The 57,671-nt window shown below is 58.7% G+C and carries 43 protein-coding genes (1 of these 43 only partly in view); 29 read left to right on the forward strand and 14 right to left on the reverse strand.

Annotated features, from left to right (window positions below):
- The 3 genes from ACFQZG_RS15065 to ACFQZG_RS15075 all read left to right on the forward strand — a co-directional run.
- Nucleotides 1-244 carry the end of a GNAT family N-acetyltransferase gene (locus ACFQZG_RS15065; RefSeq protein ID WP_378153872.1) on the forward strand. 353 nt of this gene lie to the left of the window's left edge, so the window shows 244 of its 597 coding nt (coding positions 354-597); the start codon falls outside the window, past its left edge; its stop codon occupies nt 242-244.
- Between the two features lie 10 nt (nt 245-254).
- Nucleotides 255-1,811 carry a tetratricopeptide repeat protein gene (locus ACFQZG_RS15070; protein ID WP_378153874.1) on the forward strand — a complete coding sequence of 519 codons (1,557 nt, stop codon included), beginning with the start codon at nt 255-257 and terminating at the stop codon, nt 1,809-1,811.
- A 68-nt stretch (nt 1,812-1,879) separates the two neighbouring features.
- Entirely contained in the window at nt 1,880-3,799 is a 1,920-nt protein-coding gene (locus ACFQZG_RS15075; RefSeq protein ID WP_378153875.1) for a hypothetical protein, read from the forward strand.
- A 52-nt stretch (nt 3,800-3,851) separates the two neighbouring features.
- On the opposite strand, the gene ACFQZG_RS15080 is transcribed toward ACFQZG_RS15075, so the two are convergent.
- Both ACFQZG_RS15080 and ACFQZG_RS15085 read right to left on the reverse strand, forming a co-directional pair.
- Nucleotides 3,852-4,583 (reverse strand): response regulator, encoded by a 732-nt coding sequence (locus ACFQZG_RS15080; RefSeq protein ID WP_378153877.1) that lies wholly within the window; start codon nt 4,581-4,583, stop codon nt 3,852-3,854.
- Between the two features lie 14 nt (nt 4,584-4,597).
- Complete coding sequence (locus ACFQZG_RS15085) at nt 4,598-5,683, reverse strand: sensor histidine kinase (protein ID WP_378153878.1); 1,086 nt, start codon at nt 5,681-5,683, stop codon at nt 4,598-4,600.
- A gap of 702 nt (nt 5,684-6,385) precedes the next feature.
- Here ACFQZG_RS15085 and ACFQZG_RS15090 point away from each other — a divergent pair.
- The 6 genes from ACFQZG_RS15090 to ACFQZG_RS15115 all read left to right on the forward strand — a co-directional run bounded on the left by ACFQZG_RS15090 (nt 6,386) and on the right by ACFQZG_RS15115 (nt 14,496).
- The gene (locus ACFQZG_RS15090; RefSeq protein ID WP_378153880.1) at nt 6,386-7,684 is read left to right on the forward strand and encodes an ABC transporter substrate-binding protein; all 1,299 of its coding nucleotides are present in this window, start codon (nt 6,386-6,388) and stop codon (nt 7,682-7,684) included.
- A gap of 82 nt (nt 7,685-7,766) precedes the next feature.
- Nucleotides 7,767-8,654, forward strand: a complete 888-nt coding sequence (locus tag ACFQZG_RS15095; RefSeq protein WP_378153882.1) for a carbohydrate ABC transporter permease — start codon at nt 7,767-7,769, stop codon at nt 8,652-8,654.
- Nucleotides 8,655-8,670: 16 nt separating this feature from the next.
- Entirely contained in the window at nt 8,671-9,516 is an 846-nt protein-coding gene (locus ACFQZG_RS15100; RefSeq protein WP_378153884.1) for a carbohydrate ABC transporter permease, read from the forward strand.
- A 31-nt stretch (nt 9,517-9,547) separates the two neighbouring features.
- Nucleotides 9,548-10,915: a glycoside hydrolase family 5 protein gene (locus ACFQZG_RS15105; RefSeq protein ID WP_378153886.1), complete on the forward strand. Its 1,368-nt coding sequence runs from the start codon at nt 9,548-9,550 to the stop codon at nt 10,913-10,915.
- A complete protein-coding gene (locus tag ACFQZG_RS15110) occupies nt 10,912-13,443 on the forward strand; it encodes a glycoside hydrolase family 2 protein (RefSeq protein WP_378153888.1) in 2,532 nt (843 codons plus the stop codon). The genes ACFQZG_RS15105 and ACFQZG_RS15110 overlap by 4 nt, the downstream gene beginning before the upstream one ends.
- A 126-nt stretch (nt 13,444-13,569) precedes the next feature.
- The gene (locus tag ACFQZG_RS15115; RefSeq protein ID WP_378153890.1) at nt 13,570-14,496 is read left to right on the forward strand and encodes a phosphotransferase family protein; all 927 of its coding nucleotides are present in this window, start codon (nt 13,570-13,572) and stop codon (nt 14,494-14,496) included.
- 14 nt (nt 14,497-14,510) lie between these two features.
- Here ACFQZG_RS15115 and ACFQZG_RS15120 read toward each other — a convergent pair whose 3' ends face one another.
- On the reverse strand, nt 14,511-15,875 hold the full coding sequence (locus ACFQZG_RS15120; RefSeq protein WP_378153892.1) for a TrkH family potassium uptake protein: 1,365 nt from the start codon (nt 15,873-15,875) through the stop codon (nt 14,511-14,513).
- 119 nt (nt 15,876-15,994) lie between these two features.
- Here ACFQZG_RS15120 and ACFQZG_RS15125 point away from each other — a divergent pair, with 119 nt between their 5' ends.
- From ACFQZG_RS15125 to ACFQZG_RS15140, 4 genes are all read left to right on the forward strand, one after another.
- Nucleotides 15,995-18,370, forward strand: a complete 2,376-nt coding sequence (locus ACFQZG_RS15125; protein ID WP_378153894.1) for a helicase C-terminal domain-containing protein — start codon at nt 15,995-15,997, stop codon at nt 18,368-18,370.
- A 134-nt stretch (nt 18,371-18,504) separates the two neighbouring features.
- Nucleotides 18,505-18,741 carry an H-type small acid-soluble spore protein gene (locus ACFQZG_RS15130; protein ID WP_378153896.1) on the forward strand — a complete coding sequence of 79 codons (237 nt, stop codon included), beginning with the start codon at nt 18,505-18,507 and terminating at the stop codon, nt 18,739-18,741.
- Between the two features lie 102 nt (nt 18,742-18,843).
- Nucleotides 18,844-19,851 carry a cell wall hydrolase gene (locus ACFQZG_RS15135; RefSeq protein WP_378153898.1) on the forward strand — a complete coding sequence of 336 codons (1,008 nt, stop codon included), beginning with the start codon at nt 18,844-18,846 and terminating at the stop codon, nt 19,849-19,851.
- Nucleotides 19,852-20,335: 484 nt separating this feature from the next.
- Nucleotides 20,336-21,727 carry a hypothetical protein gene (locus tag ACFQZG_RS15140; RefSeq protein WP_378153900.1) on the forward strand — a complete coding sequence of 464 codons (1,392 nt, stop codon included), beginning with the start codon at nt 20,336-20,338 and terminating at the stop codon, nt 21,725-21,727.
- Between the two features lie 3 nt (nt 21,728-21,730).
- On the opposite strand, the gene ACFQZG_RS15145 is transcribed toward ACFQZG_RS15140, so the two are convergent.
- The 3 genes from ACFQZG_RS15145 to ACFQZG_RS15155 form a co-directional block, all read right to left on the reverse strand.
- Complete coding sequence (locus ACFQZG_RS15145) at nt 21,731-21,943, reverse strand: hypothetical protein (RefSeq protein WP_378153902.1); 213 nt, start codon at nt 21,941-21,943, stop codon at nt 21,731-21,733.
- Between the two features lie 134 nt (nt 21,944-22,077).
- Nucleotides 22,078-22,920 (reverse strand): ABC transporter permease, encoded by an 843-nt coding sequence (locus ACFQZG_RS15150; protein WP_378153904.1) that lies wholly within the window; start codon nt 22,918-22,920, stop codon nt 22,078-22,080.
- A complete protein-coding gene (locus ACFQZG_RS15155) occupies nt 22,917-23,915 on the reverse strand; it encodes an ATP-binding cassette domain-containing protein (protein ID WP_378153906.1) in 999 nt (332 codons plus the stop codon). Before ACFQZG_RS15155 ends, ACFQZG_RS15150 begins: the two co-directional genes overlap by 4 nt.
- A gap of 179 nt (nt 23,916-24,094) precedes the next feature.
- On the opposite strand from ACFQZG_RS15155, the gene ACFQZG_RS15160 reads away from it, so the two are divergent.
- The 7 genes from ACFQZG_RS15160 to ACFQZG_RS15190 all read left to right on the forward strand — a co-directional run bounded on the left by ACFQZG_RS15160 (nt 24,095) and on the right by ACFQZG_RS15190 (nt 38,435).
- The gene (locus tag ACFQZG_RS15160) at nt 24,095-24,601 is read left to right on the forward strand and encodes a VOC family protein (RefSeq protein ID WP_378153908.1); all 507 of its coding nucleotides are present in this window, start codon (nt 24,095-24,097) and stop codon (nt 24,599-24,601) included.
- Between the two features lie 86 nt (nt 24,602-24,687).
- Entirely contained in the window at nt 24,688-25,590 is a 903-nt protein-coding gene (locus ACFQZG_RS15165; RefSeq protein ID WP_378153910.1) for an aldo/keto reductase, read from the forward strand.
- Between the two features lie 207 nt (nt 25,591-25,797).
- Complete coding sequence (locus ACFQZG_RS15170; protein WP_378153912.1) at nt 25,798-32,433, forward strand: hypothetical protein; 6,636 nt, start codon at nt 25,798-25,800, stop codon at nt 32,431-32,433.
- A gap of 125 nt (nt 32,434-32,558) precedes the next feature.
- Entirely contained in the window at nt 32,559-33,956 is a 1,398-nt protein-coding gene (locus ACFQZG_RS15175) for a glycosyltransferase (RefSeq protein ID WP_378153914.1), read from the forward strand.
- A 2-nt stretch (nt 33,957-33,958) separates the two neighbouring features.
- The gene (locus ACFQZG_RS15180) at nt 33,959-35,713 is read left to right on the forward strand and encodes a FecR domain-containing protein (RefSeq protein WP_378153916.1); all 1,755 of its coding nucleotides are present in this window, start codon (nt 33,959-33,961) and stop codon (nt 35,711-35,713) included.
- A gap of 159 nt (nt 35,714-35,872) precedes the next feature.
- A complete protein-coding gene (locus ACFQZG_RS15185) occupies nt 35,873-37,330 on the forward strand; it encodes a stalk domain-containing protein (protein WP_378153918.1) in 1,458 nt (485 codons plus the stop codon).
- 145 nt (nt 37,331-37,475) lie between these two features.
- Complete coding sequence (locus tag ACFQZG_RS15190) at nt 37,476-38,435, forward strand: D-2-hydroxyacid dehydrogenase (protein WP_378153920.1); 960 nt, start codon at nt 37,476-37,478, stop codon at nt 38,433-38,435.
- Nucleotides 38,436-38,499: 64 nt separating this feature from the next.
- Here the strand turns inward: ACFQZG_RS15190 and ACFQZG_RS15195 are convergent, their stop codons facing one another.
- Both ACFQZG_RS15195 and ACFQZG_RS15200 read right to left on the reverse strand, forming a co-directional pair.
- On the reverse strand, nt 38,500-38,790 hold the full coding sequence (locus ACFQZG_RS15195) for a transporter (protein WP_378153922.1): 291 nt from the start codon (nt 38,788-38,790) through the stop codon (nt 38,500-38,502).
- A gap of 23 nt (nt 38,791-38,813) precedes the next feature.
- Nucleotides 38,814-39,245 (reverse strand): hypothetical protein, encoded by a 432-nt coding sequence (locus tag ACFQZG_RS15200; RefSeq protein ID WP_378153924.1) that lies wholly within the window; start codon nt 39,243-39,245, stop codon nt 38,814-38,816.
- A 135-nt stretch (nt 39,246-39,380) separates the two neighbouring features.
- Here ACFQZG_RS15200 and ACFQZG_RS15205 point away from each other — a divergent pair, with 135 nt between their 5' ends.
- Complete coding sequence (locus tag ACFQZG_RS15205) at nt 39,381-40,859, forward strand: protein adenylyltransferase SelO (protein WP_378153926.1); 1,479 nt, start codon at nt 39,381-39,383, stop codon at nt 40,857-40,859.
- A 77-nt stretch (nt 40,860-40,936) separates the two neighbouring features.
- On the opposite strand, the gene ACFQZG_RS15210 is transcribed toward ACFQZG_RS15205, so the two are convergent.
- Nucleotides 40,937-41,521, reverse strand: coding sequence for a hypothetical protein (locus ACFQZG_RS15210; protein ID WP_378153928.1), 585 nt, complete (start codon nt 41,519-41,521; stop codon nt 40,937-40,939).
- Nucleotides 41,522-41,710: 189 nt separating this feature from the next.
- On the opposite strand from ACFQZG_RS15210, the gene ACFQZG_RS15215 reads away from it, so the two are divergent.
- From ACFQZG_RS15215 to ACFQZG_RS15230, 4 genes are all read left to right on the forward strand, one after another.
- Nucleotides 41,711-43,813, forward strand: coding sequence for a GAF domain-containing sensor histidine kinase (locus ACFQZG_RS15215; protein ID WP_378153930.1), 2,103 nt, complete (start codon nt 41,711-41,713; stop codon nt 43,811-43,813).
- A gap of 13 nt (nt 43,814-43,826) precedes the next feature.
- Complete coding sequence (locus ACFQZG_RS15220) at nt 43,827-44,498, forward strand: response regulator (protein WP_378153932.1); 672 nt, start codon at nt 43,827-43,829, stop codon at nt 44,496-44,498.
- A gap of 73 nt (nt 44,499-44,571) precedes the next feature.
- The gene (locus ACFQZG_RS15225) at nt 44,572-46,122 is read left to right on the forward strand and encodes a histidine kinase N-terminal 7TM domain-containing diguanylate cyclase (RefSeq protein WP_378153934.1); all 1,551 of its coding nucleotides are present in this window, start codon (nt 44,572-44,574) and stop codon (nt 46,120-46,122) included.
- 80 nt (nt 46,123-46,202) lie between these two features.
- Nucleotides 46,203-46,526 (forward strand): 2Fe-2S iron-sulfur cluster-binding protein, encoded by a 324-nt coding sequence (locus ACFQZG_RS15230; RefSeq protein ID WP_378153936.1) that lies wholly within the window; start codon nt 46,203-46,205, stop codon nt 46,524-46,526.
- A gap of 45 nt (nt 46,527-46,571) precedes the next feature.
- Here the strand turns inward: ACFQZG_RS15230 and ACFQZG_RS15235 are convergent, their stop codons facing one another.
- The gene (locus tag ACFQZG_RS15235) at nt 46,572-49,868 is read right to left on the reverse strand and encodes a fibronectin type III domain-containing protein (protein ID WP_378153938.1); all 3,297 of its coding nucleotides are present in this window, start codon (nt 49,866-49,868) and stop codon (nt 46,572-46,574) included.
- Nucleotides 49,869-50,044: 176 nt separating this feature from the next.
- Here ACFQZG_RS15235 and ACFQZG_RS15240 point away from each other — a divergent pair, with 176 nt between their 5' ends.
- From ACFQZG_RS15240 to ACFQZG_RS15250, 3 genes are read left to right on the forward strand one after another with little or no spacing between them, the layout of a single operon-like run.
- Nucleotides 50,045-50,866 (forward strand): SDR family oxidoreductase, encoded by an 822-nt coding sequence (locus ACFQZG_RS15240; RefSeq protein WP_378153940.1) that lies wholly within the window; start codon nt 50,045-50,047, stop codon nt 50,864-50,866.
- A gap of 13 nt (nt 50,867-50,879) precedes the next feature.
- Nucleotides 50,880-51,116, forward strand: coding sequence for a helix-turn-helix domain-containing protein (locus tag ACFQZG_RS15245; RefSeq protein ID WP_378153942.1), 237 nt, complete (start codon nt 50,880-50,882; stop codon nt 51,114-51,116).
- Nucleotides 51,117-51,122: 6 nt separating this feature from the next.
- Nucleotides 51,123-51,959, forward strand: a complete 837-nt coding sequence (locus tag ACFQZG_RS15250) for an RMD1 family protein (RefSeq protein ID WP_378154073.1) — start codon at nt 51,123-51,125, stop codon at nt 51,957-51,959.
- A gap of 324 nt (nt 51,960-52,283) precedes the next feature.
- On the opposite strand, the gene ACFQZG_RS15255 is transcribed toward ACFQZG_RS15250, so the two are convergent.
- From ACFQZG_RS15255 to ACFQZG_RS15270, 4 genes are read right to left on the reverse strand one after another with little or no spacing between them, the layout of a single operon-like run.
- Nucleotides 52,284-53,021, reverse strand: a complete 738-nt coding sequence (locus ACFQZG_RS15255) for a PHP-associated domain-containing protein (RefSeq protein ID WP_378153944.1) — start codon at nt 53,019-53,021, stop codon at nt 52,284-52,286.
- Nucleotides 53,022-53,058: 37 nt separating this feature from the next.
- Nucleotides 53,059-53,883, reverse strand: a complete 825-nt coding sequence (locus tag ACFQZG_RS15260; RefSeq protein ID WP_378153946.1) for an energy-coupling factor transporter transmembrane component T family protein — start codon at nt 53,881-53,883, stop codon at nt 53,059-53,061.
- Nucleotides 53,870-55,639, reverse strand: a complete 1,770-nt coding sequence (locus tag ACFQZG_RS15265) for an ABC transporter ATP-binding protein (protein ID WP_378153948.1) — start codon at nt 55,637-55,639, stop codon at nt 53,870-53,872. The genes ACFQZG_RS15260 and ACFQZG_RS15265 overlap by 14 nt, the downstream gene beginning before the upstream one ends.
- On the reverse strand, nt 55,632-56,480 hold the full coding sequence (locus ACFQZG_RS15270; RefSeq protein WP_378153950.1) for a DUF8171 family membrane protein: 849 nt from the start codon (nt 56,478-56,480) through the stop codon (nt 55,632-55,634). Before ACFQZG_RS15270 ends, ACFQZG_RS15265 begins: the two co-directional genes overlap by 8 nt.
- 214 nt (nt 56,481-56,694) lie before the next feature.
- Here ACFQZG_RS15270 and ACFQZG_RS15275 point away from each other — a divergent pair, with 214 nt between their 5' ends.
- Entirely contained in the window at nt 56,695-57,537 is an 843-nt protein-coding gene (locus ACFQZG_RS15275) for a MurR/RpiR family transcriptional regulator (protein ID WP_378153951.1), read from the forward strand.
- The last annotated feature ends 134 nt before the right edge of the window (nt 57,538-57,671 follow it).

Consider the following 57,671-nt stretch of genomic DNA (forward strand, 5'->3'; position numbering starts at 1 on the left):
TATGCTTCGGCACGGCTTCGAGACGAGGGGACTGCATCGGATTCACTTGGGCGTGTATGCGTTCAACCCGAGGGCGATTCGCGTGTACGAGAAAATCGGGTTCAAGAGAGAAGGAGTCGAGCGAGACGCCTTGTACATGGACGGTCGATATCACGACATGATCACGATGTCCATGCTCGAGGATGAATTCCGCGCGATCTATGGCAGGACGGAAAGAACGGACGATCGATTCAATAGGGAGTAGGATACCGACAATGACGGCAACGAACGAGCAACGATACCGCTTCACCGAGGCGCCGATCTGGGAGCTGCAGCGGCAATATTACGAAGAACAAGGAACGAAGGCGTGGAGAAACGACCAAGTTCCTCAATATATTACGAGCAATCCGATCATCGCGAACGCGTATGCGGACATGATCTTCGGGTTTCTGCAAGACCGGGCGAGCCGGGGGCACGGCGAGGATCCCGTAACGATCGTGGAAATAGGCGCGGGAGCGGGCCGCCTCGCGTTCCATGTGCTGCATGAGCTATGCCGGCTCAGAGACTTCGCGGGGATTCCTGTGCCCGCCTTCCGTTACGTCATGACGGACTTGCCGACGAGCAACATCGCCGCCTGGCAAGAGCATCCCGCGCTGCAGCGTTTCATCGCGGAAGGATTGCTGGATTTCGCGCGCTTCGATGCCGTTCGGGATACGGAGCTGAATCTCGTCGTCTCGGGGGAGACGATCGGCGAGGGGGCGTCAAGGCAGCCTCTTATCGTCGTCGCCAATTATTTCTTCTGCACCATCCCTCAGGAATTGCTCTACATCGGCGACGGACGGGTGCACGAAGCGGACGTGTTCGTCGACTATCCCGAGCATCGGGAGACGATGACGACGACGCAGCTACTGGGCGCGATCTCTCTTCGTTACGAGCACAGGCACGCGCCGGAATACGAACGGCGGACGTATCCGTACCGCGATCTTATCGCGATGTATCAGGAGCAATTAGAGGATTCCCACGTGCTGTTCCCCGTCGCGGGACTCGACTGTCTCGAACGGTTGAACCGACTGTCGCGGGAAGGCTTCCTCTTGCTTACGGCGGACAAGGGCGATCACCTGCTGGACTATTGGAAGTTCTCGGAGCCTCCGGAGCTGGTTATGCACGGCAGCTTCTCGCTGACGGCCAACTACCAAGCGTTCCAGTACCATTACGAGAGCCAAGGCGCGCTGGCGCTCTTCCCTAAGCAGCACTATAAGAACCTGAACGTCGGCTGCATCATCCATGCGCGGCGGCCGGCGGAGTACGCGCAGACGAGGCTAGCGTACCTCCGAAGCATCGAGCGCTTCGGACCGGACGAGTTCTTCAGCTTGAAGGAATGGGCGGACAAGCGGATCGAATCGATGGGAATTCAACAGCTGCTCAGCTTCTGGAGGCTCGGAGGCTACGATGCGGAGTTCTTCGCCCATGCCGCGAAGCGAATCTCCGTTCTGATCCCGGATGCGAACGACGAGGAGAAGGAGGATCTGCTCTTCGGCATCGAGCGGATGTGGTCCTCGTATTACGTCATGGAGCAGCAACGCTACGATCTGGCGCTCGACGCGGGGCTGGTGCTGTTCGAGATGGACTTGTACGGGCCGTCGAAGCGGATGCTCGAGATCTCGGTTCGGCGAGACCCCGACGACGTCGTATCGACAGTCTACTATTGTCTGGCCATCTGCTGCTTCGAGCTGGAGCTGGAAGACGAGGCTTGGGAATATCTGCGCCGGTTGGTCGAGCTGGAGCCGGACCATGAAGAGGCGAAGGAGCTGCTCGCGAGCCGGGATGCCTAAAGTCCGATTGCGCGAAAAGTCGAATCATCGTACGATGGAAACAAAGTAGAGTATTGGAGACGATTTCCATGCCGAGGCCGCGCAGCAACGCGATATCCGGAGGAAAGGCGCCGTTCGTCGGGGCTAAGCCCTCCAAGGCGCCGGCGATCGGTTCGCACCGCGCGCGGGCGCCGATCGGCGGCCATCGTACGCCGCCGATGTTAAGCTTGCAGCAGTCGATCGGCAATCAAGCGACGCAAGGCGTCATGTCGCAACCGTCTCCGTACGCGGATATTACGGACGTCGAGGAGTCGGTCGAGCAGGAAGCCGAGGAGCAATCGGTCGGCAGCCAAGCGACGCGGGGGAGCGTACCCGAGTCCGCGTACTCGGACATTACGGATGAAGAGGAATCGCCGGAATACGACGCGGAGCAAGCGCCGGAGACGCACGGCTACATGGAGACGGCGAGCACGCCGCCTTCGCTCCCGGAAGGCTACGGCGCGTATTCCAAGCCGGTGCCGCCGTCGTTGCCGCCGCGTAGCGAGCCTGGTGCCGACGAAGGGGTGTTCTATTCGACGGTCGAGGAAGAGGGAGGCGGGATGGAAACCGAGCTCGATTCCTCACCCGGCGGCGGAAGCGGGAGCGGGGGCAGCTACGGCGTGTACGGCGCGCATTCCGAGCATCGCCCGTTGCCGTCGCTTCCCCAGAAGCCGCAGCGGAACGGTCTCGAGATGGAGAGCAACAAGATGGGCGCCTTCGATACGGAGGTTCTCGGGGGAGGCATCGTTCCCGGCGTCGAGCTCGCTTCGACGACGTTCTACGCGAACGAGGAGCAGCGCGCGAAGTACGGACGGGGCTTCGACGAGAGCGGTCATATGACGAACAAGACGGACGGAAGCCAGCTGTCGACGATCGGCGCCGAGAAGGGCGCGGTCAGAGGCTCGAAGGCCGATCGGCATATCTTCGTCATGGACGGAGAGGGCGGCTTCCATACGAACGACGTCATCAAGGAGAACAAGGGCCGCTCGAAGCAGATCAAGGACCAGCGGAAGGACGAGATCCGCGGCTTGGCGGACGAGCCAGAGAAGCAGCAGATGCTCCGCGGGCAACAGCTGCCCAACATGGAACGCTTCCACCATACGAGCTTCCTGGCCGGGGAAGACGTCGCCGGAGCGGGAGAGCTGCAGGTGCGCGACGGGCAAGTCGAGCTCGTCTCCGACGCCAGCGGCCACTATCAGCCCGAGTCGAGGCAGATGATGCAGACCGTGCAGCAGTTGGAGAATAACCACGTGCCGGTCGAGCAGCTAGGGGTCGAATTCATCGGCAAGCCGCAATTCGAATCGGAGATCGGTCCGGACGGCCAGCCGCTGCGCGACGAGGCGACGGGGAAGAAGATTCTGAAGCGCGACGAGCACGGCAACAAGGTCAAGCAGCTCGGCGGAGACGGCTTGCAGGCGCATTCGAAGAACATGCAGGCTTCCGCGTTGGAGCTTCTCGGTTACGCGAATCACTCCCCCGATACCGCCGAGGAACAGATGCGCGAGAGCCACGGCAAGAAGGACGCCGTGTTGCAGGAGCTGCTGTCGAAGACGAAGCGGGTGGAGCCGATCTCGGGCGGCGTTCACGAGAAGCACGACAACGTCATGCAGGAATTGCTCGCCAAGACGCCGAGGACGGCTCCGATCGCCGGGGGCAGAGGCAACGCGCCGAAGCCGGACGACATCGGGCAGTATCACGGTACGAACGACATTTTCGACGTGCATAATGTGCCGGAGAGCCTGGGCTATCGGGAAATCGCCGACAAAGTCGGCGGAGACGACGATTCCGATTACTCGGATGACCAGGACGGCGGAGGCGGGACCATGGACTTCGTCGACGCCGGTTACGGCAGCTATGGAGCGAACGAGCATGACGGGGGCAACGGCGGCGTATCCGAGGAATTCATCGACAGAGGTTACGACAACTACGGCGCGTCTTCCAAGCCGGGTTATACGGACCTTACAGAATAACGCACGCGAAGCCGCATCTCCCGAAGACGGGGGGATGCGGCTTTTGCGCCTCCTACGCGTCCCGATTGCCTTTCCCCGGAAGACTTCCGTTCCGCCGGGACAGAATCTCGGGAATGTGAAGTTCGCGAAGGACGGCGACGACTTCCTGGACGCTCTCCTTTTCGAACTTTTTGAGTATGCTGTGAATTTGGGATTTGAGCGTAGAGGGCTCGACATGACGCAGCTTGCATATGTCCTGGCGGGAGTAATCCTTCAGCAGCAGGTCAAGCACCTCGAGCTCGGTCGGCGTCAGCAACGTAAGAATATGAAAATTACGGAGCAGACTATCCTCCGTCGTCTTAATCCGTTTGAACTCCCGCGTTATTTTGCCGGCGATGTTGGCATGCAGCGACGGCATGTCGTAAAAGGCATCCTTGATCGCAACGACGATCTCCTCGGCCGGCATGTTCTTGAGCAGATAGTTCGTGGCGCCAAGCTCGAAAGCTCGGAACACCGCTTCATCCGTCTCGCAGACGGTAAGCATGACAATCTTGATGTCCGGCATATACGCCAGAATCTCCGAAGTCGCTCTAAGCCCCGCTTGCTTGTCCTCCAGCTCGATGTCCATCAGGATGACGTCCGGCCGATACAGCGCCGACAGCATCGTCCCTTCGTAGCCGCTTGCGGCTCTCCCAACGAAATCGATCTGAGGATCCTTGTCGAAGATTAGTTGATAACGCTTGGCGATCAGGTTGTCGTCTTCGACGATCAGCACTTTGATCTTCGGTTCGCCCGATTGGCTCATCTTCTCTCGTCCTCCTAGCCCATGGATGTTCGAAGCAAGGGCATGACGAGTCGGAACGCCGTGCCTTCTCCTTGTTTGCTCGCCGCGCTGATTTTGCCTCCATGCGAGGTCATGATCGCGTGGCAGAGAGAAAGCCCCATTCCCCAATTCGTAGCGGTCGGCTTGGAGGAGAAGAAGGGTTGGAATATTCGATCCAGATTCTCTTCCGGAATGCCTGCCCCGTTGTCGCGGATGACCAGCTCCGCCCACTTGTTCTTGCGACTGACCGAGATGTCGATGCGCCTGGATTTCTCGGGGACGGAAGCCAGAGCATCCGTCGCGTTGGACAGAATATTCTCGATAACCTCGGTGAAATAATACGGATCGGCCATGATCGTTAAGGATTGCGCGCCGGGTTCGTAACGAACGTTAACGGATTCCAGCTCTTCGTGCAGCTTCCCCAGCGCTTGCTCCACAAGCTCGCTCAGATTGATCGGTTGCAGTTCCATCTTCGATTTCGCCGTCTTCCGGTGCACCACGTCCAGTCTATCGTAGATGTTGCGGCAGCGATGCTCGATCACCTTGATCTCCGTCACGACTTCCGGCGACTTCTCGCACAACATCTCGAGGTATTCGGTCTGCGCCATAATGCCTAGCAGCTCGTTCTTCATATAATGGCTGAATACCCGCGACGTCAATTCGGCGGAGTCGAGATTACGCGAGATGACGGATTCCTGATTGCGAATGCTGTTCTCGATGCGGGCGTACTTGTATATGCCGTACAGGCTGATGAATAGGCAGAACGCCGCGAGATAAGGGAGCAACGAATACATAGACGGATTGCCGACGAGATTGATCGGCTTGTAGCGGATGAAGCGGGCGGATTTGGATACGGTAATGAGAACGTCCGGCGCCCAGAAGTTGATATAGTAGTACATCGCCTGCAGCGATACGAAGCTGATGAGGATCATCGCGATGTTGCTGCGGATTTGTCGTACCTTGGGCGCATCCAATAGCGCATACAGCATCAGGAATACGCCGGCGGCGATATACAGAGAATTGAGCGCGAAGGTGAAGCCGTGGAACGTATCGTAAGCGGTTACGAACTCCTTCGCGGACACGATGTCCGGATACAATCGATAGATAGTATAGGCTCGTATATACGGCGGGGTCGTACGCGAACACCTGGATTAGGCAGGGTATGGCGAGAAGCGTTACGATGAGCCGCCCTTTGCTTCGGTTCATATGGAAAGCGAAGAAGACCGCGGAGCATAGTCCGGCATAGAGGAATCCCATCGAGAAGACGTTGAGCACCCGAATGATGAAGTAGCGGGAAACGGGGAGGAACAGGAGCTCGTTCTGAACGTTCCGGCTAATGCCGAAGTACTCGTACATGCTGCGGTAGTAGTAGGCATCCTTGGACATATAGGTGATGATCCCGCTGACGACCAGCAAGAAGCTGAGGCCCATGAACAGCATGAACAGGGTTGCCTTCGTATATTTCTGCTGGGTCAGACAGAAGACGGCGATCGCGACGAAAAGGATGAACATGAAGAAAATGACCATGAAGTTCCTTCCTCCCGCAATAATACTTCTTAAAACTTCCCATTCTGATCTATTGTAATTCTGTCTTCCGGAATGAACAGGTTGAAGTTTTATCCTCCCGGGCGTCCCCAGGTCAAGCTCGAAACCCCGTTATCCACCGTCTCGCTTAGCGATCTTCGCGCCCAGGGCAGTCAATCCAGTTGATAAAAGTTCAACCTTATTGCACTCCGGAATCCGCGTTAGGATAGAACCATGTACAAAAAGAGGAGGGCTCTACCTTGAACAAAAAGAAATTGTACGCCGGGGCGCTGGCGACGACCGTATTGTCGGTAATCGTAAGCGGATGCGGCGCCAACAGCAACAATGCAGAACAAAGCCCTGAAACCGGCATCGAAAAAGTAACGCTCGAATATTACACGTGGACGGACGAAGCCGATTACATGCAGAAGGTCGTCGACGCCTTCAATGCGCAGAACAGCGGCATTCAGGTCCATATGAATACGATCAGCAACGATGCCGACGAGTACAACACGAAGATGATGCTTAACTTGTCCGGCAACTCTGCGGTCGACGTCTTCAGCATGAGCGGGTCGGCCGGCCTCGGCCTCTACTCCTCTAAAAAACAGCTTTTGGATATCGGCGACCGCATCAAGAGCGCGAATCTTGACATCGGCGCCTACGGTCCAATGTTGCAAGACGTTACCAACACGCTCACGGGCGGGGAATATTATGCGCTGCCTTACCGGACCTCTTCGTACGCGTTGTTCTATAACAAAGCCGTCTTCGACAAGGAAGGAATCGAATATCCGGAGCAGATGACTTGGGAACAATACGCCGAGTTGGCCAAGCGGTTGACGAAGGGCGAAGGAACGAGCAAGCAGTGGGGCGGCTTCCTGGCAGACTGGATTATTTATCCGATCGAAGCGCTGCAGAAGGGAACCACGATCCTGGACGATGATCTGGATAACGTCAAAGAATGGCTCGACTTCACGAACGTCATCTTCAATCAAGACCAATCTCACATGAGCTATAAGCAGATGAAAGCGGAAAGCGTCGATTGGCTGAAACAGTTCGAGAGCGGCAACGTCGCCATGATGGTAAACGGCGAATGGACCGTCAATATGCTGCAAGCGGACGTCGCGGCAGGCAAGGCGGACATTGACTTCGATATGACGATTTTGCCGCAGCCCGAAGGAGCCGCGGACCCGACATCCGTCGGCGGTCTAAGCACGTTCATGGGGATTAGCGCGAACAGCGAGCACCAGGATGCGGCGTTCAAGTTCGTTCAATTCGCAACCGGCGAGCAAGGCGGAGCCATCCTGGCGAACGCTAGCGTACTGCCGGCGTATTCCAATGATTCGACGAAGGATGCGTTCCTCAAGGCGACCGGCCTGCAAGGAAGCGGAGCATTCTTCGAGGCGAAGACGATCATCGGCGATCAACCGGTGCCGCAGATCGATCAAGTGAACACGGCCTACAAGGAGCAATTGGATCTGTTCTCGTTCGGAGAAGTGGACGCTGGCCGAGCGATTGCGAATTTCATCGAACGGCGCGACAAAATCGTAGCATCCGAATAACGCGAGATTCAACGGTCGGCTGCCCCATGTCGTTCATGATGGCAGCCGATCTCTCCTAATGGGCAGAAAGGAGATGATTTCGATGATTAGGCTTCTGCGGCGAAGCAAAGCGCACGTACCCGGAACGCTGTTTATCCTTCCAGCTTTCCTCCTGTTTGCCGTATTTATTTTCGCTCCGCTGCTGTACGGCCTGTATCTAAGCTTCACCGATTACGGAGGGTTCGATCTCAAGCCCAATTACATCGGATTAAGCAATTACAAGGAATTGCTGCAGGACGATTATTTTCGAATCTCGCTTAAGAACAACTTTCTATACACCGTATTGTTCGTGCCTCTGACGCTGGTTCTCGCCCTGCTGTCGGCCGTAGCGCTCAATAGCGTCCTTCATCTCAGGAAATATTTGCGCATGGCGTTCTATCTTCCCCAGATTACGTCGATGGTATCCATTGCCATCGTATGGGGATTAATGCTTAATCCGCTGCGAGGGCCGGTCAATCAGATTCTGAAGGCGATCGGAATCGCCAATCCTCCGGAATGGCTGATGTCTTCCGAGTGGGCGCTAATCGCCGTCGTGATCGTCGCGGCCTGGAAGAGCTTCGGCTATTACATGATTATCTTGCTGGCAGGCATTCAAGGCATACCCGAATACTTATACGAGTCGGCCAAGCTGGACGGCGCCGGGCGAATCAAGCGGTTCCTCTATATTACGCTTCCCAGCTTGTCTCCAACCTTGTTCATGGTCATCGTCCTTACCATTATCAACTCGTTCCAGGTGTTCGATCTCGTGTCTGTCATGACCGACGGCGGGCCGGGACGCTCGACCAACGTACTCGTATTCCGTATCTACCAAGAAGCGTTCGTCAACTACAAGATGGGCTACGCCGCGTCGATGTCCATCGTGCTGTTCCTGATCATTATGGTCGTATCCTTCATCCAGTTCCGGTTGGAGAAAAAATGGGTCACCTACTAGAGAGAGGAGAATCGAGATGCTGAACGCCTTTGGGAACAGAGGAAGGGACAAGCTCCTCTACTCTCTATTGTTGGTTCTGCTCGTCGTCTGCTCGGCGGCGGCGTTGTTCCCGTTCCTATGGATGCTGTCTTCTTCGTTGCGTACGGACGTGGATCTGTTCAAGAATCCGATGAACTGGATTCCAAGCTCGCTCTATCTAGATAACTACGAACAAGTATGGACAACGATACCGTTCGCACGGTATTTCCTCAATACATCGAAGCTGGCGGTTGTTATTACCGTGCTGCAAGTTATCATCAGCTCCATGGCGGCTTATGCCTTCGCCAAGCTGAAGATTCCGTTCAAGAACTTCGTCTTCCTGCTGTTCATGACCAACCTGATGATGCCTTGGCATTCGATCATGGTACCGCAGTTCAACATCGTTAGAGACTTGGGCTTGTACGATACGCATACGGGTTACGTTCTCGTTCAAGTATTCAGCGGCTTCGGCATCTTCCTGCTGCGGCAGTTTTTCATGTCGCTGCCCGGGGAGCTAAGCGAGGCGGCGCGGATCGACGGCTTGGGCGAGTGGGGGATCTATTGGCGGATCATGTTGCCGCTCTCCCTGGCGGGCGTATCAACGCTGACGATCTTCACCTTCACGTTCATGTGGAACGATTATCTGGCTCCGCTAATCTATATTCAGACGGATGCCCTCAAGACGTTGCAGCTCGGCCTGAAGGCGTTCCAGACGGAGCATACGACGGATTACGGTTTACTGATGGCAGGCACCGTGCTCGCTACGATTCCGATGATGATCGTATTCCTCGTCGGCGAACGGTTCTTCATCCAAGGCGTAGCTACGACCGGCATGAAAAACTGACGAACAACGATATTCAGGGAGGGGCGATACAATGGCAGACACGACGAAATTCCTGCAAGTAAGCGGCGAGGACTTCACGGTTAACGGAAGTAAAATCCTCTTGCGCGGCTTCGGCTTAGGCACCTGGATGAACCTCGAGCACTTCATGATCGGCTTGCCGGGCACCGATACGATGATCAAGCAAGCTTTCGCGGACGTCTATGGCGAGGAGCGGCGGGACCGGTTTTTCCGCAAGTTCCTGCTGGAGTTCGTGGACGAGGGCGACTTCGCCTATCTGAAAAGCTTGGGCGTAAACTCGTTGCGGCTTCCGTTCAACTACAAATATTTCCTCGACGACCAGCATCCTGGTCAATATAAGGAAGAAGGCTTCGTCTATCTGGATCATGTCGTCTCGCTATGCGCGAAGTACGAGATCTACGCGGTATTGGACATGCATTCCGTACCGGGCGGACAGAATCCGGACTGGCATTGCGACACCGCGAGTGGACTTCCGCTGTTCTGGGAATACGGCGCTCTGCGCGATACCGTCATCGGCTTATGGGGCCATATCGCGCGGCACTATCGGGATCAACCATGGGTCGGTGGCTACGACATCGTGAACGAGCCGTCCATGGTGAAGGACGCCGCGGTGTTCAACGAATTCTACCGCAAGGTAATCTCGGAAATTCGCCGGCACGACGAGCGCCACATTATCTTCATCGAAGGCAATGCGTTCACGACCGACTTCTCCATGCTGGACCCGGTAGACGATCCGCAGGTCGCCTATGAATTCCACTTCTACCCGTTCGTCGAAGATCCGGCCGTACTCTCCCCCGAGATGGATCGAGGCCGGCGCATGGACATTTTCCGAGCGGCGTTCGACAAGCTCCTGCTCATCCGCGACAAGTACAAGCGGCCGCTCTGGTGCGGAGAGCTCGGCTACGATCTGAGTCCGGACAAGATCGAATTCCAGGTCGGCTTCATCGAGGACATGCTCGAGCTGTGCGAAGTTAACGATGTATCCTGGGCGTTATGGACGTACAAGGATTCGGCCTTCATGGGGATCTCCTATCCTCGGGAGCATACGCCTTGGCGACAGTTCGCCGATCAAATCCGGCAAGTGTGGAATCAGCAGCAAGAGCAGGAGAAGGGCGAGGCACTGGTCGATTACATGGCGGCGACGTACTTCAAGCCGATCTCCAAGGAGATGCGCTACCCGCTGCAATTCCGCATGCGGACGATTATGCAAACGATCTGCGTGGAGCAGAACTTGAAACCGTTCCTTCGGCAATTGCCGTGGGAAGAGGCTTGCCGTCTCCCCGAGTCGTTCCGTTCGGAGAACTGCGACACCTGGGAAGAGCTCGCCGTGATCGTACGAAAGTATACGAATGTTGGACACTCGGAGGAATCGGCCCTATGAACGTGTCCTTGAACGGCAAATGGAAAGTCACGCACGTCCCCTATAACGAGTCCGTGGCGGACATTCTCGACGAGACGTTCGTACCCGAAGGATGGATCGACGCCCAGATTCCGGAGGAGATTCACGGGACGCTCAGGAAAGCGGGCATTATCCGTGGTCATGTCTACAGTAAGGATACGGATGAAGAGCAATGGATCGAGGAAGTAGACTGGGTCTATCATAAGGAGTTTTTCGCCGAGAGCTCATGGAAGGCGAGCAAGGTGATCGTCGAGTTCAAGGGCCTGGATACGTTCTGCGATGTCTACCTGAACGGCGTGAAGCTAGGATCCAGCCGCAATATGCACGTCCCGTTCCAGGCGGACATCGCCGAAGCGCTGAATTACGGGGCGAGGAACGTATTCGTCGTTCGCTGTTACTCGGCCGTGAAGCATGTCGAGCACATGGATCAGAAGGGCATCTTCTCGATTACGACCAGCGACAGGATCTTCGCGCGCAAGGCGCAGATGAATTATTCCTGGGACTTCTGTGGCCGCTGCGTAACCGCCGGAATTTGGAAGGACGTTACCATTCATTCGTATAACGACGCCCGAATCGAGTCCTATTATCTGTACACCCGATCGATCGAAGACGGAGCCGCGTCACTCGGCCTCGAAGTCGAACTGGACGACGTGGACGGCAACCTCGGGGAGTACAGCCTTGCGGTTCGTCTGGAGAAGGACTCCGGGGTAGTATACTTCAAGGAGGGGAGCTTCGAAGACTTCAAGTCGTTGTCGTTCGAGGTCGAGAACCCTTCCCTATGGTGGCCAAGGCCGTATGGACAGCCGGAATTGTACGATTTCAGCTTAACTCTGATGAAGCGGGGAGAAGTCATACAAGTCAAGCGGCAGAAGTTCGGCATCAGGCAGATCGAGATTATTCGGGAAGATCAGGGAGACGGCAGGTCGTTCATCTTCGCCGTCAACGGCAGAAGACTGTTCATCCGCGGCGCGAACTGGGTGCCGACCCATATGGTATATACGGATACGACCGATCGGGATTACGAGGTGCTGATGGATTATGCCGTGGAAGGCAACATTAGCATGCTTAGGATATGGGGCGGAGGCATCTACGAGAGCCCCAGAATGTTCGAATTGGGCGACGAGCTGGGCATCATGATCTGGAGCGACTTCATGTTCTCTTGCGGTATCTACCCGCAAGACGACGAGTTCCTTGCTAACGTAGCGGCGGAAGCGGAGCATGTGGTGAAGGAGTATCGGAACTGCACTTCCCTCGTCGTATGGGCGGGCGACAACGAGAATGGCCAAGCATTCGGCTGGGCCGGCAGACCGTATGAGTTTCAGAACGACAAGGTGAGCAACATCGTGCTCATGGAAGCTTGCAAGCGGTTGGATCCCCTCCGGTTCTATATGCCGACTTCGCCTTACAGCCCGGACGAATTCTATAAGGGCGGCGATAACCCGTCATCCCCTTATCAGGGCGATCAGCATATCTATATTATGTCGGCGGATCCGGGGGTCAACGAATACCGCGATTACGGGAAGAACTACTATAAGCGGATCAAAGGCTTCAGGCCGAGGTTCATGAGCGAATTCGGATTCATCTGCTTGCCCGAGAAGGATACGTTCTACCGGTTCAACTTCTCGAGGGAGCAGCTTCGCTATAAGAACGAGCTGGTCGAATTCCTTCCGTTCAGCAACGAATACATCGAGAAGAAGGACCACGACAGCACGATCTATTACAGCCAGGTATACAACTCCATGGCGCTGAAATATTGGATCGAATATTTCAGAAGCTTGAAGTGGACTTGCGCCGGCTCGCTGTATTGGAAGTTCAATGATCCGGTGGCAGATGTGAACAAGGGAGGCATATTCCCTTCGCATATGTCCACGGTCGACATGTACAAGCTGCCTAAAATGACGTATTACTATACGCGCAGAGCTTATGACGACCTGATCGTCGTCTGTCAGGAAGTCGATGGCGGCTACGAGATATACGCGTGCAGCGAAATATTGGAAGATAGATCCGGCAAGCTTGTCGTCTCCCATCTGGATTATTCCGGGCACGTTCTCGGGATCAAGGAATGGGAATGTACGGCTATTCAAGACAGCTCTACGTTGCTATGCGCCTTGTCCGCCGACGAGTTCAAAGTGAAAGACGCCTATAACGAATATTTGAAGCTCGAGTTCGTATCGGAGGATGCGGTCGTCGATAACCGGTACCATTTCACCGATATCCACGAGATCAACAAGCTCGCTTTGGGCGATTCAGGTCTGAAAATCGTGCGCGCGGCAAGGAACGGTTCGGACATCGTCGTCGGGTTGAAGACGGAGCGTTATGCGCGCCATGTCCGTCTGAATATACTGGACCGGCGCGCCTACTACAGCGACAACTACTTCGAGATGGACGCCGGGTCCGAGAAGAACGTGACGATCTCCTTGCATGACGGCGTAGCGGGCATCGAAGACACCGTCCTCTATGTCGAAGGCGAGAATGTAAGCAGAATGACTTTGCCGTTGGCGAGCCTATAATCAAATAGATTACGAGTTTAAAGCCGCTTCCCCGCAAGGGGGCGGCTTCCGTTGCGTGCAGGGACCGTGCGGGGAATCGGCGAATAGGTAGAGACAGTACGAATAGACTCAAAGGAGTGGCGCGCGTTGTCGAATCCGATCTTATTATCCGACCGTTCCCTGGCATGGGTCGTCTCGTCCGTTCACCCGGAAGCGACGATCGTAGCCGCGAGGCGGCTGCACGGAGGCGTCACGACGCCGATCTGCGTCATTACGCTGCGCGTCGGCGAGGAAGTCCGCGAAGTCGTGCTGCGGCAGTTCGAGGACGAGGAGTGGCTGCGGCAGGAGCCGGATCTCGTGCGGCGCGAGGCGGCCAGCTTGGAACGCGCGACCCGGACGGCAGGCGTGAACGCTCCGCGGGTCATCGCCGTTGACGAGGACGGAACCCGCAGCGGGCGGCCGTCGACGCTGATGACGCGTCTGGAGGGCACGGTCGACTTGTCGCCGCCGGATCTGTCGCGATGGCTGCGCGGGTTGGCGCGGACGCTCGCGAGCCTTCACGCCGCGGCCGCGGAGCCGGAGGCATTCCCTTGGACGTTCAAGCCGTATTCCGACGCTTCGCGCATGGATTACGCCTGGTCGAAGACGCCTCGCGAATGGCAGGCCGCGATAGCCATCGTCGCCGCCGGCGCCCCGGCGTTCCGGCAGCGGTTCATCCACCGCGACTACCATCCCGCGAACGTGCTCTGGTCGGGCGAAGAGGTGAGCGGCGTCGTCGACTGGGTGAACGGCTGCATCGGCCCGGCCGGCATCGACGTCGGCCATTGCCGCGTCAACCTGGCGCAGTTGCACGGCGTTCCGGCCGCCGAAGAGTTCCTGGCGCATTACCGCGAGCTCGCCGGCGATTCGTTCGACTACGATCCGTATTGGGACCTCGTGACGCTGATCGACTTCGCCGACGGGCAAGTAGACGTGTATCCGGGATGGACGGCGCTCGGCTTCACGGGTCTGACGGACGAGCTGGTCAAGATCAGATTAGAAACCTATTTAATGAGTCTGTTGAACAAGTATTAACCGCGCGAATCTTTTTACCCCGTCATTACTCGCTCCACCGGATAGTGGAACTTCGGATCCTGCAGGCCGCCCCCGATAAGGTATAGACAGGTCGTCAGCCCGATTCTTCCGAGGAACATGAGCACCATGAGAATGGCTTGAGAGAACAGGCTCAGCTCCGGCGTTATGCCGGTGGACAGGCCGACGGTTCCGAACGCCGAGCAGACTTCGAGGATGATCGCCATGAGCGAAGGCCCCTTGTCCGCGACGCTGATCGCGATGACAGAGATCGCGCACATGACGACCGCGAGCAGCGAGATGGCGAGCGACTTCAGAATATCGTCCGGATGCAGCTCCCGTTTGAACACCTTGATCGAACGGACCCCTCTCGCGAAATGGTAGATGAACAGCATGTTGAAGGCGAACGTGGTCGTCCGAATGCCGCCGCCGACGGAGTTCGGAGACCCGCCGATGAACATGAGCAGGCTCATCAGCAGCAGGGTCGGCATCGTGAAGGCGTTGATATCCATCGTCGTCAGCCCGGCGCTTCTCGTCGTGGCGGCTTGGAAGAACGCGTAGAAGAAGCTCTGGTGCCAAGACATGCCCTTCATGAACGCTTGATTCTCGAATAGCCAGATGAGCACCGTTCCGAACGCGAGCAGGACGAAGTAAGTGAACGTCGTCAGCTTCGTGAACAGAGAGAAGCGGAACGGCTGCTCGGGCTTCGTCCTTTTGCTGGTCACGTACGCTTTCACCTCGATTAACACGGGGAATCCGATCGCTCCGAAAATAATAAGCGCGACCGTAACGACCTGCACGAAGTAGTCGCCCGCGTAGGGGACGAGGGATTGGCCGGTTATGTCCATGCCGGCGTTCGTCGTGGCGCTGACCGAGGCGAACAGCCCCTGCAGGAACGCGTCCTTCCACGAATCGTAATAGCTCAGGAACCGGAGTCCGAGTACGAGCCCTCCGATTAATTCCGTGAGCAAAGTAATCCGCAGGATTTCCTTCACCAGCTGCACAAGCCCCGATAACGCGAACTGATTGTTGTCCGCCATGATGAGGCGACGTTCCCTCAGCCCGATTTTCCTCCCGATCAATAGCCAGAAGAAGGTGCTCATCGCCATGATGCCGAGTCCGCCGAATTGCAGGACGAGCATGATGACGAAATAACCGAATACGCTGTACGTGTCCGCGACGTTGAACACGCCGAGCCCCGTGTCGCTGACGACGCTGACGGCCGTGAACACGGTGTCCGCGAACGTCACTTCCACGCCGGGCCGAAGCACCGCGGGAATGCAGAACAAACCGATCGATATCGTAACCGCCAGAAGATAATAGCCGGCGATCACTTGGGCGGGAGATCGCTTCTCGATCCAATTCCGCAGTGAGCTCAACATGGGTCAGGCATCCTTATCAGGGGATAATTGCTGCTCCCATCGTTTGCCCATCTTGCGCGGCGAATATGCGGATCGTTACAATAGAAGAACAAACGTTCCTCTTGGGGGCTGGCCAGCTTATGTCTTGCATCGTCGCTCTATCGGTTAGAAGCCTCGTCGAATACGTATACGCCTCCGGAAGCATCGACTCCGGTTTCCGATCGGCGAGCGCGCTGTCGGACGGCACCAAGGCGCATCAGAAGATCCAGCGGCAATACGGCGAGGCGGATCGGAAGGAAGTGTATCTGAAGGCGGAGATCGCTTGCGGGGATCTCCTCTTCGCCGTGGACGGCCGATGCGACGGCTTGCTGGACGACGGGAGCGGCACGATGACGATCGAGGAGATCAAGTCGACGATGCGGGACATCGGCGCGATGACCGAAGCGGACGCCGCTCCCGTGCATTGGGCGCAAGCTCTCTTCTACGCGTACATGTACGCGCGGGAGAGCGGAGCTGGGAGGGTTCGCGTTCGTCTCGTTTACGTGCACGTCGAGACGGAGGAGCAGCGGCGGTTCGAACGGGAAGCGTCGTTGGAGGAACTGACGGCGTTCGCGGAGGACGTCGTCGCCAGCTATGCGCCTTATGCACGCATGCTTTTGGCGAACCGGAAGCTTCGAGATGAGAGTATCGGCGGCTTGGTTTTCCCGTTCGCGGATTATCGCGCGGGACAGAAGAAGCTCGCCGGCTCAGTCTACAAGGCGATCGACGAAGAGCGCAAGCTGTTCGCGCGGGCGCCGACGGGCATCGGGAAGACGATCTCGACGCTGTATCCGGCCATCAAGGCGATCGGCGCGGGGAAGATCGGCCATCTGTTCTACTTAACGGCGCGGACGATCACGAGAACGGCCGCGGAAGACGCGCTGGCGCTGCTGAAGTCACAGGGGCTGCACCTGCGCTCGGTGACGATTACCGCGAAGGAGAAGGTTTGCTTCCGGGACGAGGTGGATTGCCGGCCGGAGAAGTGCCCGTACGCGGACGGCTACTACGACCGCGTCAACGGCGCGGTCTTGGACTTGCTGGAGAACGAGACGCTTATACGCCGGGACGTCGTCGAGCGGTACGCGCGCAAGCATAAGGTGTGCCCGTTCGAGCTGTCGCTGGACACGGCGTACGGGGCGGATGCGGTCGTGTGCGATTATAATTATATTTTCGATCCGCGGGTATCGCTAAAGCGATTGAGCGGGGAACGCAGGCGCGAGACGGCGCTGCTCGTGGACGAGGCGCATAACCTCGTCGATCGGGCCAGGGAGATGTACTCCGCCGTGCTGGAGAAGCGGGACTTCCTCGAGCTGGAGCGGGAGTTCAAGGGCGTGCGGGGCGACGTGCAAGCGGCGGCGAAGGCGGTCAACAAGTGGTTCATCGAGCGGAAGAAGGCGATCGGCGGGTCCGCGGAGGCGGTCAAGGAGCGGCCGGACGACCTGCTCGCGCTCGTGGAGTCGTTCGCCGCGGTCGCGGAGAAGGCGTTGGCGTCGGGGGCGTCGGACAGCGCGAAGCTGCTTGACGTCTACTTCGCGGCGGTGCGCTTCGTCCGGACCGGCGAGCAGTACGACGGCAGTTACGTGACGTACGCTGAGCCGGATCGCAACGACGTCCGGGTGAAGATGTTCTGCCTCCATCCGGCGCAGCTGCTGAAGCAGATAGGGAAGGGGTTCCGCGCGCACGTGTTCTTCTCCGCGACGCTGTCGCCGATCGGCTACTACATGGACATGCTAGGCGCCGAGGAAGAGGACTATTCGGTGACGCTCGGCTCTCCGTTCGACAAGTCGCAATGGGACGTCTCCATCGTGCCGCTCTCGACCCGATACGCCGACAGGGAAGCCACGAAGGACCGGCTGACGGCCAAATTGCGGGAGATGGCGGCTGGCGGTGGACGGGGCAAGGAGCGAGAACGGGGCAACTTCCTATTCTTCTTCCCTTCGTATGCGTATATGAACGCGGTGTACGAGACGTTCATGGCGAGAATGGGGGACGAAGAAGAGATCGGGAGAGACGGCAGAAGCGGGGTTGATAGCGCAAACGTAGGAGCAGGCGAAGGCGAGAGCGGGGGCACGGGGATCCGGACGCTGTTGCAGAGGCCGGACATGACGGAGGAAGAACGGGAGAGCTTCCTGGCATCGTTCGTTGCCGACCCGGATGAGACGCTCGTCGGCTTCGCGGTGATGGGCGGTATTTTCTCGGAGGGGATCGACTTGGTCGGGGATCGGCTGACCGGAGTGGCCGTCATCGGAACGGGAATGCCGAAGCTGGGACTCGAACCGGACCTGATCGGCGCGTATTTCGACGCGGAGGGAAAGAACGGGTTCGACTACGCCTACGTCTATCCCGGCATCAACAAGGTGCTCCAGGCGGGAGGCCGGCTCATCCGTTCGGAGCGGGACCGCGGCGTTCTCGCGCTGATAGACGATCGCTATACTCAGCCGCGCTATGCGCGCCTGTTGCCCGAGGAATGGCGATAGACGACCGCGGCTTAGGTTGCATACGATGATCCTTGCGCGCTCACACTGTAATTCGAGCCCGACGAAGATTATGTATATTGAGGGTGAGGTAATTCGAGCCCGACGAAGATTATGTATATCGAGGAGGACGACAGATGAACATTCACCGAGCGCAGGAGATCGCGGCATCCCCGGTCATGGAGAACGTCACTTGCGAAGGGGAACGCGTCTATATCCAGCATGTGGACGCGGACGGCGGGACGGCCCGGATTTATCCGTTGGGAAGGCCGGACGAGGAATTCGAGGTGCCGCTACGCAGCCTATCCGAGCCGTCGGACGGCATGGGAATGGAGGGCGCGCAGATGATATGCGACGTCCCGGAAGGCACCTAACTGCCCGCTAGGCAAAAATGAAAACCGTCTCATAAATGTTTACAGTCGCGGCGGATTCCTATAACCTGTAACAAAAGCGAAGGTTGGCGAAGGAGTCCGAGGATGAGTCTGGTACAGAAGATGCAAATGCGGATGGGCAAGCCGATGTTCCTTGCGTTGCTGGCAGGGCTGCTGTTGGCGACGATGCCGATGACGGCGGTCGCGGCGCAGGAGAAAGCGACCGTAGCGGAAGACATGACCATCATGCTCGACGGGAAGACGGTCAAGCTGACCGACCCGGCAAGAGTGAAAGCGAATAAGCTATATATGCCCGTGGCGCAACTTGCGAAGGTGCTCGGGGCGAAGGTCGACTGGGACGCGGTCAACGAGGAAGCGACGATCGTGAACGCCGTCGGCGACAAGATCGTGCTCGGCAACGGGGTGCCGGTCGTGTATTTCAACGGGGCTCGCTACGTTATGGATGCGGTTCCATTCGAGACGGACGGACGCTTGTACGTGCCGCTTCGCGACGCGGCGGAATTGCTGCACGCGCAGGTGGACTGGAACGACGAAGAGCGGATCGCGACGTTGACGCCCGTGCCGCTGGCCGTCGTGACCGAGGAAGTCGGCGTGGCCGCGATCGCCGAGACGAGCGACGCGAGCGCCAAGCAGCTGCTGAAGCGCAACGAGCTGGGCGCCGACGCGACGGTCGAAGCGGGCGCGGAGCTCCGCGTCGTTATTCCTTCGATTTTCGAGCATGAGGCGAAGCCGTTCGCGGAGAAGGATCTGCTGCTGCTGGCTAAGATCACGCAAGTCGAGGCCGGCTACGAGTCTTACGAGAGCCAGCTCGCGGTCGCTAACGTTATTCTGAACCGGGTGAAGGACTCGCGGTTCCCGAGCACGATTAAGGACGTTATCTATTCCGGCAAGCAGTTCCCGCCAGCGCACAACGGGCTGCTCGACAAGAGCGTGCCGAAGGCGACGGCGCTGCGCGCGGCCAAGGATGCCTTGAACGGGAAGAACAACGTCGAGGACGCGGTCTATTTCTACAATCCGAAGGTGACGAAGGGCGCGTTCTGGTCCGGACTCACGGTCATCGATACGATCGGGACGCATCGGTTCGCGAGGTAAGTAACGAGAGGGGGGCCGCCATGGCGATGGCGGCTTCCTTTTTTTTGTTGTGGCGCGTCGTTGCAGGCGGGGAATCGGCTCTCGGGCGGACAATAGGCAGGAAAAGTCGGGTTACTGGTGAGGACTCGGCGCTCCGGTGGGCAATAGGCGGGAAAAGTCGGGTTACTGGCGGGGAATCGGCGCTCTTGCGGACAATAGGCGGGAAAAGTCGGGTTACTGGCGAGGACTCGGCGCTTCGGCGGACAATAGGCGGGAAAAGTCGGGTTACTGGTGGAGAATCGGCGCTCTTGCGGGCAATAGGCGGGAAAAGTCGGGTTACTGGCGGGGAATCGGCGCTCCGGCGGGCAATAGGCGGGAAAAGTCGGGTTACTGGTTCTCGTCATTAAACCATTGCATCTCAGGGTGACGTGTGGCAACCTGAGGGTTATAGATTAAGGAAGAATGCACCGATCGGACGATTGCTTCAAGGAAAGAAGGAGTAAGCATGCCTAAGGCCGCCCGCGCAAGCGCGGACCGGATCGCGATACTGACGCTCGCCGCGGCGTTCATCGCGCAACAATTGACCCATTGGCAATGGCTGTCGCCGACGCTCGGCGTGCTCGTGTTCGCGGCGATCGCCTGGCTGCTTCCCGGGCTGCGCGGCATGACGCTATGGCTAACCGTCGCCTTCATGGCCGCCGGCGCGGCGCTCATGCTGTTCCAGCAAGCGGATGCCGACGCCTGGTTCGCCGCGGCGAGCCTGAACGTGACGATCGCGACGCTGTTCGTCTTCGCTCCGCTGTTCGGCATACCGGTACGCTTGCCGGATTACGCGGAGGCGCTGCGGCGGTTCTACGAGACGAAGCTGCGAAGCCGGACCGTCACGTACGCGGGCACGCAGCTCATGACGCAGATCATGGGCGCGTTCATCAACGTAGGTTCGATCTCCGTCGTCTATCATCTGGCGTTCGTAAAGCCACGTACCGAGAAGCTGTCCCGGCTGCTGGCCAACGCCCTGAACCGCGGATTCGCGGGGGCGATCGCTTGGTCGCCGTATTTTGCAGCGATGGCGCTCGTCACGTCCGCGCTGTCGCTACGGTGGTCCGAGCTGATTCCGTACCTGCTCGGCTTGGCGGCATTATGCTTCGTCGTCGGTCTAGCGGTCGATTATCGCAAGCTGCGCGAGCCTGAAGAGGAGCCCGCCGGAGAGGAAGGCTCGTCCATTCCCGCAGACGCAGATGCGAAGCCCGCGGGCAAGGCGCCGTTCCCGGCGGGGCTGGCCATGTACCTCGCTTCGGCGATCGCCGCGATCGTGCTGCTCGAGCACGCGGTCGATTTACCGATGGTGCTCGTGACGTGCTTAGCGGCGGCAGCGTTCCCGCTCGCTTGGTGCGCTGCGAAGGGGCGGCTGGCGACGTATCGGCAAGGACTCGCGAGCCATTATTCGACGACGCTGCCCGCTTTGAAAAAGGAGATTACGCTCTTCCTGGCGGCGGGCTTCTTCAGCGGCTCGATCGGCACGACCGGCTTCGGCGCCTCGCTGCCGGTGTGGCTGGACGCGCTGCCGCTTCCGGTCCCGCTGTCGTTCTCCCTGCTGGCGGTGCTCCTCGTGGCGGGAACTTCGCTCGCGGGCTTGCACCCGATCGTGCCGGTGACGATTCTCGCGACAGGCATCGCGCCCGCGGCCGTGCATTTGAGCCCGCAGGAATTCGGACTGCTGCTGCTCGGCAGCTGGGCGGTTTCCAACCCGATCTCCCCGGCGTCCGCGGTGAACAATCTGCTCGCCGGGCTGTTCGGCAAGCCGGTGTTCGTCTTCGCGCGCGCGAATTACGCATTTTCAGCTTGGCTGGGAGTCGCGCTGCTCGGTTACTTGGCTCTCGTCCGGCTCATCGGTTAACCCCTAGCGCTGCTTGCGGGGACGGTCCAGGGAGCGTCGGATGAGAATCGGACCGGCCATGCTGCCCAGCGTCGCCGCCAGCACGGAGTGAAGCGGCAGCTTGAGCAGGTAATAGAGAGCCGTGCCGCCTACGATGTCGATGAGCACGAACTTCCTGATCGCCGCCGGCGAGATCGGGACGACTACGATTACGATATGCCGCTTATGGCGGCGCATGGGCTTCACCCCGTCCTTGTCGCTTCTTCACGAGATTGTATTGCCTTGTTCCTTGTCCGATTCCTCGAATCGGAGGTGGACGAGGTCCGGATTTAAACAAGAAGACCGACCATCGCGGCCGGTCTTCGGTTCGTTTACTTGGCTTTGTTCCTGTACAGCCGAAAAGCGAGAGTCATGAAGACGGCCATGCACGCGGCAAGAAAGCCGATCGCCCGGTACAGGTCGCCGTCCGAGGCGGTACCGTGCATGATGCCTCTCGCCGCGGTCGAAGCGAGGCTGATCGGATTGTAGGCAACGATTCCGCCGAGCCAGTCGGGCATCGTGTCCGTATCGACGAAGACGTTGCTCGTGAAGAGGAGCGGATACAGGACGATGTACGACATGCCGTTGATCGACTCCGTCTTCTTGGCGACGATGCCGATGCAGGCGAAGATCCAGCTGATGCTGAACGCGTAGAATACGGCGAATACGATGCCTAGCACCGCGCCGGCGGCGCCTGCATCCGGCCGGAAGCCGAGCAGCATGCCCATCAACAGCGTCGTGACGATCGCGGCCGCATAAGTCGCGACATTGACGACGACATTGCCGATAATCGCCGCCGGTTGCCAGAACGGAAGCGTGCGGAACCGGTTGAACACGCCGCGGTCCAAGTCGGTCTTGATCGAGATGCCGATATAGATCGTCATCGTCGTCACCGTATAGATCAGCATGCCGGGCAGCAGGAACCGAAGGTATTCGTCGGACGATCCGCTGATCGCGCCTCCGAACAGATAGGTGAAGATGAGGAGAAAGATGACCGGGAAAATAACGACGTCGATGGCGAGGTATCCGATCATGCTCATCGTTCGTTTCCAGGCGCGCCAGACGAAAGAGCCGATCGCGCTTGCTTTGCCGGGCCGCTGCGGTCGGATCGCGGTGCGAAGCTCAAGGAGCGCGTTCGTCGTTCGGTTGGCGGGGTTCCTATTGAGCTCGCTCATGATGCGGACGCCTCCTTGTCGTTGCCGGTCTTCTTCCCGGTCAGGGATAAGAATACGTCGTCCAGGCTCGGCAATCCTACGGAAAACTGTTCGGTTTCGATGCCGGCCCTGACGAGCGCGGCGAGCGCTTCGCCGGCCAGCGCGTTGCTGCGCGCCGTGGCCGAGAGAGCCGCGGGATCATCGTCCAGCCTTGCGGTCTCGCCCAGTACGGCCTTTACGATACGCGCTGCTTCTTCTCGTCTCGCCGGATCGTTCAACCGGACGTGAACCGTGCCCGATCCGACGGATTTCTTCAGCTCGGCGGCCGTTCCTTCTGCGATCACCGTTCCCTCGTCGATGACGGCGAGGCGATCCGCGAGCCGGTCCGCTTCGTCGAGATATTGCGTCGTCAGCAGCACCGTCGTTCCTTGCGCGACGAGAGCGCGCACGATGCTCCACACTTCGTTGCGGCTTCGCGGATCGAGCCCGGTCGTCGGCTCGTCGAGGAATAGCAAATCCGGCATCGCGAGCATCGCCGCCGCGATATCGAGCCTGCGCTTCATGCCGCCGGAATATTGGCTGGAGGGCCGGTCTCCGGCTTCCGCCAAGCCGAACGCCTCCAGCAGCAGCTCCGCCCTCGCCCGCGCGGGCCGGCTCGCATAACCGAGCAGCTTCGCGAACAGATACAGATTGTTGCGCCCGCTCAGCTCCTCGTCGACGGAAGCGAATTGGCCGGTCAGTCCAATCCGGTTCCTGACCGCATCAGGCTCCCGCGAGACGTCATGTCCGAAGACGCGCGCTTGTCCGGAGTCCGCGCGCATGAGCGTGGACAGAATGTTCACGATCGTCGTTTTGCCGGCGCCGTTCGGTCCCAGCAGGGCGTACACGGAGCCTTGACGAACTTGCAGGTCGATGCCCTTGAGCACCTCCAGCTTGCCGAACGACTTGCGCAAGCCGTTCGTTTCGATAGCGTGGATAGTCGTAATTCGAATTCCTCCCCGATTGTCGAATGGCATTACAGCCCCATTGTAGTACATTCATGCAAATGATAAGGTTTACGTAGTTTTACGGACCTTATAGACTCAAACATTATCATGTGTGATTAAGCTTTAATGGCAGTGATTTGTTTCTCTCTTCTAACCCTGATATGCTATAGAAAATACTATTATTTTACAGAATGAGAGGCGGCGGAACGATGAGCGAGGGCAGAGTTCAGAAGATCACGACGAACCTGTGGTTCGATACGCAGGCGGAAGAGGCGGCGAAGCTGTACACGTCGATCTTCAAGAATTCCCGCATCTTCGGCGTGAAGCGTTACGGCAAAACCCATTACGAGGGCGAAGGCATCTCGGAGGGCAAAGTCATGACCGTCGACTTCGAGCTGGAAGGGCAACGTTTCGTCGCCTTGAACGGCGGTCCGCACTTCAAGTTCTCGGAAGCGATCTCGTTCATCGTTCATTGCGACGGCCAAGAGGAATTGGACTACTATTGGGACAAGCTGTCCGAGGGCGGAGACGAGAAGGCGCAGGCGTGCGGCTGGCTCAAAGATAAGTTCGGCGTTTCCTGGCAGATCGTGCCGTCGAACCTGAACGAGCTGATCGGCGGAGGCGACGCGGCTCGAACGGATCGGGTCATGAAGGCGCTGCTCGCGACGAAGGCGAAGATCGATCTCGATTCGTTGATGCGCGCGTACGAAGGGTAAGGTTACAATAGGGTGAGTTGAACAGTAGAGGGGCTGTCGACGACGTCGGCGGCCTTTTATGATCTCGGAAGGGGCACGAAGCGTATATGAGAAAAAATCGGTTAGGCGGCTCCGATCTATTCGTCGGCGAAATTGGGCTCGGCTGCATGTCGCTCGGCACGGAGGAGCGAACGGCGGTCTCCATCGTTCACGAGGCATTGGACCAGGGCGTCAATCTGCTCGATACCGCGGATCTGTACGACGGCGGACGCAACGAGGAGATCGTGGGCGCGGCGATTCGAGGGCGGCGCGAGAAGGTGGTGCTGGCAACGAAGGTCGGCAACCGGCGAGCGCCCGGGCAGAGCGGATGGACATGGGACCCGTCCAAGGCTTATATTCTATCGGCGGTCAAGGACAGCCTGAAGCGGCTAGGCACCGACTATATTGATCTCTATCAGCTTCACGGGGGCACGATCGACGATCCGATCGAAGAGACAATCGAGGCGTTCGAGCAACTGAAGCAGGAGGGCGTGATCCGCGCTTACGGTATCTCTTCGATTCGTCCGAACGTCATACGCGAGTATGTCGCGCGTTCCGGAATCGTCAGCGTCATGAACCCCTATAGCATCGTCGATCGTCGAGCGGAAGAGACGGTGCTTCCGCTGCTGCAGGAACGGGGAGTGAGCGTCATCGCTCGCGGTCCGCTGGCTAGCGGCGCGCTTGCGGCGAACCGGGAGCCCGTCAAGGGCGTACCGGACTACGAGCTGGAGGAGCTGGTCGAGCTTCGCGAGCGGCTTCGGCCGCTGACGAACGACGGGAGATCTCTGACGCAGCTTGCTATACGCTATTCGCTTAGCGATCCCGCCGTCGCCGCTGTCGTTCCCGGGGCAAGCTCGCGCGAGCAGCTGCTGCGTAATGTCGCGGCAGCGAACGTGCCGGCGCTGTCGGAGGAAGAGGTCGCGGCGGTGCGCAAGTTGAGCAAGGCAAACGTATATGGGTTGCATCGATAGAATTTGGAAGGCGAATGGTGTCATCGATGTAATGGTGCGGTATACCTATTCTGATCTTTGACCACATATGCGATGAGAGCATGCGAGGAGGTCCTTGCGTGCTCTTTTTATATGTAGCGGCTCTATTATATTTGAATGCATCCCTAAATTTTCCATACAAAACATCCGATAAAGGATCTAGGACCTGGTAACTATGGAGGTATCAAGATGTCTCGTAATCGGAAGAAGAAACTCGGTTTCGTCAAAAAAACGAAGGTCGCGATTTCGATGGCTCTCGTATTGTCGCCTCAGACCGCGCAAATCGTGAGAATCGCGTCGGCATCCGCGCCTACGACGGGCGATACGTCGATTCAATACGTAACGATTCCCATGAATAAAAAGTACCGAATCGATTTCGGACCTGAATTCGACTTTGATATCGATGCTTACAACAGTTCGATTATCAAAATTACGACGAGTTCGGGCAATAGCATTACGATAGAACCCCTCAAGGAGGGGAGCACTTATCTAAGCATGCAGGTCTACGACAGCCGCAGCAGCAAGACGCATACGTTCGTCATTCGCGTTATCGATTCCGGCATTGACGGCAGGCTGGATGTCGGAGATATCGTTAAATACATCCAGACCAGTTCCACGGCGATTAATGCTGGCGATATCCGAAAATTGTTAAACTCGGTGGAACCGGCTTATGTCCCGTCTTTGTCCTCTTCCGTATACATAAATCTTCCTCCGCATGCGTTCACTAGCCAAGCGATCGTCGTCTACAATCCGACGAGCGTCGCGTACGCGGCCGATAACGTGAGCCTGTACAACGAATTCACCGACCCTAACGGCACAAGCGATCTGGTCGGCTTCTCGATCTTTGACGGACCGAACCCTGCCAGCGGCATGTCCGTATCGATCAGCGGCGCGACGCTCCACATCGGCGGAACGCCGACGATGCCGACGTCGTTCCGGGTGCGGGCGATGGACAGCCAAGGACTGTACGCCGAGAAGACGTACGCGCTGAACTTCGCGCCGGAAGCGGTGGCACAGCCGTCTGTTATCCCGTCGGGTACCTTTGTCTCTGTCGGCATGAGCAGTTACTTCTTGGACCGAGACGGAGATCGCTTGAATTACATGTTCTTGGGCCCCTATTCCAGCGCATTTTCGGCATGGACGTATGGAAGCGTGCTTTATGTCAACGGAGAAATAACAAGACCGGTAGATTTAAGTATCAGTGCATGGGACGGTTATGCCGATTCCTGGACGATCAATACGGTGAGCCTCGCGGCAACCAATTATAAGCCAGTAGCATGGAATACGCATGCTCTTGTCGTCTACAACCCGACGAGCGTTGCGTATGCGGCCGATGTCGTGAGCCTGTACAACGAATTCACGGACCTGAACGGAACGAGCGACTTGGTCGGCTTCACGATCATCGACGGACCGAACCCTTCCAGCGGTATGTCCGTATCGATTAACGGCTCGACGCTGCACATCGGCGGAACGCCGACGATGCCGACTTCGTTCCGGGTGCGGGCTACGGATAGCCAAGGGCAGTATGCGGAGAAGACATATGCACTGAACTTCGCGCCGGAAGCGGTGGCGCAGCCGCCGATAGCGCCGTCCAGTGATTTCACGAACATCGATCTTGGAAGTTATTTCACCGACCGCGACGGAGACGGGCTCGAATATTGGTTCGCCGGGCCTTACTCGAGCGCTTATACGGCATGGATATCGGGCAGTTCGTTGTATGTCGACGGTCAAATCTTACGGCCTGTCGAATTGAGAGTCGGAGCTTGGGATAGCTACAGCAACTACACTGCATACAACACGGTAAGTCTCGTAGCTACCAGTTACGCGCCGACCGCGTGGAATACCCATTCGATCGTCGTCTACAACCCGACAAGCACGGCATACGCGACCGATTTGTTCGGTCTCTACGATGAATTCCACGACCGGGACGGCACAAGCGATCTGGTCGGCTTCTCCATCGTCGACGGACCGAATCCTGCCAGTGGTATGTCTGTATCGATAAGCGGATCGACGCTGCACATTGGCGGAACTCCGACGATGCCGACGTCTTTCCGAGTGCGGGCGACGGACAGCCAAGGGCTATATGCGGAGAAGACGTACGCGCTGAACTTCACGCCGGAAGCGGTGGCGCAACCGCCAATAACTCCGTCCGCTGATTTCACGAACATCGATCTTGGAAGTTATTTCGCCGATCGTGACGGGGACGGTCTTGAATATTGGTTCGCCGGTCCTTACTCGAGCGCGTATTCGGCATGGATATCGGGTAGCTCGTTGTATGTCGCCGGTCGAATCTCGCATCCTGTCGAGTTGAGAATCGGAGCAGGGGATCACTACAGCAGCGCATATAACACGGTAAGTCTCGCAGCTACCAATTACGCGCCGACCGCGTGGAATACCCATGCAATTGTCGTCTATAACCCGATGAGCACGGCTTACGCCACCGACTTTTTCGGTCTCTATGATGAATTCAACGACAGAGACGGAACGAGCGACCTCGTCGGCTTCTCGATCGTCGACGGACCGAACCCTGCCAGCAGTATGTCCGTATCGATTAACGGCGCAACGTTGCACATCGGCGGAACCCCGACGATGCCGACGTCGTTCAGGGTGCGGGCTACGGATAGTCAAGGGCAGTATGCGGAGAAGACATATGCACTGAACTTCGCGCCGGAAGCGGTGACGCAGCCGCCGGTCAGCACATCGGGAACCTTCGTTTCTGTTAATATTAGCGGCTACTTCCTCGATCGCGACGGTGACGGCCTCGATTATTGGTTTGCGGGTCCTTACTCTAGCGCCTATTCGGCATGGACGAATGGCAGCATGTTATATATCAACGGCATGATTACGAAGCCGGTAGAACTGAGAGTAATTGCATACGACAGCCAGAGCGGCCATGGGGCGCTCAATACGGTCAGTTTGGCGGCCGCGAATTATGCGCCGGAGGCGTGGAATACGCATGCAATCGTCGTGTACAATCCGACGAGCGTCGCGTATGCGACAGATTCCATTCCAATGCATAGCGAATTCACGGATCCGAATGGCACAAGCGATCTGGTCGGCTTCACGATCGTCGACGGACCGAACCCTTCCAGCGGTATGTCCGTATCGATCAACGGCGCGACGCTGCACATCGGCGGAACCCCGACGATGCCGACGTCGTTCCGGGTGCGGGCGACGGATAGCGGGGGACTGTACGCGGAGAAGACGTACGCGCTGAACTTCGCGCCGGAAGCGGTGACGCAGCCGCCAATCAGCATATCGGGAACCTTTGTATCGGTTAACATGAGCGGCTACTTCCTCGATCGCGACGGTGACGGCCTCGATTATTGGTTTGCGGGTCCTTACTCTAGCGCCTATTCGGCATGGACGAATGGCAGCATGCTATATATCAACGGCATGATTACGAAGCCGGTAGAGTTGAGAGTTATTGCATACGACAATCAGAGTGGCCATGGGGCGGTTAACACGGTCAGTCTGGCAGCCGCGAATTATGCGCCGGAGGCGTGGAATACGCATGCAATCGTCGTGTACAATCCGACGAGCGTCGCGTATGCGACAGATTCCATTCCAATGCATAGCGAATTCACGGATCCGAATGGCACAAGCGATCTGGTCGGCTTCACGATCGTCGACGGACCGAACCCTGCCAGCGGTATGTCCGTATCGATTAACGGCTCGACGCTGCACATCGGCGGAACCCCGACGATGCCGACGTCGTTCAGGGTGCGGGCGACGGATAGCCGGGGACTGTACGCCGAGAAGACGTACGCGCTGAACTTCGCGCCGGAAGCGGTGGCGCAGCCGCCGGTAAGCACATCGGGAACCTTTGTATCGGTTAACATGAGCGGCTACTTCCTCGATCGCGACGGTGACGGTCTCGATTATTGGTTTGCGGGTCCTTACTCTAGCGCCTATTGGGCATGGACGAATGGCAGCATGCTATATATCAACGGCATGATAACGAAGCCGGTAGAGCTGAGAGTAATTGCATACGACAGCCAGAGCGGCCATGGGGCGCTCAATACGGTCAGTTTGGCGGCCGCGAATTATGCGCCGGAGGCGTGGAATACGCATGCAATCGTCGTGTACAATCCGACGAGCGTCGCGTATGCGACAGATACCATTCCAATGCATAGCGAATTCACGGATCCGAATGGCACAAGCGATCTGGTCGGCTTCACGATCGTCGATGGACCGAACCCTTCCAGCGGTATGTCCGTATCGATCAACGGCGCGACGCTGCACATCGGCGGAACCCCGACGATGCCGACGTCGTTCCGGGTGCGGGCGACGGATAGCCGGGGACTGTACGCGGAGAAGACGTACGCGCTGAACTTCGCGCCGGAAGCGGTGGCGCAGCCTCCGATAATTCCGTCCAGTGATTTCACGAACATCGATCTTGGAAGTTATTTCACCGACCGTGACGGAGACGGGCTCGAATATTGGTTCGCCGGCCCATACTCTAGTGCATACGCGGCATGGATATCAGGTAGCTCGTTGTATGTCGACGGTCGAATCTCGCGGCCTGTCGAGTTGAGAGTCGGGGCACGGGATAGCTACAGCAACTACACGGCACTCAACACGGTAAGTCTTGCAGCTACCAATTACGCGCCGACCGCGTGGAATACGCATGCAATCGTCGTGTACAATCCGACGAGCGTCGCGTACGCATTCGATTACATTCAGCTGCATAACGAATTCACGGACCCGAACGGCACGAACGACTTGGTCGGTTTCTCGATCGTCGACGGACCGAACCCTGATAGCGGTATGTCCGTATCGATCAGCGACTCGACGTTGCAAATCGGCGGAACGCCGACGATGCCGACTTCGTTCCGCGTGCGCGCAACGGATAGCGGGGGGCAGTATGCGGAGAAGACGTACGCGCTTAACTTCGCGCCGGAAGCGGTGGCGCAGCCGCCGATAACCCCGTCCAGTGATTTCACGAACATCGATCTTGGAAGTTATTTCACCGACCGTGACGGAGACGGGCTCGAATATTGGTTCGCCGGCCCATACTCTAGTGCATACGCGGCATGGATATCAGGTAGCTCGTTGTATGTCGACGGTCGAATCTCGCGGCCTGTCGAGTTGAGAGTCGGGGCACGGGATAGCTACAGCAACTACACGGTACTCAACACGGTAAGTCTTGCAGCTATCAATTACGCGCCGACCGCATGGAATACGCAAGCGATCGTCGTCTATAACCCGACAAGCACGGCATACGCGACCGACTTCTTCGGTCTCTACGATGAATTCAACGACAGAGACGGAACGAGCGACCTGGCCGGTTTCTCGATCGTCGACGGACCGAACCCTGCCAGCGGCATGTCCGTATCGATCAACGGTTCTACGCTGCAATTTGGCGGAACGCCGACAATGCCGACGACGTTCCGGGTGCGCGCGACGGACAGCCAGGGACGGTACGCGGAGAAAACGTACGCGATCAACTTCACGCCGGAAGCGGTGGCGCAGCCTCCGATAATTCCGTCCAGTGATTTCACGAACATCGATCTTGGAAGTTATTTCACCGACCGCGACGGAGACGGGCTCGAATATTGGTTCGCCGGCCCATACTCTAGTGCATACGCGGCATGGATATCAGGTAGCTCGTTGTATGTCGACGGTCGAATCTCGCGGCCTGTCGAGTTGAGAGTCGGGGCACGGGATAGCTACAGCAACTACACGGCACTCAACACGGTAAGTCTTGCAGCTACCAATTACGCGCCGACCGCATGGAATACGCAAGCGATCGTCGTCTATAACCCGACAAGCACCGCTTACGCGACCGACTTCTTCGGTCTCTACGATGAATTCAACGATAGAGACGGCACGAGCGACCTGGCCGGTTTCTCGATCGTCGACGGACCGAACCCTGCCAGCGGCATGTCCGTATCGATCAACGGTTCGACGCTGCAATTTGGCGGAACGCCGACAATGCCGACGTCGTTCCGGGTACGGGCGACGGATAGCCAAGGTCTGTACGCGGAGAAAACGTACACGCTGAATTTCACACCGGAAGCGGTGGCGCAGCCTCCGATAATTCCGTCCGGTGATTTCACGAACATCGATCTTGGAAGTTATTTCATCGACCGCGACGGAGACGGGCTCGAATATTGGTTCGCCGGCCCATACTCTAGTGCATACGCGGCATGGATATCAGGTAGCTCGTTGTATGTCGACGGTCGAATCTCGCGGCCTGTCGAGTTGAGAGTCGGGGCACGGGATAGCTACAGCAACTACACGGTACTCAACACGGTAAGTCTTGCAGCTATCAATTACGCGCCGACCGCGTGGAATACCCATGCAATTGTCGTCTATAACCCGACAAGCACGGCATACGCGACCGATTTCTTCGGTCTCTACGATGAATTCCACGACCGAGACGGCACAAGCGATCTGGTCGGGTTTACCATTGTGGACGGACCCAACCCTGCCAGCGGCATGTCCGTGTCGATCAGCGGTTCGACGCTGCATATCGGCGGAACGCCGACGAGGCCGACTTCGTTCCGGGTGAGGGCGACGGATAGCCATGGGCTGTATGCGGAGAAGACGTACTCCATCAACTTCGCGCCGGAGGCGGTGGCGCAGCCGCCGGTTAGCGCATCGGGGACTTTCGCTTCCGTTGATTTGAGCAGTTATTTCATTGATCGCGACGGGGACGGACTTGCCTATACATTCGTTGGCCCCTACTCTAGCGCGTATTCGGCTTGGATAGATGGCAACGTACTCTATTTCTCCGGGGTATCGACGACGCTCGTCTTCAGAATCATGGCGACCGATGGTTATTCATGGACGCTTTGTTCCGTAAGATTGAATCAATAATCTTGAATCGATAATCTCGAATCCGGTCGTCAATTCCGATCGAAGGAAAGGAACTTCGCATGCATCCAAGTCACCAGGCGATAGCCGATCATATTCATGCACGTCGTTATACAGAAGCGGAGCGATTGGGCATCGCCCATGTCCGGCAATATCCGATCGATGGTCAAGGTTGGGTATTGCTGGGCGAAGCCTTAATGATGCAAGGTTACGGCCGTGCAGCGGAGTCGCTATTCAATCGGGCGTATTTGCTCGATCCCGAAGCGAAGTGGATGCCTCATATGAAGCAGCAGCTGGACCGAGTGCCCGGCGGCGCGGGACGCCCCGATATCGAGACATTGCTTCAAGTGCCTAAGGTAACGGTGACCGCCGCCATTATCGTCAAAAACGAAGAGAGATGCATCGAGCGTTGCTTGAATAGCATTCTTGGAGCGTTCGATGAAATCATCGTCGTCGATTCCGGTTCGACGGATCGAACGTTATCGCTGATTCGACAATACCCCGACGTGAAATTGTATCAGACGGAGTGGGAGGATAGTTTCGCCGCGCTGCGCAACGAAGCGCTGGCGCGGACGACATCCGACTGGGTATTCTGGCTGGATGCGGACGAGTGGCTGGAATCCGAAGACAGAGAGATCGTTCGCATCGCCGCGGGGATGTTCGATACCATGAAGTTCATCCCTTCCTTGCAACCCTGCCTGGTCAATCATGTCAACGGCAAGGAAATCATGGAGTTTTCCGTGTCGCGGATATTCCCGACGAATAGAGGACTACGGTATAGCGGAAGAATTCACGAGCAGCTCGCGACCGAGCGGGAAGGCATCTACACCTCCAACGTGCTGCACAAACCAGTACGCATTCGGTTGCACCACGACGGATACGAACCCGACATTAAGTCGCTTAAAAATAAAATCGAACGCAATATCGGTTTGCTCCGAAAGATGACCGAGGAGGAACCCGATAATCCCGGTTGGTGGTACTTCCTGGGACGCGAAACGATGGATTCCGGTAATGCCGATCAAGCGCTTGGCTACTTCGACAACGTCGTGAAGCTCGGCGAGAATAATCCGCGCTTCGGCCGGATGGCGGAGATTCATATGCTGATGGGCAGAGCTCACTATTCGCAGGGCCGACTCGATGCGGCGGAACAATGCTATCGCAAAGCGTTGACCATTCACCCGGATTTCCCCGACGCGCACTATCAATTGGCCTGCATTGCGATGGTACAAGCCCAGAAGCTGCTAGGCCGTGCCATGGAACATGCGCGTCATTCCGCGCAAGGATTCGATACGTATAGAGGGCTTGTTGGCGCGAACCATGAGATACACCAATGGAGAGCGGACGCGCTGATCGGCGATCTACTCGTACATAACGGCCAATTATACGAGGCGAACGGTCATTTGCGAAAGGCAAGGGATCGCCTGTCCGCTTCGGACGACCTGGACCGCAAGATCTCTTTCATTGCGCAACAGCAACGGTTGTTAAGCTTAAAGTCCGCGCTGAGCGGCCTGCAAGGAGGGAAATAGAAATGATTCGACGACTGAAAACGGTTGTTGCGTTGCTGCTTGGAATCGTTCTGCTTGCCGGCGGTTTGGAAAGTACGGCTTACGCGCAAGCAACTCCCTCCGCTTGGGTTACGTCCGTAAGCGGCGTTGTCACCGTAACGCCGGCTGGGGGATCGCATCCGATTCCCGCTTTCGTCAACATGCCGTTGCGGCAAGGAGACACCTTGACGACAGGGGACAAAGCAAGCGTGGCGTTCCGCGTCGCGAAACCGGAGTCCGATCGGACGCTAGGGTCCGATTCGAAGGCCGTGATCTCGAAGCTGAAGAGCGGGCAATTCGGTATCAAGATTCGTAAAGGTTCGATGTGGAGTTCGATTCGCGGGCTACAAAACGGTCAGACCGATATCGTAGAGACGCCGGGAGCGAAGTTGGAAGCTAGAGGCACGAACTTTCTCGTTACGGTAAGGGCCGACGGCACGCTGTACGTGGGCGTCGCTTCCGGACTCGTAACCGCGACGCTGGCGGATGGACAACTCGGTTCAAGCGTGCTTTTAGCCCCTACGCAGCAGTTGAACGTAGACACGGCGGATCTCCCCGATCGGTTAGATAGCGGCGTGGGGATCATGGACGTATCGAGCGTGGTTTCGCAATCGGATACGAACATCTTGCGGGCATTCATCGTGAGCGCTCCGGCTATCCTTGAAGAAAACCAGATGTTCATTCGGCAATTGGCAACTTCCGTTACGAGCGGCGAACAGAAAGGTGTCGAACGGGACGGCGTGACTTCGGATTTATCGGTGCCGAACGAAGCGATGCTGGAACGAGTCAAAGCCAACATCGAGGGATTGTTGTCCAACGTCGCCGCGGCTTCCGTCCGCATGCACCCGGAAGAATCGGCCGAGTTCTTGAAACTAATCGGAGAGACCAATCAACGCATTCAAGGGACGGAACGCGATATCGATATCCGGGAAGTGGCGCCTCTCGACCTAGAGGCGGGGATTGATCCCGAAGCCGCGCAGCGGAAGGAAGAAGAGCTGGCAAGATTATCGGCCTCGCAACGGGAGAAAGAAGCCGACCGGTCGACGCTGGAGCAACGACTGACAGACTTGCTTCAAGGCGCGCTGAACCGAATCGTGACTCAGAGCGAAGCGCAAGCGAAAGCGAATCGAACGGCGTTGGCTGAACTTCAACGTCAAGCCGAGCAATCCTACGTCGGGGGATTAAACGCCGAGGAACTCGCGAGATATTTAACGGATCGCGATAAGCTGGCGGCGTCGAGTCCTTCGACGCCGGGTCCCTTGCAACCGGGTACATCCGGCCCGTCGGAAGTCGCTCCAGCAATATCGGCAAGCGGACAGCGTTCGGCGCAAGGTGTCGACGTAGCGATTAAACTCAGGGGATTCACGGGCGCTAAGGCGTTCTATGCCGTGGAGTTTCATTTCGTTGCCGAAAGCGGGATCCGGGGCGATATTTCGCAGGAGCGGATGTTGAACGATAGCTTCTTCTCTTCTGCGAGCAGCGTGGACGCGATTCGTAACGTAACCGCGATCGTCGACGGGCGGCCGGTAACGGAAACGATATACGCCGCGACGCTCTACGGAACGACTACCTCAGCCGAAATTGCCGATGGTGTCATCGCGACAGTCCCCTTCATCGCGGACGGAACCGGTACGATTCGGTTAGTCTACGCGAGATTCGTAGATAAAGCCGGAGAGACCTTGATGGAATTAACGAACGGAGCGGTCGGATTGCCCGCGGCGATTTCTGTAGGAAACTAGTCGCGGGTTCAAAAATGTCATCGAGGAGCTCATATGAAATTATTAAGATTAGCGGCACAGGCGTCCGTCGTTACGATAATGATCTTTTCCGGTACCGAAGCATTGGCGAATGGCGCAGCAAATTCGCGCGCGCCTTTGCTTAACGACCGCGGACAAGTCATGCAACAGGTATCAACGGTTATCGGCAACGAGGTGGGCGATCGTCGCCCCGACCTCCGGATGCCCGAAGGATTGGCGATCGGGACGGATGGATCTCTATACGTCGCGGATGTCGATAATCATCATATCGGACGGCTGAAAGACGGGGAATTCGAGACATTCGCCGGTCTGGCAGGCTTGCTGTTCCGTGACGGGAACGGATATCCCTCAGGCGGCTTCGCGGACGGAAACCGGGATACGGCCATGTTCCGTTCTCCGTCCGCGATCGCGGCCGGCCCCGATGGCAGCCTATACGTTGCGGATAGCGATAATCATTCCATTCGGCGGATCTATCCGACCGGTAAGGTCGCGACGTTGGCCGGCAACGGAGTCATCGGCAGCAAGGATGGCATGGGAGAGGCGGCCTCCTTCCAACATCCGGAGGGAATCGCGGTATCCGGAGACGGGACCGTATACGTAGCGGATACGTTGAATCACGCGATCCGGCGAATCAAGCCGGATGGAACGACGACGACGTTGAACGCCATATCGAGCAGAGTCGTGGAAGTCTACCCCGGGGTCGTGAAGAAGGCAGGGGACTACCGAGACGGAGACCTCTCGTTTGCGCTATTCAACGAGCCATCCGGTATCGCGATCGACGCGAAGGGCAATCTATTCGTTAGCGATACCGGCAATCATAGAATTCGCTATATCGATCTAACCCTTGGTACGGTAGTCACGGTTGCCGGCACGAGTCCGAAGTACAAGGAAGACGCTCTCTACGCCCAAGGCGGTTACAAGGACGGGACAAGTTCCCAAGCGTTGTTCGGTTCTCCGCAAGGGATAGCTTTGGACGCGAAGGGCGGACTGGTCATAGCCGATTCCATGAATCATGCCATACGGTATTTGCGGGGTGGAATCGTCTCGACTTTGGCGGGCAACGGAGTTCAAGGAGTATCGGGAATGCGCGACGGAACGGAAACGAGCGCTCTGTTCGATACGCCGCAAGGCGTCGCTATCGCATCGGACGGTACGATCTACGTCGCGGATTCCGGCAATGACGCTATTCGCCGAATCGTTCCGTATTCGCTTCCGGCAGGTATATCGTACGGAGATGAAATTCGCGTCGTTCTCGGACAAACCGTCGTATCGTTCGATGCCAAGCCGAGACTCGTGGATGCGAGAGTGATGGTGCCCGTTCGTCAGATCGCCGAAGCGCTCGGTTATAAGGTCGAGTTCTCGGAAGACGGCAGTAAAGTGCTCTTATCCGATGATAAAGTAACGATCGAATTGAACATCGGTCGCAAAGATATACGCCGATCGGAGGAAGGCCGCGCCGACTTCGTGAAAGACATGGACGTCTCGCCGTTCATCTCGAAAAACCGGACGTTCGTGCCTTTGCGGTTTTTCGCGGAGGAAATCGGACTGGACGTTCAATGGCTTGGGACACAACAAGCGGCGATTCTGCGGGTCAGATAATAGCTGTTGGGTGATAGGAGCGGACAGTCATTCGTTAAAGAATGACTGTCTATTTATTTTTCATTAACGTTGTATTCACGCTATGATAGGTTAAGTTATTGCCGACGCATTTGTCGATTATCCTGACTGGAGGGAATGTAACCGAATGAGAACGATACTATGTTTGTTCGATATGACCGAGGAACAACGGGAGGCCGTGAAGCGCGCGGCGCCGGGATGCGAGATTCGATTCAGCCAGGATGCCGCGCCGGGCGAGGGGGATTTCCGGGAGGCGGAGATCGTGTTCGGCGGGCATCCGAAGGTGAAGGAGATCTCGCTGCAGGAAGGCTCGAAGCTTCGCTGGCTGCAGAGCTGGTCATCGGGCATCGACAGCTTGCCGCTGGATCTGGTGGAATCGCGCAACGTGCTGCTGACCGACGCGAGCGGCGTGCACGCGAAGTCGGTGTCGGAGACGGCCGTCGCGATGATGCTGGGGCTGTCGCGCGGCATTGCGACAGCCGTTCGCAACCAGCGGACGGCGACATGGGAGAGCCCGGCGACGCTTACGGAGATGAACGGAGGCACCGTCGCGATCGTCGGAGCCGGCGAGATCGGCCGCGAAGTGGCGCGGCTCGCGCGCTCGTTCGATATGCGCGTCTTGGCCGTGCGCCGCTCGGGTGGCCCGATGCCGGAGGCGGACGCCGTATTCGAGACGGCCCGCCTCGACGATGCGCTGCGGGAAGCGGATTACGTCGTCAACATCCTGCCGCTGACGGACGAGACGCGCCATCTGTTCGATGCCGGACGGTTCGCCGTCATGAAACGGAGCGCTTATTTCATTAATGTCGGTCGCGGGGCGACGGTGCGGACGGACGATCTGGTCGCGGCGCTTACGCAAGGGCATATCGCGGGAGCCGGGCTCGACGTGTTCGAGCAGGAGCCTCTTCCGGCGGAACATCCGCTCTGGGCATTGCCCAACGTCATCCTTACGCCGCACAATGCCGGCGGCATGACCGTACGCAACACGGAGCGGCTCGTCAGGCTATTCGTCTCGAATCTTGGCACCTACTTGTCCGGCGAGACGGGGCGATTGCGCAACTTGGTCGACTTTTCCAAGAAGTACTAAGCTACGAGACGCGAAGAAGAGCATGCGAGACAAGTTTCTCGCATGCTCTTCCCGATTGCGGCGGTTAGTAGCAAGTGAACGACTCGATGCGCTGAAGGTCGAAGCCGGAGAACATCCAGAAGAAGCCGTTCCAGCGGAAGCCCGAGACGGACGTCCGGCCGACGAAGACGGGATAGAACCAGAAGCCCTGACCGTTGCGCGGCCATATATACGTATTGCGGAACAGGCAGCCTGCAATCGCGCCCGGGTCGACGGCGAACGTCGCCGTCATCGGCTTCGGCGGAACCGCGGAAGGCGGCGGCGAAGTGGGCGGCTGCGTGCCGCCTTGCGGACCGAACGGAGGCATGAAGGCCATGCGGATCACTCCTTTCGCATAGGTTAGATCAGCGAGATGGCAAGCAGGTTGAACAGGACGAGGGGCAGCACGGCGTTGCCGTACGGATTAAAGCCGGGGCCGAAACCCGGACCGAACCCGGGGCCGAACCCGGGACCGCCGAAGCCAGGGCCGAAGCCCGGACCGCCGAAACCGGGGCCAGGGAAAAACCCTCGTGCCGCGCCTTCGTTCGAGAGGCACAAGTAAACGATGCCCTTGTCGCAATGCACGATGTGCCCTTCGAAGACGTCGCCGTCGACCGTCTCGACCTTGACGGGCCGATTCGTATGGGCGGCGCATAGCTGATGAAGATGGTCGTGAACGGATCGCAGCGTCTGGCGTAATTTGTGATCGCACTGATAGATCGGCTTCGGTTGAACCGTCTGCGCCCCTTGCAGCGCTTGGTTCGCCTGATTCGCCGGGATTTGCGAGCTCATGGTGGTACCCTCCGTTTCAAGTTGACGATAGCCGCATATTCATGCAACATCCTATGCGGAAGCCTAGCTCTGCGTTACGGGGGAAGAAAGGGTATAATGAGAAACAAACCTAACCGCGGAAAAGAAGGGGATAAGATGACGGAGCAACAAGCTGCACGGCAGCCGGGTTGGAACTTCGACAACAGCTATGCGAGCTTACCGGAAATATTGTATACGAGGCAGAATCCCGAGCCTGTCCGGGCGCCTGCTATCGCAGTCCTGAACGAGCGATTGGCGGAGGCGCTCGGATTAAACGCGGAGGCGCTGCGCGGCGACGTCGGCGCGGAGACGTTCGCCGGCAACCGGATTCCCGATGGGGCCGAGCCGCTGGCCCAAGCGTACGCGGGGCATCAGTTCGGCCATTTCAACCGATTGGGGGACGGCCGGGCGGTGCTGCTCGGCGAACATCTCACGCCGCGTGGCGAGCGGTTCGATATCCAACTGAAGGGCCCCGGCCCGACGCCTTATTCCCGGCGGGGCGACGGCCGGGCCGCGCTCGGGCCGATGCTGCGCGAATACATCATCAGCGAAGCGATGCATGCGCTCGGCATTCCGACGACTCGCAGCCTGGCGGTCGCGACGACGGGCGAGCCGACCTATCGCGAGACCGTGCTTCCGGGCGCCGTGCTGACCCGCGTGGCAGCCAGCCATATTCGCGTCGGGACTTTCCAATATGCTTCCGTATGGGGATCGGTAGAGGAGCTTCGCGCTTTGGCGGACTATACGCTGCAGCGGCATTATCCGGACATCGCCGCGGGCGGGCATCGGTATCTCGCGCTTCTGCAAGCGACGATCGAGCGTCAGGCTTCGCTCATCGCGAAGTGGCAGCTCGTCGGGTTCATCCACGGGGTCATGAACACCGATAACATGGCCATTAGCGGCGAGACGATCGACTACGGTCCATGCGCCTTCATGGACGCCTACGACCCGGCGACCGTATTCAGCTCCATCGATACGCACGGCCGCTACGCCTACGGGAATCAGCCATCGATCGGCGGTTGGAATCTCGCGCGGTTCGCCGAGACGTTATTGCCGCTGCTGCACGCGGAAGAGGAAGAGGCGATCAAGCTCGCCGAGGAAGCGCTGGCCGATTACGCGAAGCACTTCAACCGCCATTGGATCGGCGGCATGCGGGCGAAGCTCGGGCTCGCGGGCGAAGAGGAGCAGGACGAAGCGCTCGTCGAAGACCTTCTTAATCAGATGCAGAAGGTCGGGGCGGATTACACGAATACGTTCCGTGAGCTGACGCGGGATACGAGGGACGACGGGGCCCTGTTCGGAACGCCTGAGTTCGCGGAGTGGCAAGAGCGGTGGCAAGCGAGGCTGGGCAGACAGCGGGAGTCGCCGGACGACTCGAAGCTGCGAATGCGCGCGAGCAATCCCGCGGTCATTCCCCGTAACCATCGAGTGGAGGAAGCGCTCGAAGCGGCGGGCCGAGGCGATTATGCCGTCATGGAGCGTTTGCTCGCCGCGCTCTCTAAGCCGTACGACCACGACCGTGCGCCGGAGCAAGAGGAGTATGCGGCTCCGCCGGCTTGCTCGGCGGGACCTTACCGTACATTTTGCGGCACTTGAGCCGATAGAACGAAAGGCCGTTCCGACAGTCGTCTAATTGGACGACTAACGGAACGGCCTTTTTCAACGCCTACCCGCTAAGCGACGGCCGCGTTGCCTGAATCGCTCTGTTCCCGCACGGCGCGAGGGTTCAGCCTGCCGGTCCAGATGCAGTAGCCCATGCCGACGTACGTCAGCCCCCAGAACAAGGCGAACAGCTTGTTGTCCGCGATCGGAATGAACATGGCGAGCAGCATGAGGACGAGCAGGTAGACGACCCAGCGAGGGAATACTTTCGCCCGGAACGTGACGATGGTGAACAACAGCGTGCCTCCGGTCAATCCGATCATGCTGCCGATGCCGGAGATGGCGACGACAACGCTGTCCGGTTCCGGAGCATTCGGCTCCATGACGAACGACATGAACAGCAGCGCCGTCGTGACGATGTTGCCGACGATGATGCCGAGCGCGCTGACGAAGCCGAGCACGCCGGTCTCTCTCGCCTGCACGTAGTAGATCGCGATCGAGCCGACCGACATGAGGATGCACGCCGCGTACCCGAAGACGAGCTCCGGCATGCTGTCCGTCCCCCAGGCGAACGACGTAGGCGTCATGCCGATCCGCGCGACTCCCGCCAGCAAACAGATCATTCCCAACCATTGAATAACTCTCGATTCGTTCATCCGATGATTTTCCCTCCGAAACTTTTTCTTGCGACTATCATACAAGGCACGCGTTCCCGGACGGCAGAGGAACAGCTTCCCGACGTAACGGGAAGTCGCGCATTCCCGAAACCGGGAAATTCCCGCGCCGTTCCGGGAAAAATCCGCTCGAGCATATTCAGGTTCCAACGCCCTCGCTATAATGAAGCTATGGATACAATCAGAACGTATCGGCTGCTCATCGGCCTCTTCTTCGCGGTTACGGCCGCGCTGTACGTAAGCAGCATTCCGGGTTATTACGACGCGCTGCGGACGCAATGCATCCCGAACGGCTGCGGCTTGTCCGTTCCCGCCTTGAATTTCGACTCGTCGGAGCTATCGGTCCATTCCGCTACGCTCCTGTTCATCATCGTAGACTGTTCGTTCACGGCGGTATTCTACGCGGCTGCGGGAATCATGCTGTGGAAAGGATCGCGGGAGCCGATCGGATTGCTCGCCGCGCTGGCGATGGTCGCGTTCGGCACGTCGTTCCCTTCCTTGGTCATGGTCGGCACGGAGAGCGCCTCGTTCGCGCGCGGATGGTTCCATGTCGTATCGGCCATCGGATGGATCGCGATCTCGCTATTCTGCTTGTTATTCCCGAACGGGAAGTTCGTTCCTGCCTGGTCGCGATACGCGATGGCCGCCATCGCGCTCGTGGACGTCGCGAACGTTTTCTACGGAGGCAATATCTGGGCGCGGTTCGATCAGCCGGAATACGTCCAGTTCGCCTGGTATATGTCTACCACGGCGTTGCTCATCTATGCCCAATCGTACCGGTTCAGGCGAGTGTCCTCGCCCGAGCAGCGGCAGCAGACGAAGTGGGTCGTCTACGGCGTGACCGTCAGCTTCGTCGGGTTCGCCGCGATCAGCCTGTTGTTCGACCCGAACTTCTACGACGGGCGGGCGACGAGCTTCATCTACCTGAACGTCGCGCTTCATCTGTGCTTGTCGGCGATCCCGGTCACGCTTACGTTCGCCGTGCTGCGAAGCAGGCTGTGGGCGATCAACCCGTTGGTCAAGCGGACGCTCCTGTACGGAGCGTTGACCGTCACCGTCGCGTTGCTCTACGCGGCGGTCGTGCTCTATCTGGGTACGCTGTTCGATTCGTTGAACCATTTCGTCGTCTCCTTGATCGCGACGGGACTCGTCGCGGCGCTATTCGCGCCGTTGAAGGAATGGCTTCAGCGGCAAGTGAACCGATTGTTGAAAGGCCGGCACGACGATCCTTACGCCGTGTTGCTCGAGTTGGGCAACCAGCTGGTGCGGCCGATGGCTCCGGAAGCGATGCTCGAGGCGATCGCAAGGCAGGTGAAGGAGGCGCTGCGCCTGCCGTATGCGGGCATCTCGATCGGCATCCAAGGCCAAGAGGCGATCATTGCCGAGGCCGGGACGCGAAGCGAGGCAATGGAGCTGCATGAATACCCGATCATCTATGGCGGCAGAACGCTCGGCACGCTCTATGCGGCGAGCCGCTCGGCAGGGGAAGCCTTCTCTTCGGAGGACAACGTGTTCCTCGACGTGATGCTGCGCCATGCGGGGCCGCTCCTGAACAACGCGGATATGCTCGGCGGCATGCGGCGGTTGGCCGAGGATTTGCAGGAATCGCGCGAGCGGCTGGTTCTGGCGCGGGAGGAAGAGCGCCGGCGCATCCGCAACAACTTGCACGACGATCTCGCGCCGAGGCTGGCCGCGCTCGCCTTGAACGCGGCGATCGCCCGCAAGTACGTGGAGAAGGACAAAGCCGCGGCTACCGCCATGCTCGACGAGCTGGGCAAGGTCATACGGACGACGGTTCAAGACATGCGTTCGCTCGTGAACGATCTACGGCCGCCCGCGCTGGATCAACTGGGCTTGATCGGGGCGATCGAGGCGCGCATGGAGGAGCTGTCTAAGCCGGCATCTCTTGTGCCGGGCGAAGCGGCAAGCAGGCGGCTGCTGTTCAACCTTGATTGCCCGCCGACGCTTCCCGAGCTTCGGGCAGCCGTAGAGGTGGCCGCCTATCGGATCTTGACGGAATCGATGGTGAACGTCGTTAAGCATGCGGAAGCTTCGGCGTGCAAGGTAAAGCTGTATATTGACGACGTGAATCGTTTACGTATCGAAGTATCGGATGACGGCATCGGCGCGGCGATCGGGCAGGCCGGCGTCGGCCTGACAGGAGGCATCGGCATGCATTCGATGCGGGAGCGGGCCGCGGAGATAGGCGGCGAGTGCGGCATCGAGCGGCCTGCCGCGGGCGGCACGAGAGTATGGGCGATACTGCCGCTGTAGGGGGAGAGAGACGATGAGAATCGTAATTGCCGAGGATCATCCGATGTTCCGGAGCGGGGTGCGGGGCTTGCTGGCGATGACGGACGATCTGGAGGTCGTCGGAGAAGCCGCTACCGGCGTCTCGGCGATAGAGCTTGCGGAGCAACTGATGCCGGATCTGATCCTCATGGATATTCGCATGCCCGGGATGAACGGCATCGAGGCTACGCAGGCGATCAAGGAACGGTTTCCGGGCATCGAGGTGCTGATGCTGACGATGCATCGGGACGACCAGTCGGTATTCACCGCGATGCGCGTCGGCGCCAAAGGCTACGTATTGAAGGACGCGGACGAGGAGGAGCTGCTGCAGGCGATCCGAATGGTGGGCAGCGGCCGCGCCGTCTTCGGCACGGGCATCGCCGAGCGAATGATGCGTTATTTCGCGACATATGCCCCGGCGTCGAGCGCGGACGCGGAAACCGAGCCGGCAGGGTTGCCCGGCGTTCCCGCCTTCTCCGAGCTGACCCGGCGCGAAGCCGAGATTCTATCGCGCATCGCCAGCGGGGATACGAACGCGCAGATTGCCGCGATGCTGCATATCAGCGTCAAGACCGTCGCCAATAACGTATCGAACATCCTGAACAAGCTGCAGGTGCAAGGCCGGCACGAAGCGAGAAGGCTCGTGCAACGGTCTCGTCTCGAATAAAGATTTATACCCACGGGTTAATTAGCTGTGTTACCATTACTGCATTGAGACCTACGAAGGCGGGCGGATTGCAGTGGATTCCCAGACGAGGTTATACGTTACTCTTGTCGGTATTTCCGGCATTTTCAACTTGTTCCTGTGCCTGTACGTATTCATTCGCAGAAGAGAGATTCCGGCCGCGCGCCCGTTCTTCTTCTACACGCTCGTGCTCACGATCTACTCGTTAGGATACACCTTCGAGCTGTCCAGCGACACGATTCAAGAGGTCAAGAGATGGACGATCATCGAGTACGTCGGGATCGCAACCTTCGCGCCGCTGGCGTTCATGATCATTCTTCATTACTTGGGACGGAAAATAACCCGGGCGGCAACCGCGGCGTTATTCGTCATACCGGCGGTCACTTGGGTCATGGTCGCGACGAGCGATTATCACCCGTGGTACTACAAGTCGTTCGGATTCAAGGAGAACGCGACTCCCCACGTGCTGGAGGTCGTCAGCGGACAGTGGTATACCGTTCACGACTTGTTCATGTTCAGCTGTACGGTCGCGGGCGTCGTGCTGCTGCTGCGCAGATGGAAGCAGACAAGGAAGGCGTACCGGTTGCAGCTGTTCACCTTGATCTGCGGACAGCTGATTCCGATGGCGGCGGGCATCGTCTACCGCATGGGCGTCACGCCGACCGGCCTCGATCCCGTGCCGATGAGCATGTGCCTTACATCGGCGCTATACATCTGGGCGATCGTCTCGACGAGAATGTTGACCGTCATTCCGATCGCGAAGGAATCGATCTTCGACAGCATGGGAGAAGGGTTCATCGTGCTCGATTCGTCGGGAAGGCTTATCGACTATAACCGGGCGGTCAGCCGCATGATCCATTCGCACGGGAGGCCGATGATCGGCCAGAAGCTGGACGACGTCTGGCCGGAGCTGACGGAATCGCTGCTGCCTCATCGGAGCGATCAGGACGCCGCTGTTGAAGTGCTCGCGTGGACGACCGAAGGGGCGGAGCAAGTGTACGAGGTGCGCTCGTCGATCCTGAGGCAACGCAACGGAGAGCCGGCGGGCAATCTGCTTCTGCTCATCAACGTGACGGAGTTGAAGCGCCTCCAGCGTGAGCTGGAGCAGCAAGCGTTCTACGACGGGCTTACCCAGATCTACAATCGCGCGCAGTTCATGAGCCGCGGACGAGAGCTGCTTCTGCAATGCCGGGAGCAGGACAAACCGTTCGCCGTCATTCTGTTCGATATCGATTACTTCAAGCGCGTGAACGATACGTACGGACACGACACGGGGGACAAGCTGATCGTGCACGTCGTCTCCGTCTGCAAGCAAGCGCTGGCCGACGACGATCTGTTCGCTCGTTACGGCGGCGAGGAATTCGTGCTGGCATTGCCGTCTCGCACGCTGGAGCAAGCGGGCGAGGTAGCCGAGCGCTTGCGTACGGTCATGGAGGCCGCGCCGCTCCAGACGGCGAAAGGCACGCTCGCCGTCACCTCGAGCTTCGGCGTGGCGGAGTCCGCGATCGGATTCGAAGAGTCGCTCGACGCGCTCTTGAGACGAGCCGACGAGGCGCTGTACGCGTCCAAGCACGGCGGCCGCAACCGCGTGAGCGTGAGTGCGTAGAATAATCGGTTGACGCGAATGGCGGCCGTACCGACTTGTCTAAGCTACTGGTAGGAACGAACATCAAAGGAGACTATCCAATGCCGACAATTCAAGTAGAAGGCAAGCAAGAGATTCAAGCCGAGAAGGGCACAAAGCTGGTACTGGCGCTGGAAGACGATGGAGTCGACGTGCTGCACCGTTGCGGCGGCAACGCGAGATGCACGACGTGCGCCGTCGAAGTATTGTCCGGAGATGCAGGAGAGATGGGCGAAGCGGAAGCGACGGTTCGGGCGAACAAAGGCATCGAGGATACCGCCATCCGGTTATCTTGTCAGATCCATGTGCATGATGATCTGGCGATTCGGTTAATCAAGACGGTCGCCTCGACGGGACTGGACGCCGGCCCGCGGCCGCAGGAATAGCAAGCGAAGAAGCCGGAACCCCAAAGAGAGGGTTCCGGCTTTATTTTAATCCGACGTCAACGAGAAGTCGTCGAGATAGACGTCGCCATGCAAGCCGTTCGCGTACAGCAGCACCCGCACCTTCGCGGTGCCCGCCGGCGCCGTCTTCCCGCCGTGCGCGTTCTCGAAGCCGGCCGTGACGGCGGCGTAATCCTTGATCCACTCCTCGGACAGCTGCGCGCCTTGCGCGTCGTAGAAGACGAGCTTCGCCTGAAGCGTGCCGGCGTCCAGCGCGGAGACTTGCGCGTAGCCGTCGAGCGTGTACGTCTTGCCCGGCGAAGCCAAGGCGTCCTGATAGACCGAGAACCAGTCCGCGCCGTACGTGAACACTCTCATCGAAGCCGTTCCGGATCGCTTCGTCTGGTCCGTCCATTGGCATAGCCAATCCTTCTCGCACGTCCAGATCGCCGTTTTCCATGCGTCGTTATGGTCGTCGAAGCCTGCGTTCAGCAGCAGGTTGCCTTGCGGCTCTTCCGGCTCCTCCGTCCCTTCGCCGTAGCTCCGGATCGAGAAATCGTCGAAGTTGATCGTCGTATTCAGCCCTTCGAGGTAAATATATACCCGTACCTTCCCCGTACCGGCCGGAGCGACGAAGGCGCCGTACACGTTATCGTAACCGGACGTCGTGCCGTTGTACGTCTTGACCGTCCGCTCCTCGAGAATGCTGCCCGCCGCGTTGAGGAATTGCATGCGCACCTTGACCGTCGTGCCGTTATTCACGGAGACGTTCACGAAGCTGTCCATCGCGTACGTCTTGCCCGCGACGGCCGGCACGGCCGCGGAAGCGATACCGAACCAAGCGCCGGTGTCGCCGCTCACGCGGAGCGAGGCTTCTCCGCCGCGCTTCTCCGCCGTATCCCCTGCGCAATACCAGGACTGCTCGCAGCTCCAGCTTACGGGCATGCCGTCCGCCAGCGTCTCGAAGTCCGGGTTGAGCAGCAGGTTATCCGACATGACCGGGCTCTCGGTCGCGACCGAGACGGCGTTGCCGGCGCCGGACACGTTCCATGCGCGGTCTCTCGCCTTCACCGTGTAGCCGTACGTCATGCCAGGGCGAAGCGCCTTGTCTTGGAACGACGTACCCGTCGTCGTGCCGACGAGCGCATCGCCTCGATAGACGAGATAACCGGCTACCCCTACGTTATCCGCGGAAGCCGTCCAAGACAGATCGATCGTATCCGTCGTGCGCGCGGTCGAGACGAGCCCAATCGGCGCCGATGGCGGCGCGATATCCGCGGCCGACGTGCGAATCTTCAGCTTATCGCTGACCCGGGATTCGTTCCCCGCGCCATCTATCGCCTTGACCGTGTACGCGTAAGCCGTATCCGGCTTCAGCAGCGTATCCTTGAACGTCGCGGCCAGACCGCCCGTCGATCCGACAAGCTCTCCGTCCCGGTAGACGTGATATCCCGTTACGCCGACGTTGTCCGTAGAAGCGCTCCAGCTAAGCTTAGCCGTATCCGCCGATATCGAAGAGGCGGTCAATCCGGCAGGCTTGGACGGATCGTCCTTGTCCTTGGTCGGTTTGCCCGTCAAGCTCGCCTTGACGGCGATATCGCGGACGAAGTTCGGCACGTCGAGACGCACGCCTTGCGCGCCGGCGGCGACCGTGCGCGACTGAATCGTCGTTCCGGTATGCGTATCGTAGAACGTCACTTGGTAGTTTCCCGGGGCGAGGCCAGGCACCGTGAATGACATGCCGCTTACCGTTCGAGATTGAGCCGCGTCGTAAGGCGACTGCGAATCGTTGATCCACAGCATCGCCCGCGTCTTGTCCTGGAACGCGCCGACCTTCGTGCCGTTGCTCTGCGCGCCGTAATCGACGTGCGGCATGTTGATCAGATATTGCTCCTCCGGCTGAATGAAGCGGGCCAGATGCTTGTACTGATCCTTGTACGGCTGCGGCATGTCGAACCCGTTCTCGAAGATCCACCACACGTTCGCGCCAGCCGCCCCCGAGCGGAACAATGGCGCCCAGACGCCGTCGTGTACGTAGTTAAGAAGCTCGGCGTCCGTGCTCGTATCGTTGTGCGTCTTGCCGACTTCCCCGAGGAACACGGGGCGATTGCCGAACGGCTTCAGCGCGTTCAAGTTCGTCTCCCACTTGTTGACGATATCGGAATCGTCTGCGTACAGATGCATGTTGACGGCGTCCAAAGTATCGAGGCCGTCCCACGAATCTTGCGTCGCATGTTGCTCCGCGTGGTCCTTCCAGGCGAAGCTCGTCGTTGTCGGGCGCTTGTAGAAGTCCCAGCTTTTCCAGTACGTATCGAGCGTCTCGTGCCAGGCGTCGCGGATGTCCGCCGACGTATCGACGCGATTGTCCGACTCGTTCCAGTACTCGAGCATGCCGAGCGACGTGCTATACCCCCAACGCGCGAAAATATAACGAAGCAGCTGCTTCTGGTAACCGATCGCCTCCGGGTTGTACCAGAAGTCCGTATCGTTCTCCTTCCAGCCGGAAGGGCCGCCGTTGTCGCGATTGTACGCATGGTAAGCCCAGTCGTACCAGAAGTCGCCGAAGCTGTTCAGCGTCAGCATGACGTACAGGTCGTTCGCCTTGGCCGTCTCCATCAAGGCGTCCATGCGGGCCATATTGTCCAGGTTGTATTGGCCGATGCCGTCGTAGGTCATCGTAATGCCGTTCTGCGTCGTCGAGGTCGGACCGTATTCCGGCGAATAGTTCGACCACCAGGCGGTCAGCCATACGCGAATGAGATTCATGCCCGCAGCCTTGTACTCGGGCATCGCGGCCAGCGTCTCCGGCGGGTTGCCCCATGCGTAGTTAGAGCCGAGCAGCGTGAGCTGCTTCCCGTAGCTATCGACGAACCGGTCGCCGGATACGCCCATGAAGCCTCGTCCGGCATCCGGTTTCTTCGCTTGGAATTTCAGCTCGTCCGACCGGGATAGCCCGTTCGCGTCCTTCGCCAGGATGACGAGCTCATGCTTGCCTTGCTCCCGCGGCGCATAGCGAACTTTCCAGTTCGGCGCCTCGTCCGAGGCGTAGAACGCCGGAACGATGTCCACTCGTCCGGAAGGCGTGCGAATTTCCGCGACCGCGTCGACGACGTCGGGATCGAACGGATTCGAATACGTCGCGTTAAGATTGAACGAAACTTCCAGCTTCCCGTATTGCGCGGGTTTCGAGGTGTTCATTTGCACTTGCTGGATACCCGTCGTGGGTTTATGTTTTTCGGAAGCGCTTACAGGTTGACTCGGATAAGACAACGCGGAGAAGGCGAGCAGCAAGCCCAGAAGTGCGTATGCGATGGACAAGGTTCTTCGATGCGAGCGATACATCATCAATACATTCCTCCCTCGATTGGTCATGCGGGGCCGGACGAAGCGACTTCCGAAGCAGGCGATTCACCGGCGTTCCCTCCTCATTCTGTAAGCTTTGCCTTGACGGAACAACAGGACGAAGTGGACATTATGACCTGTGAAACTTGTTTTTTCATAGCGACTTCGGGTAATTGGTAATGATAACAACGTATAGAGACGGGAGGAATGAGACAGTGGGAAGAGTAGGGGGTAAAATCGCGCTCGTAACGGGAGCCGCTTCGGGCATCGGGCGAGCGACCGCGATTCGGCTGGCGGAAGAAGGCGCGAAGGTGGCATTGCTGGATCTGAAGGAGGATCGCCTGCAAGAGACGGCGGAGCGGATCTCGGCGATCGGCGGAGAGTGCCTGTTGCTAGAGGCGGATATCTCCAGCGAGGAGGAAGTGAAGCGGGCCGTAGAACGGGTCGTCTCCAAGTGGGGGACGCTGCACGTTCTGTTCGCCAACGCGGGGATCAACGGCGTGCTGTCTCCGATCGAGGATATGGAACTCGCCGAATGGGAGCAGACGGTGAAGGTGAACCTGACCGGCACCTTCCTGTGCGTGAAGCACGCGATCGCGCCTTTGAAGCGGCAAGGCGGCAGCATTATCGTCACCAGCTCGATCAACGGCAACCGCGTCTTCTCCAACTTCGGCTTCTCCGCGTACAGTTCGTCCAAGGCCGGGCAGACGGCGTTCGTCAAGATGGCCGCCTTGGAGCTCGCGCGCTATCGCATTCGGGTGAACGCCGTATGCCCGGGCGCGATCCATACGAATATAGGCGAGAATACGGAACGGACGCCGGAGGTCGACGAGATCGCCATTCCCGTCGAGTATCCGGAAGGCGGCATGCCGCTCAAGCATCGGCCGGGCGATCCGCGCCAGGTCGCGAACGTCGTGCTGTTCCTCGCTTCCGATGAAGCCGATCACGTGACCGGCGACTCGCTGTACGTGGACGGCGCGGAGTCGCTGCTTCGCGGTTGAGGCGGATCATCGGATGAAATACGCACAGGGCCGCTGTCTGTTGCAGGAACGGTTAGCCGAACGGCGAATGACATTGGAAGAGCTTGCCGGCGAGATGTCGTACAAGAGAGAGCGTCTAACCGACTATATCGAGAACAAGAGAATCATGCCCTTGAGGGTTGCCGTTTCGATTGCCGATACCGTGGGGTGCAGCGCGCGCGACTTATACGAATGGCTCCCGGCCGAGCAGAACACCGAAGAGGAAGCGTGATTGTTTATGCAAGTCATTACGTTCAAAGCGTTCGCCGTCGCGAACGAGATCGATCTGAACCGAATCGCCGTCGATTGCGGCATTCGCAAGAAGTTCACGTGGGAGGAGCCGCTCATTCTCCGGGGAGACAGGTTGGCCAAGATTATCCGCGAACCCGTGGACGAGACGCAGCAGGCGATGGCCTTCTCGTTCGGCAGCGTCGTGTTCGTCAACCTTCCGCAGGAGAAGGCGATGAAAGCCTTCATGCGGTATCTTCAAACGTTCGAGCGGGAAATCGACTTATCGACGCTGGATCGTTACACGGACGATTACCGAATGCACACGAGCGATTCCGGCGAGGTCGAGCTGACCGACGAGTATGCCGTCGTGCCGGAATTCGAGCCTTTCTACCCGGAGCTCATATCGACCGTAATCGCGAAGTCCGTTGCGCTCGAACGCATCGAGGAGCAACTCGGGCGCATTAACGACAAGCTGGAGGGCGTAATCGAGCGGCTGGAGAAGGGCAAGCTTCGCATCGGCAACAAGGAGCTGGCGCGGACGACCGCGACGATCGTGCGACACGAATACAATACCCTCGCGTACATCATGATTCTGGATAAGCCGGATATTACGTGGACGAGCAGCGACGCGGGCTTGTTCTACGATCGCATGGTCGAGTTCTTCGAGCTGAACGACCGGTACAACATCATGAAGAGCAAGACGGAAGTGCTGTACCACATCATGGAGGGCTTCTCGACGATCAGCCATTCGATTCGGGGACTGTTCGTGGAATGGATCATCGTGACGCTCATCGTCATCGAGGTGATCATCACGATTCTGCAAGTCGTCGGCGTGTTGGATTGATAGGGAACCGTCGTTTCGTACGGGTTCAACTTGTATATGATTAATCATATATATTTCGTGCTAATCGGGGCAAATCCGTCGTTATATGTGAAAAATCGCGTTTAATCGATGCGAGGCTCCGGATATCGAGAAATGTATTCGAATATTCATACACAATCGTCTGAAGCAGGGTTATAGGCGAAATATGATTCGAAAAACCGATTACATGCATAGCCAAGCGTTACGCAAAAGCTCATGGAAGCGACGATAAAACCCATACACGCAATGGCGGCTTCAGGGATGACCCCGAAGCCGCCATTTTCTATCCCAAACCTATTCGACCGTTCACGCGCGGCCCATCAGCTTGATCGTCCTCTTGATCATCTTGGCGGCTCCGACCCGCAGGCTTACGATCGGAGACACCGTAATCCCGTAACGGCCTTCTTGGATGCAGTCGCGGATATCGTCGATCGTGCGGCAATCGTCCCGCAGCGTATTGAACACCGCGCCGAATTGGATCGGATGATGGGAGTCGCTGCCGGCGACGATCGGCTTGTTCAGCTTCGTCGCGAACGCCTCTAGCTCCTTGCGCGTCGCCGTCTCCCGGCCGTTCAGGTCGAGGAAATCGAGCCGGCTCAGCAGCTCGGGGCTTAGATGGGTGAGAGGGGTCGATCGCCGGGTCGGATGGGCGCCGATCTTCACGACGTTATAGTTGTCGGCTTCGTCGAACAGCTCTTGTCCCGAAGGGAAGTTGTTCTTGTCCTTGCGGTGCTGGAACGTCCGTTGGATCGCCCGGATCTCCGATCGTTCCCCGATCAGCAGAATGTGGCCCTTCTCCCGAATGTCCATCTCGATGCCGCAGAACACCCGGAAGCCGTTCACGTCGTAGTAGTGGTCCCGGTAAGGGAGCTCGCGATCGAGCGTATCGTAGATTTCGTGGAAGTTTCTCGTGTTGAAGTGTTCGGTCAGCGCCGTCGCGTGAAGGCCGGCCTTGCGCGCCGCCGCGATCATGCGATGGAAGTAGTCGAGCGAGAAGTCCCTCTTCTTGCTGAGTTTCGTATGGGTGTGAAAATCGATGTTCATCGCGATGGTTCCTTCTTTCCCTTATGACGTCTCCGCGTTACAGCGGGTATATCGTTCCAAGTCCCGTTAACAGGACGGCGTAGAGCACGGTCAGTCCGCAGAACCATACGTCGCGGGCGCGTACGCGCATGCGGCTCAGCTTCAGCCTTCTGGCGTCGCCGCTGACGAGCGTATAGTGAAAGCCTTTCGATTCGAGCGCTTCGACGGTCGTGCGCACGCGCTTGGCCGTATTGAGCAACGTCGGGTAGAAGGCCAGCACGCACAGCTTGCAGAAGTGCATGCCGACTCTCCACGAGAGCAGGCCTTTGCGCGCCGGGGGCACGCCGCGTTGCCGGAAGGAGGCGAATACCTCCTGGTATTGCTCCATGAGGAGCGGGATCATGCGGTAACCGTACGAGATCCCGAAGCTGAACGCCGCGGGGGCGCGCATCGCGAGGAGCGCGTCGCTCAGCTTCTCCGGATCGATGCTGGAGAAGACGGCGATGCTCGCCAACGCCATGATGAGCAGCTTCATCGTGAGCGTCGCCAGCGCGAAGAACGCTTCGGCGTCTCCGCCGAGGATCATCGCGAGAATGACGATGTAGACGACGTTCATGAACGTGCTGAACGCAAGCAGGCCGAGGATGAGTCCGCTGACCCGCGACGTAAGCGCCAGCCCGAGAGACAGGGCGAGCAAGCCGACGAGCACGGTCTTGTTGTGCGTAAACCAGGGCATGACCGAGAAGATCGCGTACCAGATGACGAGCACGCGCGGGTCCATCCGGCCGAGCAGCGTCTCTTTATTGCCGTAAGCGGTGCGCAGCAGCGTCATCTTCAGCTGCTCGAGCGATACCCGCGACATCCATCGTTCAATAAGCGACATCGGCGACGGCCTCCTTTCGGTCTCGCGCAAGCTCGAATGCGGCGACGAATTGCTCGACCGTCAGCGCGGGTCGAGTCCAGCGAAGCTCGTTGGACAGCTCGACCGTCTGCGGCGCCACGAGTCCCCATTGGGTCCAGGCGTCGCGGCTGGCGAACAGACGCGCAGGCGTCGTATCGGCGACGATGCGCCCTTGGTGCAGGACGACGACGCGATTCGCCCATTCGGCGACGAGCTGCATGTCGTGCGTAGCGACGACGACCGCTTCGACTTCCTCGCCGATCCGATCGAGCAAGCCGGCCATCTCCTTGCGGCTGACGACGTCCAGGCTGGCCGTCGGCTCGTCGAGCAGCAACAGGCGCGGCTTCATCGACAGCCCGATCGCCAGCGACACCCGCCGCTGCTGGCCTCCGCTTAAGAGACGCGCGTCGCGGGCGCTTAGCTCCCGTAGATGCAGCTTATCGAGCAGCGAGTCCGTCAGCTCGTCGGCATCGGGTAGGCGGCGAGCCCGGCCGAAGTAAGTGATCTCGTCTCTGACGTTATCGCAGATCAGCATGCTCTCCGGCTTCTGATAGATATAAGCGGCCAAGCCAGCCGAATCCTCCGGCTTGCGGATCGAACGGCCGTACAGCTCGACCGTGCCGCCCGAGGGCTTGACGAGTCCGGTCATCATCCGCAAGAGCGTCGATTTGCCGGCGCCGTTGCCGCCGACGAGGGCGACGCGCTCGCCGGGGAAGACGGAGAGGTCCAGCTCTTGGAATACCGCGTGGTCCCGCTTATCCATCGTCGGGTACGCATACGATGCCTGAGTGAGCTTAAACGGCGCCGCCTGAGGCGGAGTCGAAGAGTCGCCGGGGGCCTCGGCGAAGCCGATGCGGGTCGACGCGGGCTCGGGCTCGTTCGCTGCCGGCTCGGGCGCGAGCGGACGCAGCGCGCTCGCGCACTCGGACAAGTTGATCGGATAGTGACCGGCAGCCGTGCGCACGCCGAGCCGTTCGGCGATCTGCGTCACTTGAGGCGGGAAGATGTGGTGCTTCCTTAATTCCTCCGTCAGCGACAGCGCCTCGGCGACCGGCTTCTTCCAGACGACGCGGCCTTCGGAGACGAGCACGACCGAATCGCAATAGCGGGCGATCCACTCGGCGTGATGCTCGATGACGACGATCGTCTTGCGCTCCGTCTCGTTCAACCGCCGCAGCAGCTCGTAGACGGCTTCGGCATGGAACGGATCGAGCTCGGCGGCCGGTTCGTCGACGATCAGAATGCCCGGGTCTAGCGACAGGATTGAAGCCAGCGCCGCGATGTGCTTCTGGCCGCCGCTGAGCTGCCAGATATAGCGGTCCTTCAGATGTCCGATGCCCAGCCGATCCAGGGCGCGCATCGCTCTCTCTTCGTAGTCGGCATGGCCGAAGTTCATCGGCGCGAATTCGGCTTCTTGCCGGACCGTCGGCCGAACGAGCTGGCAGTCGAAGTCCTGGCTGACGTAGCCGACGGCATAAGCGAGGCGGGAGACGCCGGCTTCCCGCGTGTCCATGCCGCCGACGCGCGCGGAGCCTTCCATCTCTCCCGCGTAATAGTGCGGAATCAGCCCGGTCAGCGCCTTGCACAGCGAAGACTTGCCGCTGCCGTTGCTGCCGATGACGGCGACGAATTCCCCGCGCTCGACCCGCAGGCTTAATCCGTTCAATGAGGAATCATCCGCGCCGGGGTAACGGAACGTAAGCTCTTGGACGTCGATCGCGGGGCTGATCTCAGCCATGGCGCGTCGATGCTCCCGCGGAAGCGTGCCCGCCGCGGTTGCGGCGCATGATCAGGAAGACGAGCAAGGACACGACCGCCGCGAGACCGATGCCGCCCCAGATGAAGCCCTTGCCGTATTGGTCGACGAAGTCCGGCGCCCATTCGCCCGGGTCGTTCATGGAGGCGCTCATGAGCGAGAACGCGACGGATAAACCGATGACGAGTATCGCGCTCATGGCTACGGCAAGGCCCGCGCCGCCGAGCGAGACGTCTTGCGACTTGCGAGGGCGAATGCCCATCAGGGGCTCGATCTTGCCGTTCATTCTCGGCACCATGTATAGCGCCGGGATAATGCCGAACAGGACGCCGGACACAAGCCACTCGATGCTGTTCTCGATTAGCTCGAGGATGACGATGCTCTCGGGCAGGCCGTCGACCGCGTCGAGCTCTTCGACGCCGATCCATACCTTCATGACGTCGAGCGTGCCGCTCAGCGCTTGATCGATGCCGATGCCGATCATGCCGGCGATCGCGATCGAGCGACGGTTGCTCGGATCCTTCACGAGCAGCCCCGCGACGCATAGGCCGAGGAACAAGACGAGGAAGCCGTCGATTTCGCCCAAGCCGCCGAAGTCGCCCATGAGCAAGTCTCCGAACACGAGCTCGCCGAACGCCGCTCCGAGCGCCGCATACAGGGGATTGAACAGCATGACGAGTACGAGCGCTACGAAGCCGAAGTACGGGATGCCGATCTCGACCGGGCCGATCTCGATGTCCGGAATGAGCTCCGTCACCAGGTCGGACAGTCCGAATACGGCCATCGACAGCACGAACACCATCAAATTTTGCGTTTGCTTCATGAATACGTTCCTCCTCAAACAATATCGTTCTATCTAGGTTATACAAGCGATATGTTCGCGGAAGATTACGGGACCGTACGACTATGTAAAATTATTATCATTTTAATATGTATTATGAAAATTAAATTACATTCTAGCGATTGCGAGAGAAAACGGGCGGGTGATATGATGGGAGGAGAAGCAACGAGAAGACATACGAAAGGAGAGGCCGCCGATGAAGCCATGGCTCGCTCTCCAACGGACGTTCACCCCCAGCGAACGGAAGCTGGCCGATTATATTATCCAGCACGAGGACCGGCTGTCGTTCCAGACGGAGAAGGATATCGCGGAGCTGTTGTCGGTCAGCATCGCGACGGTGTCCCGGTTCTGGCGGAAAATCGGTTACGCGAATTTCAAAGCCTATAAGATGGAGCTTGCGGAGAAAGCCGAAGCCGTTCCGACCCCCGCTGATAAAATGCTGCGGATGCTGAACGAGGTGGACGACGCCGATATGGACGTCGCGGGGCGGATGCTTGCGCGCGAGATCGGGTACTTGCAGGCGACGCTGCAGCGATTGGACAGGAATCACTTCGACAGGTCCGTGCGGCTCCTCCATGGCGCGAAGCGGGTATACGTCTATGGGTCGGGTCCCTCGGCCAGTCTGAGCGAGCTGCTGCGGTTCCGGCTGAACCGGTTCGGCAAGACGGTCGTCATGCTGCCGAGAACCGGTTCGGAGCTGTTCGAAGCGCTCGTGCACGCGACTTCGGACGACGCGTTCGTCGTGTTCGGATTTTTCCGGCAGTCGCCGGAGATCAGAGTCATTCAAGAAGTCGTCAAGGATTTGGGCGGACAAGTCGTGCTGTTCACCGATCTGACGACGTCAGCGATGATCGACGCGAACACCTGCGTGCTGTATGTCAGCCGCGGCGAATCCCGGCAGTTCCATTCGTTGACCGCTCCCGTGGCTTTGCTGGACGCGCTGGTCGTGGCGTTGGCGCATAAGGACGAGGCCTCGGTGGAACGGCTTAACGGGTTATACGATATGAGGAAGAAATACGCGAACGTGCTGCCTCATTGAGACGCGGCCGGGTAAGCAAGGGGTTGCTTGCAAGCGAAGGAAGCCGATGCCGGGAGGCGTCGGCTTTCTGTGCTATAATTACTAGAGTTAATAGGGTTAATAGGTAATCATTCTAACCATCGAGGTGCAGCAAA

The sequence above is a fragment of the Cohnella sp. GCM10027633 genome (genome assembly GCF_042675445.1).
GTDB lineage: Bacteria > Bacillota > Bacilli > Paenibacillales > Paenibacillaceae > Cohnella.

What these genes read in the sequence shown, in the direction of transcription:
- ACFQZG_RS15070 (WP_378153874.1), top strand. Translation starts at nt 255, where the DNA reads ATGACGGCAACGAACGAGCAACGATACCGCTTCACCGAGGCGCCGATC.
- ACFQZG_RS15075 (WP_378153875.1), top strand. Translation starts at nt 1,880, where the DNA reads ATGCCGAGGCCGCGCAGCAACGCGATATCCGGAGGAAAGGCGCCGTTC.
- ACFQZG_RS15080 (WP_378153877.1), bottom strand. Translation starts at nt 4,583, where the DNA reads ATGAGCCAATCGGGCGAACCGAAGATCAAAGTGCTGATCGTCGAAGAC.
- ACFQZG_RS15095 (WP_378153882.1), top strand. Translation starts at nt 7,767, where the DNA reads ATGATTAGGCTTCTGCGGCGAAGCAAAGCGCACGTACCCGGAACGCTG.
- ACFQZG_RS15100 (WP_378153884.1), top strand. Translation starts at nt 8,671, where the DNA reads ATGCTGAACGCCTTTGGGAACAGAGGAAGGGACAAGCTCCTCTACTCT.
- ACFQZG_RS15105 (WP_378153886.1), top strand. Translation starts at nt 9,548, where the DNA reads ATGGCAGACACGACGAAATTCCTGCAAGTAAGCGGCGAGGACTTCACG.
- ACFQZG_RS15110 (WP_378153888.1), top strand. Translation starts at nt 10,912, where the DNA reads ATGAACGTGTCCTTGAACGGCAAATGGAAAGTCACGCACGTCCCCTAT.
- ACFQZG_RS15120 (WP_378153892.1), bottom strand. Translation starts at nt 15,875, where the DNA reads ATGTTGAGCTCACTGCGGAATTGGATCGAGAAGCGATCTCCCGCCCAA.
- ACFQZG_RS15125 (WP_378153894.1), top strand. Translation starts at nt 15,995, where the DNA reads ATGTCTTGCATCGTCGCTCTATCGGTTAGAAGCCTCGTCGAATACGTA.
- ACFQZG_RS15130 (WP_378153896.1), top strand. Translation starts at nt 18,505, where the DNA reads ATGAACATTCACCGAGCGCAGGAGATCGCGGCATCCCCGGTCATGGAG.
- ACFQZG_RS15135 (WP_378153898.1), top strand. Translation starts at nt 18,844, where the DNA reads ATGAGTCTGGTACAGAAGATGCAAATGCGGATGGGCAAGCCGATGTTC.
- ACFQZG_RS15140 (WP_378153900.1), top strand. Translation starts at nt 20,336, where the DNA reads ATGCCTAAGGCCGCCCGCGCAAGCGCGGACCGGATCGCGATACTGACG.
- ACFQZG_RS15145 (WP_378153902.1), bottom strand. Translation starts at nt 21,943, where the DNA reads ATGCGCCGCCATAAGCGGCATATCGTAATCGTAGTCGTCCCGATCTCG.
- ACFQZG_RS15150 (WP_378153904.1), bottom strand. Translation starts at nt 22,920, where the DNA reads ATGAGCGAGCTCAATAGGAACCCCGCCAACCGAACGACGAACGCGCTC.
- ACFQZG_RS15155 (WP_378153906.1), bottom strand. Translation starts at nt 23,915, where the DNA reads ATGCCATTCGACAATCGGGGAGGAATTCGAATTACGACTATCCACGCT.
- ACFQZG_RS15160 (WP_378153908.1), top strand. Translation starts at nt 24,095, where the DNA reads ATGAGCGAGGGCAGAGTTCAGAAGATCACGACGAACCTGTGGTTCGAT.
- ACFQZG_RS15165 (WP_378153910.1), top strand. Translation starts at nt 24,688, where the DNA reads ATGAGAAAAAATCGGTTAGGCGGCTCCGATCTATTCGTCGGCGAAATT.
- ACFQZG_RS15170 (WP_378153912.1), top strand. Translation starts at nt 25,798, where the DNA reads ATGTCTCGTAATCGGAAGAAGAAACTCGGTTTCGTCAAAAAAACGAAG.
- ACFQZG_RS15180 (WP_378153916.1), top strand. Translation starts at nt 33,959, where the DNA reads ATGATTCGACGACTGAAAACGGTTGTTGCGTTGCTGCTTGGAATCGTT.
- ACFQZG_RS15185 (WP_378153918.1), top strand. Translation starts at nt 35,873, where the DNA reads ATGCAACAGGTATCAACGGTTATCGGCAACGAGGTGGGCGATCGTCGC.
- ACFQZG_RS15190 (WP_378153920.1), top strand. Translation starts at nt 37,476, where the DNA reads ATGAGAACGATACTATGTTTGTTCGATATGACCGAGGAACAACGGGAG.
- ACFQZG_RS15195 (WP_378153922.1), bottom strand. Translation starts at nt 38,790, where the DNA reads ATGGCCTTCATGCCTCCGTTCGGTCCGCAAGGCGGCACGCAGCCGCCC.
- ACFQZG_RS15200 (WP_378153924.1), bottom strand. Translation starts at nt 39,245, where the DNA reads ATGAGCTCGCAAATCCCGGCGAATCAGGCGAACCAAGCGCTGCAAGGG.
- ACFQZG_RS15205 (WP_378153926.1), top strand. Translation starts at nt 39,381, where the DNA reads ATGACGGAGCAACAAGCTGCACGGCAGCCGGGTTGGAACTTCGACAAC.
- ACFQZG_RS15210 (WP_378153928.1), bottom strand. Translation starts at nt 41,521, where the DNA reads ATGAACGAATCGAGAGTTATTCAATGGTTGGGAATGATCTGTTTGCTG.
- ACFQZG_RS15215 (WP_378153930.1), top strand. Translation starts at nt 41,711, where the DNA reads ATGGATACAATCAGAACGTATCGGCTGCTCATCGGCCTCTTCTTCGCG.
- ACFQZG_RS15220 (WP_378153932.1), top strand. Translation starts at nt 43,827, where the DNA reads ATGAGAATCGTAATTGCCGAGGATCATCCGATGTTCCGGAGCGGGGTG.
- ACFQZG_RS15230 (WP_378153936.1), top strand. Translation starts at nt 46,203, where the DNA reads ATGCCGACAATTCAAGTAGAAGGCAAGCAAGAGATTCAAGCCGAGAAG.
- ACFQZG_RS15235 (WP_378153938.1), bottom strand. Translation starts at nt 49,868, where the DNA reads ATGATGTATCGCTCGCATCGAAGAACCTTGTCCATCGCATACGCACTT.
- ACFQZG_RS15240 (WP_378153940.1), top strand. Translation starts at nt 50,045, where the DNA reads ATGATAACAACGTATAGAGACGGGAGGAATGAGACAGTGGGAAGAGTA.
- ACFQZG_RS15245 (WP_378153942.1), top strand. Translation starts at nt 50,880, where the DNA reads ATGAAATACGCACAGGGCCGCTGTCTGTTGCAGGAACGGTTAGCCGAA.
- ACFQZG_RS15250 (WP_378154073.1), top strand. Translation starts at nt 51,123, where the DNA reads ATGCAAGTCATTACGTTCAAAGCGTTCGCCGTCGCGAACGAGATCGAT.
- ACFQZG_RS15255 (WP_378153944.1), bottom strand. Translation starts at nt 53,021, where the DNA reads ATGAACATCGATTTTCACACCCATACGAAACTCAGCAAGAAGAGGGAC.
- ACFQZG_RS15260 (WP_378153946.1), bottom strand. Translation starts at nt 53,883, where the DNA reads ATGTCGCTTATTGAACGATGGATGTCGCGGGTATCGCTCGAGCAGCTG.
- ACFQZG_RS15265 (WP_378153948.1), bottom strand. Translation starts at nt 55,639, where the DNA reads ATGGCTGAGATCAGCCCCGCGATCGACGTCCAAGAGCTTACGTTCCGT.
- ACFQZG_RS15270 (WP_378153950.1), bottom strand. Translation starts at nt 56,480, where the DNA reads ATGAAGCAAACGCAAAATTTGATGGTGTTCGTGCTGTCGATGGCCGTA.
- ACFQZG_RS15275 (WP_378153951.1), top strand. Translation starts at nt 56,695, where the DNA reads ATGAAGCCATGGCTCGCTCTCCAACGGACGTTCACCCCCAGCGAACGG.